Source organism: Streptomyces sp. NPDC050732 (genome assembly GCF_040654255.1).
Classification (GTDB): domain Bacteria; phylum Actinomycetota; class Actinomycetes; order Streptomycetales; family Streptomycetaceae; genus Streptomyces.
Genome location: NZ_JBFAHP010000001.1, coordinates 226,507 through 282,871 on the forward strand (window position 1 = coordinate 226,507; position 56,365 = coordinate 282,871).

Consider the following 56,365-nt stretch of genomic DNA (forward strand, 5'->3'; position numbering starts at 1 on the left):
CGTCGCCGACCCGGACGCGCCCGGCGTCGACTCGGACGCCACGAAGGTGGTGAACTTCGACCGGCCGATGCGGGCCGACGGCACGGACATCCGGCGCATCGTCACCGTCTTCGAACGGCATCCGCCCGACCGCAACGTCCTGGCCCACGAGACGGGCCACATCTTCGACCTGCCCGACCTGTACCACCGGCCCACCGACGGCAAGGGCGACTGGGACACCCACGTCGGCGACTGGGACGTCATGGGCAGCCAGTTCGGACTCGCCCCCGACCTCTTCGGCTGGCACAAGTGGAAGCTGGGCTGGCTGGAGCCGCGGCAGGTGCGGTGCGTGGGCGCGGGGACCGAGCGGCTCACCCTGGAACCGCTGGCGGCGGACTTGCCGCCCGGCGCCCTCGGCGGCACCAGGCTCGCGGTCGTCCGCACGGGCCGGGACGCGGTGCTCGCCCTGGAGGCGCGCGGTCCCGTCGGCAACGACCACGCCGCGTGCACGGAGGGCGTACTCCTCTACGAGGTGCGGAACGGGACGGCCTCGGGCAGCGGCCCCGTCGAGGTCGTCGACGCCCATCCGGAGTCCGAGTCCTGCTGGGGCGACTCGGTCTACCCGCAGCTGGCGGACGCGCCGGTACGGGCCGGCGAGAGCTTCACGGTGCCCGGCCACGACGTGCGCGTCGAGGTGGCGGGGCGGACGGCTTCGGGGGCGTGGACGGTGGAGGTCACGACGGGCTGAGAGCCCGTCCTTGCAGTCCTTGCAACCCGGGTCGCACACGCGAGAAGCCCCCCGCTTCCGCGAGGGGCTTCTCACCGTCTGTGCGCCGCCAGGGACTCGAACCCCGGACCCGCTGATTAAGAGTCAGCTGCTCTAACCAACTGAGCTAGCGGCGCCTGCTGACGTCGTAGACCTTAGCACTCTGATCGCCGCGAGGAAAAATCGATAAGCGGACGGCGGGGGACGGCGGGGGACGCCGCCGACCTGGCCGCCCGTACGCAGGCCCAGAGGAACACGTCGGGCCCCGGGAGCCACGGATGGCGGGCGTCGGGAGCCACCAGCCAGCGCGATCCGAGGTGCCCGCCGGGCTCCCCGCCCGCCACGAGCGGCGGCACGGTGACCGCGTCGCCCGTGCCGTGACAGAGCACGGACGGGACCGCGGGGCCCCACTCCTCCCACTCCAGGAGGGCGGGCAGGCGCTGCGCGGTGCCCGGAGAAGCGAAGAGCAGGACCCGCCCCCGGTGCGCGGCGACGGGCCCCGATCCTGGGCCCTCCCCCCACAACCGGTCGAGCATCCGGCGCCCGAAGACCGCGGGGACGCTCACCACGTCGAACGCGGACCCGCAGGGAAGCACGGCGGGGGCGGCGGGCCGGCTCCGCCAGAGGGCGAGAGCGCTGCGCGAATACGTCTCGGCCGAGGCGAGCCAGGCGGCTCCCTCCGCGGTGACGTCACAGACGTCGTGACCACAGACGTCATGGCTGGGCGAGGGACTGCTCATGCCGTACATCTACCGAAAGTGAACGCCGCGTTTCCGGGAGTTGCCGGAAAAGGGGACGGTGAGGGGCGCGGGGGAGTACCTTGCCCCCGCCCGGCATATGCCAGAAGATCGCGAACGGCCCGGCTCCCCGACACCGGGGCACCCGGAGCATCGGGGGCATCGGGTTAATGCTTGTCCGCCCCGCCCCGCATCAGATCCCGGCCGTACTCCACCATCTTCTTCGCGTAGTCCTCGGTCCACTCCGCGCGCTCCGCGATCAGCGCGGGCGTCAGCCGGTCGAAGCGGCGCGGGTCGGCGAGCTGGGCGGCCGCCATGGCCTGAAACTCGATGGACCGGTCCGTCGCGGCACGGAACGCGTGCGTCAGCTCGGTGGCGCGGTCGAGGAGCTCACGCGGATCCTCGATCGACTCCAGGTCGAAGAAGTGCTCGGGATCGGCCGTGGCCTCCGCCGGCTCGAAGAGCAGGGGCGCGGGGCGCATGCGCTGTTCGGTGCGCTGTTCGGTCCGGGGCCGCTCGGACTCCGCCATGGTTGTTTCCTCCTCGTACGGTGCGCGCCGTCCGTCCGGTACCGGCCGACTCCCATTCTCCCTTGCCGCGCAAGTACGCCGCCGGGCGCTGTGCGAGGCCGCTCACGCGGTGCTGTGCAGGGACCCGCCGGGCGCTGTGCAGGGGCGCGGGGAACTGCGCGCTCAGCCCGCGACGGGCCGCAGTCGCGGGCGCGGCGATCTCGGCAGGCGCGTCTGCGGCTGGTTCGTGGTTGCTCGCGCAGTTCCTCGCGCCCCTAGCGGGGCCGCCAAGGGACGCGGTGCTCGGCGAGGCGGGCCAGCACCGCATGGTTGGCCTCCCAGCCGTCGGGGAACTTCACCGTGACGCCCAGCTGGACCGGCTCCGTCGACGGGTGGTCGTCGAGCAGGGCGCTGACGCCCGCGCGGCAGACGACGATGCAGGCGTGCCGGTGGCGGGACGTCAGAACGCAGAGGCGCCCCGTCTCCAGGTGGAACGCCGTGGCGTCCGGACGCCCGGACAGCGGATGCAGCACGACCGTCACGTCGTACTCGCGGCCCTGGAGGCGATTGGCCGTGTCCACCGTGACGTCAAGGACGCCGACGTCCGCGAGGGCGGCACGCACCGCTGCCGCCTGGTCGCGGTGGGCGGTGCCGACGGCGATCCGGTCGGCGGTGAGCGGGGCGGGATCGGGCCCGCGCTCGGAGGTCGCCGCGCCGCCCCGGTCCAGGAGGCGGCGCACGACCTGCGCCACCGCGCGGACGGCCTCCGGATCCGTACGCGGCGTGTTCCGCGCGGGCAGCTCCAGCAGTCCCCACCCCGACTCCGCCGCCTCGTCGATCACCCGGTCAGGGGCCGAACCGTCCGACGGCACCCCGAAGCTGAGCACCCGGTCCCCGCGCCCCGTGCCGCTGCGGAACGGCGTGTACGGATAGAACGCGTCCGAGACGAGCGGCGCCGCCGAGGCGGGCAGCCGCCAGGACACCGGCAGGCGGTGCTGCGGCAGTTCGGGATTGTGGGCGAGCAGCGTCGACACGGCGGACGCCGACGGATCGTACGAGAGACCGGCCCACTGCTCGGCGCCGACGATGGAGAAGGGGTCCAACTGCCCCGGGTCGCCCACGAACAGCGCCCGCTCGAAGAGCCCCGCCACGGCGAGCAGCGCGTCCGAGCGCATCTGGTACGCCTCGTCGACGATGGCGTGGCCCCACGGTGCGTCGAGCTGGTCGGCCTTGACGTGCGCCCACTTCGCGGCCGTCGAGATGACGACGTCGAGGCCCGCCAGATCCCCCGCCTTCGTCGACTTGCGGACGTTCGCGAGGCCGTCGAGCGCCTTGTCGTACGGATCGGGGTCACTGCTGTGCAGCCGCCCCACCGGAAGCTCCGGGTCCTTCTCGGCGAGCCGCAGGACCAGGTCGTCCACCTGCGCGTTCGTCTGCGCGATCACCATCAGCGGGCGGCCCGCCGCGGCCAGTTCGCGGGCCGCGCGGACCACGAGTGTCGACTTTCCGGCCCCGGGCGGCGAGTCGACCACGACACCGCGGTGCGTGCCGTGCAGCGTGTCGTGGAGGATCGCCTCCGTGGCGCGCGCGGCCTCGGCGCCGGGGTCGAACGTGCCGCCCGCGGGCGGGGCGAGCTGGATCACAGGGTGTCCTCCGCGGTCACGGGGTCGGGACTCTCCGCGGCGCCCGCCGGCGGGCCGCCGTGGGTCCATGGGGTGGCTTCGGGGTCGGGCAGCTTGGGGCCGCCGCGCTGCTCGTGCTCGAAGAGCGTCCAGCAGATCCGGTCCCCCTTCTCGGGGACGGAACCGGGCTCGGGCTCCTTGCCGCGCCCCATCTTGTCGACCAGCCGCAGCACGACAACTTCCTTGCCGCTACCGCCGCTACTGCCGCTCCCGCCGCCCTCGTACGCCACGAACTCCGCGGTCTGCGGCTTGTCCCCGAGCGCGCGGTACACCTTCGTGCGCTCCCCGAGGTGCGGCTCGTCGTCCGTGCGGACGGTGATCAGGGGGCGCGGCCGCGGGCTCTTCCCCTCGCTGTACGCCATGACGACCTCGGTCACCTCGCCGACGAAGGCCTCCCCCGCGAGGCGGCGGCCCGCCATCACCAGCGGATCGTCGAGGGCCTCCTGGGCGTCCAGGCGGGCCTGTTCGCGCTCGCGCGTCGCCAGTTTGTTCGCCGCGGTGACCGCGTCGTCGACGCGCGGCTGCGGCGGCTCGCCGGCCGCCACCCGGTCGCGGTGGCCGGTGAACGACCAGCGGTCGCGGGTCCACCGGTCGGCGGCGTGCGGCGCCTCGGGAAGCGTGCACAGGGCGTCGAGGCCGCGCCACACGGCGTCCCAGGTGGGGCGCGTCCTGCTGTCGATCAGGGCGTGGATCTCCCGCTCGGCGGCGGTCAGGAGCGCCAGCCGCTCGTCCGCCTCGACACCGTCCTCGGCGGCCGCCAGGGCGGTGCGCGCGCGGTCGTAGCGCTCGATGGCGGGGGCCAGCAGGTCGTTGTCGAACGCCGGGTCGGTGGCGGGGCCCGCGGGCGGACACAGCAGCTGGCCGTCCCCGTCCCGGGCCAGCTCGGCGCGGAGCGCGGCCTCGGCGCCCGAGGTGCCCTCCGGGGCCTCGATCCAGGCGAGCAGGGCGCCCAGGTGCTGGTCCTCCAGGCTGGACTGGCCCGTCGCCCAGTGCCGGGACAGCAGCTCGGTCATGGCGACGAGCAGGGACGACCCGGGGACGCGGGCCCGCTCCCCGAAGTGCGTCAGCCAGCGGCCGAGGAGGGGGACGCGGGGCGGGGCGGGGTACGGCGCGTCGGGGTCCTGCTCGGCGGTGCGGCGAAAGCGCATGGACCGGCCGAGGAGCCGTACGAACTCGATGCCCGCGCGGCTCGGCACGATCAGCTGCGGCGCGTCCGTGCAGAGCTCGACCTCGACCTTGACCCGCTTGCCGGTCTCCGGATCGGTCTCGTTGCGCTCGGCGGCCTCGACGTCCTGCGCGAACGCGTCCACGTACGGCAGAACGATCTCCGCGAGCTGCGCGAGGAACGCGAAGCGGAGGTCGCGGTCGCGGGGCTGCGGCACGACGAGCAGACGGGGCGAGGTGCGCTCCGTCCCGACGAGCGCACCGAGCGGGGCACCGGCCTCACCGGCGGTGATGAGCGGCACGAGAACGAGCGGCCGCCGCGCCACGTGCCGGTGCCGCACCGTCGCCCTCGGCTGCGCCCGCCCCGTACCGACCGCCTCCAACCGAGCAAGCCCATCGATCAACGACACGGAAACTCCCCTCTCGCCCGCGCACGACCCCTACCGACCCGAACGCACCTACCCGCCCCCCGACGGCCCGACGGCGAGCACCCGCCACCACCCGGCTCGGCACCGACACCCCGAACGGGCCCCGCGAAGCCAGCCGGCCAGAAGCCGACGGGCTGACCGCCGGGCTGCGGTCGGCTCGGCCGGAAGCCGCCGAACGGGCCACCGCTTTCGACGCCGGCACCCCGCCCCCCAGGCTCGGCACCACTCGGCCGGGAGCCGACGGGCTGACCGCCGGGCTGCGGGCGGCTCGGCCGGGAGCCGCCGAACGAGCCACCGCTTCCGGCGCCGGCACCCCGCCCCCCAGGCTCGGCACCACTCGCCCGGGAGCCGACGGATTGTTCGCCGGGCGCCGCGTGGGCAGCCCGCCCACCGGCCACGGTGCCGCTCGGCCGGGACCCGACGGGCTCCTCGCCTCGTCCCGCGCCGGCACCCCACCCCGCAGGCCTGGTGCCACTCGGCCGGGAGCCGACGGACTGTTCGCCGGATGCCGCGTCGGCAGCACTGCCGCCGGCCTCGCCGCCCGGCTGGGTGGGGACAGAAACGGCATCACGTGGCCCGCGGTCCGACCCGCCGCCCGGCTCACCGCAAGCGGCCTGACCGCCGTGGGTGAGGCTCGGCGGAGCGGTACCGGGATGAGCCGTATCCGGCGGGCAGCCCGGCACGGCATGGCCCGGCGCGCCGACGCCCGGCCGCGCGTCGGCGGGCTGACGGGCAGGCGCGGTGCCGCTCGGTCGTCCGCCGGCGGTGCGGTCGGCCGGCACGGCATGGGTCGGCCGGCTGCTGTCCGCCCGGCCGCAGCCGGCGCCGCCCCTGCGCAGCGGGGCAGCGGTCGCCCGGCGGATGAAGGGCGGGTGGGTGGGGAGGTGACCTCCGGGCGTCAGGACGAGGGTCAGCATTCCGCACCGCCCGAGGCGCCCACGCCAGCAACCGCCTCGCGCCGCAACCCCGCCGCCCTCCGCAGCGCCGCCACCGTCGGGTCGGCCGGGTCACCCGTCGAGCCCGCGGCGGCGGCGAGGACCTCGCCGATGGTCGTCAGGCCGCCCAGCTCGCCGCGGATCGCGCGGCCGAGGGAGGTCACCTCGCCGGACTCGCGGGCCCGGGCCCGGCAGTGGAAGGCCAGCTCGCAGGTGGAGAGGCACTCGGGGGCGTACGTCGCGGGGACCGCCTCGACCGCCGCGGCCAGCTCGTCCGCGGGGCGCCGCACGTCGAAGGTCGTGCCCTCCGGAAGCTCCGCCGCGATGTCCTCGACGCGGGTCAGCCTGGCCAGCTGGCGCCGGGTCACCGACAGCTGCTTGCGGACGTCGATCGCGGATGCCGTCGGCAGGTTCGAGAAGTCCTTGGGGCAGACGAGGACGACGTGGTGCCGGACCCGGGGCGCCGGGTCCATGCGCTGCGCCACCCGCTCCAGCGCCAGCGCGTACACCGCGGACTGGCGGGCGGCCGCGCCCACCTTCGCCGCGTCCGCCGAACCGTCGATCATCGGGAAGGACTTGATCTCGACGACCGTCCAGCTGCCGTCCGGATGGACCACCACCGCGTCCGGCTCCAGGAAGGCGGGCGTCCCCGCGACGTCCAGGGCCAGCATGGGATGGTCGAGGAGCGTCCAGCCGCCCGCCCCTGTGGCCTCCCGCAGCGCGAGCGCGGTCCGCGCGGAGCGCCCCTCGGGGCCCGCCGCCGACAGGTCGGGGACGGCCGACTCACCCGGCACCGGCTCGGGCCCGCCGCCCACGCGCGCGTGCGTCAGCCGCAGCAGCTCCGCGCCGCCGTCGGCCTTGACCCGCGCCTCGAAGGCATTGCCCCGCATGAACGCGAACTGGGACTGACCGAAGCCCGAGGGGGAGCCCAGGGACTCCGCGAGCGCCGTCTTGTCCACCCCCGCGCCGTCCAGCAGCGCACGCCGTCCGCACCCCGGGTTGGCCGCGAGCGCGGCCAGCGCCCGGGCGTCCAGCGGCCGCGCGGGAAGATCCGCGCCGCGCAGCTCAGCGAGCCGGTGCCGCAGCGCCTTCCCCGGCGTCGGCGGGTCGGCCGACGTCTGCGGGCCGGGCACTCGGCTCGGTGCCGGGGACGACACTCTGCTTGCGCTGTCGGGGAATTCGCTCACCTGCCGAAGTCTGGCATCCGCCACTGACAATCGAGGGCTCTGTGGCGGATGAGGGCACCGAGGACGGCAGGAAGCGGGCCCGCAACCGGTCCATCACGGGCTCAGTGAGCCGCTGCACGGGCCGCACGAGCAGCAGCCCGACGCCCATCACCGCGGCGCCCGCGAGCGCGTCGAAGAGGTAGTGGTTGGCGGTGCCCATCACCACGATGGTGGTGATGAGGGGGTAGGCGACGGCGGCCACCCTGGTCAGTGGCGTGCGCCCGCACCGCCACAGCATCACGCCGCACCACAGCGCCCACCCCACGTGCAGGCTGGGCATCGCCGCGTACTGGTTCGTCATCCCGCCGAGCCCGCGCGGCGCGCTCGCCTCGCCGCCCCACCAGCCATAGTTGCTGTACTGCGCCATGGTGTCGACGAAGCCGTACCCCTTGCTCAGCAGCCGGGGCGGGCAGGTCGGCAGGAGCGTGAAGCCGATCAGGCCGATCATGGTGGAGATCATCAGCCACGCGCGTGCCGCCCGGTAGTGGACGGCACGGCTGCGGAACAGCCAGACCAGGACGGCGGGCGTGACGAGGTAGTGCAGTGAGGCGTACCAGAAGTCGGCGGGGACGCCGATCCAGGCGTTGGCGGTGAAGAGACGGTTCAGCGGGCTCTCCGCGTCGATACGGAGGAACTGCTCGGCCTTCAGGATCCCCACACCGTGGTCGATCGCACTGGAGACATCACCGCGGACGACCAGCCGGCCCGCCGAGTACGCGGCGTACACCAGGACGATCAGCGGCAGCTCCGTCCACCAGCGCAGCCGGGGCCCGGATATGCCGGTGATGCCCGGCACGTCGGTCTTCGGCATCCGATAGGTCCCCCATGTCTCTGTTCACGCGGCGTCTGCCGCCGCCTCACTTTACGGCGTACGCGAAGGCGGGCGAGGCATCCCCCGGCCGACTAAGACGCAGAGATCGGCGCCCGGGTTGCCCACCCCGTCGGGTGCTCGATCACAGGTGGGTGATGATGGAGGGGCAGGCGCGCCCTGTCCGTAAAAAGCATCAAAAGTGTCGTCGGCGCACGTGGCCGTATTCGACATGTGTACGACTTGGAGAGATCCCATGGCCCCCCGCATCCTGCTGGCCCGGCACGGACAGACGGAATGGTCCCTGTCCGGGAAACACACCGGCAGGACCGACATCCCCCTCCTCGAAGAGGGCCGCCGCGGCGCCAAGCTCCTGGGCGAGCGGCTGCGCCGCGCGCCCTTCGACGGCCTCCCGGACGTCGAGGTGCGCACCAGCCCGCTCTCCCGCGCGCGGGAGACCTGCGAGCTCGCCGGCTTCGGGGACCGCGCCACCACCTGGGACGCGCTCATGGAGTTCGACTACGGCGCGTACGACGGCATGACCCCCGCCGACATCCAGGCCGTCCGGCCCGGCTGGCTGATCTGGCGCGACGGGGTCCCCGAGGGGGAGACGCTGGAGCAGGTCGCCGCGCGCGCGGACGAGGTCGTGGAGTGGGCGAGGAGCGCCGACCGCGACGTGCTGGTCTTCGCGCACGGCCACATCCTGCGGGTCATCGGCGCGCGCTGGCTGGGCCTCGGCATCGAGTTCGCCGCCCGCATCCGCCTCAACCCGACGTCCCTTTCCGTCCTCGGCTGGGCTTACGGAGAGCCCGCCATCGAGTCGTGGAACGAGACCGGGCACCTGGCCTAGCCCCCGAAGGCCACTCCGCGCCCGACCGCCACACCGCACCCCGTGCCCTAGACCGCGCGCGGCAGGGCGGCGTGCCTCTCCAGGAAGCCGCTCACCCCCGAGGTGCTGCGGTGCGGCAGGAGCACCCGCGCCGTCGTGGCGAGCATCGACTGGATGCGGGAGGACTGCACCTCTCCCAGGAGCGCCAGGACTTCGAGGCCCGCCGCCGCCGCCTCGTCGGGGCGGCCCGCGCGGGCCAGGTCGTCGGCCAGCTCGGCGGTGTAGAGCGCGATGTTCCTGGTGAACTGCGGGGTCTGCGAGGAGGCGGTGTCCACGGCGAGCCGGGCGTGCCCGGTGGCCCGCGCCCACTCGCCGAGGGCCGACCAGCACTGCGCCTCCAGGCCCGCGAACTCGGCGGGGCCGTAGAAGCTCATCCACTCCGGGTCCTCCGCGCGGGGCCCGCGGTCGAAGAGGCCGTGGGCGCGGGCCAGCGCCTGTTCGCAGCCCGAGCGGTCGCCGAGCCCCGCCCAGCCCCCGGCCTCCCGCAGCGCGATGAGCGAGAGCAGCCGGTGCGAGCCGAGGTGGCGGGCGGCGCGCGTGGCCGCCTGGGCCGCCCGCACCGCCTCCCGGGGCCGCCCCGCGTCCCGCGCGAGGAAGGCCGTGTTGCAGAAGGCGTGCGCCTCCAGGGCGTCGTCACCGGAGACCCGGGCCGTCGCCAGGGCCTCGGCATAGTGCGAGCGGGCGTCGTCGAAGCGGCCCGAGTCGTGCGCCAGCCAGCCCACGGAGATCGCCAGCTCACCGGCGCCCGCGTGCAGCCGGTCCGAGGTGGCCTGCCGGGTGGTGGTCCCCGCGTCGAGCAGCGTGTAGGCGGTGCGCAGCGGGGCGGCCGCGCGCCGGTAGAGCCCGTCGGCGCCGTGCCGGTCGTCGAGCAGCCTGATCTTCCGCACGGCCTCCTCGACCGCGCCGGCCTCGGCATCGCCGACCCTGCGGCCGCGCAGGGCGGCCGCCTCCGCGGGGCCGCCCAGGGTGAGGCCGATGGGCCCCAGGGCGGCGGCCACGGTGGCCGTGGAACCGGTCATGAACGCGCGACGCTGCACGTCGCTCTCCTCGTGGGTCTGGACCGCGTACGGATCGCAGGCGCGGGGGTCGGACCCGGACGGATGGGACTCGTACAACTGGATCGTGGTCGGTTGTTCGGTGCGCGCCCCCCTGCCGCGCACCAGGGCGCGGGGGGCGAAACCCAGGTCCGTCAGGGACCGGCCCGGGAACATGTGCAGGAACACGCGTTCATAGGCGTAGTTGGGACAGCGGATCTCGCCCGCCTCCACGCGCCCGATGTAGCGGGCGTCGCAGCTGACGCGCTCACCGATCTCACGGGCGGACCGCCGGACGGCCGCGGCGAACTCGCCCGGTGAGCGCTGTCCGCGGAGTTGTCGGAATGCGAGGTTCGGTCGTGGGGACTGAGTTGACGATGCCATCGGTGACGACGCCATGGCCGGACCCTCTCGTGCGGATCGTGCCGGATGGTGCACACGCTTGCGCACTGGTTACGCCGCGTCCGCGCCCTGGGTCTCGCGGGCCTGCCCTGTTCCGGCGGAGCACGAACGTACCCGCTGTGACGGGTCCGCCACGCGGTGTTTGGCTACAAACCGGATATCTCATCCGGGATCCGCCATGAACTGCCATCCTTTGCGGCGGCGTGCCGCAGTGCCTGTTGACGCCCTCGCGCGTTGAACCATGAGGAGCGGGAGCCGGGCGGCTGCCGCACTGGCGAGGAGGGTTTCCTTGTTGGAGATCGGCATGGAGAACGGCGACTCCCGTACGGGGAACGGCACGTCCCCGGCGTCCCTGACGACGGCGCGCCACCGGCCCACCCCGGACCGCAGCGCCCCGCCCCCCGGCCAGGTGCCCTGCGACGACGAGTGCTGCGACCTGGTCACGGTCCCGGCCAGGCAGGGCCTGGAGGCGGTCGACATCCTGCGCCGCGGCGCGGGCGACACCATCGGCCCCGTCCTGCACGACGGCGGCTGCGCCACTCTCGGCTTCCTCGTGCCGCCGGGCACCGCCGACGCCTGGGACCTGCCGGGCAGCGCCTGCACCCAGACCTACGGACGCGGCATGAGTGTGTACGCACACCCGGGGGCCGGACAGCCGGACCAGGGAGGACAGGCCGGGCCCGCCGGGCCCGTCGTCCCCGACCCGCCGGTCGCGGGCACCGGCTGGCTGCTCCCGCCGGGCGGCGAGACCGACTCCGTCACCGACCCGGCCGTCCTGCGGGCCGCGCTCGGCCAGGCCGCCCGCACCATCGAGGCCGCCGACAACTGCCGCTGAGCCCGCCCGCGGCGGACCGGAGCGCACCGCCGGCGGGCCCTGCCGTCCGCGTACGCCGATAATGGTCCGATGGCAAGGAACAAGCGGGCCCGGGAAGCGCGGGAGGCCGTCGTCGAGAAGGTGGACGGCGGACTCGCCGAGCTCATGCCCGACCGGGACAGGCCGCGCGCCTGGACGCTGCTCGTGGACGGCGCCCCGCAGTCCCACGTCGACCTCGACGACCCCGCGTACCTCGACTTCGAGTACCAGCGCAGGATCGGCCACATCGCCGACCTCGTCGCCCCGCCCGGCAAGCCGGTCCACGCCGTGCACCTCGGCGGCGGCGCCTTCACCCTCGCCCGCTACATAGCCGCGACCCGCCCCCGCTCCACCCAGCAGGTCGTCGAGCGCGACACCGCCCTCGTCCGACTCGTCCGCCGCGAGCTGCCGCTGGACCCGCAGAGCCGCATACGCGTGCGCGGCACCGACGCCCGCGAAGGCCTCGCCAAGATCCCCGACGGCTGGGCGGACCTCGTCATAGCCGACGTCTTCAGCGGGGCACGCACCCCCGCCCACCTCACCAGCACGGAATTCCTCACCGACATACGCAGGGTCCTGAAGCCCGGCGGGTACTACACCGCCAACCTCGCCGACGGCCCGCCACTCGCACACCTGCGCGGCCAGCTCGCCACCGCCGCCGTGCTCTTCCCCGAACTCGCCCTCGCCGCCGACCCCGCCGTCCTCCGCGGCAAACGCTTCGGCAACGCCGTGCTGCTCGGCTCCGACCGGGAGCTCCCCGTCGCCGAGCTGACCCGGCGCTGCGCGGGCGACCCGCACCCCGGCCGGGTCGAACACGGGCGCGGACTCCGGGACTTCGGCGGGGGAGCGGCGGCCGTCACCGACGCCGGCGCGGTCGCCTCACCGGCGCCGCCGCCGTCGGTCTTCCGCTGAACGACCGGACGGCCGCGGGGGTCAGGACTCGTCGATCTCCACGCGCGGCGCCGTGTCGTGCCACGTGCAGAACACCGAGACGCGGGCCGCGCCCCCGGTGAACTCCACCCGGATCCACTTGTCCTGCTTCCACGTCTGCACCGACCAGCCCGCCGCGGGCGTCGCCGAGACCAGCGTCGCGGAGTCCTCGCCGAGGTCGAGGACGACCCGGCCGCCGTCGGTGCTGTAGCTCTTCACCGTGCCGGTGCTGCTGCCGGAGTTCGTGGGCGGCGGGGCCGAAGGTCCGTCGGGGTGTGTCCCGGACGGTCCGGCGGATTCCGGGGTCTTCGGTGTCTTCGGCGGCTTCGGTGATTTCGAGGGCTTCCGGGGCTTTTCGGGCTTCTCGGCCGGTGTCGACTCGGGGCGGTGCGTGGAGGACGACAGGGGTTCCGCGCGGTCCGCGCCGCCGTCGTCACCCGCGAGCGGCAGGGCGCGCGGGGGGTCGTAGGCGGTGCCCGCAAGCACCGTGTGGACGCCCCACCAGGACAGCGTGACCGCCGCGCCCGTGGCGAGCGACCAGGCGATTCCGTGTACGAGTCCTCTGCGCATCGCGGGCCATACTGCACCACGCGGCGCGCCGCTGTCCCCCGGGGGCGGGGGCACCCGGCGGGAGGACCGCGTTCCTCCGTATGGCGTACGGTGCCGCCCATGGCAAGTGTGCTCGTCGTCGAGGACGACCAGTTCGTACGCTCCGCCCTCATCCGGCATCTGACCGAGGCGTCGCACACCGTGCGCAGCGTCGGCACGGCCCTGGAGGCGCTGCGCGAGGTCGCCCATTTCCGCTTTGACGTGGTGATCCTGGATCTCGGCCTGCCCGACCTCGACGGGTCGGAGGCGCTGAAGATGCTCCGCGGCATCACGGACGTACCCGTGATCATCGCGACCGCGCGGGACGACGAGACGGAGATCGTGCGGCTCCTGAACGCCGGCGCCGACGACTACCTCACCAAGCCGTTCTCCGTCGAGCACCTCTCGGCGCGCATGGCGGCCGTGCTGCGCCGCGCGCGCGTCCCGGCCGGCGAGGCGGCGCCGGGCAACGTGCTCCGCGTCGGCGGGCTCTCCATCGACCCGCTGCGGCGCCAGGCCGATCTCGACGGGGCGCGGCTCGACCTGACCCGGCGCGAGTTCGACCTGCTCGCCTTCCTCGCCGGGCGGCCCGGCGTCGTCGTGCCGCGCAAGGAACTGCTCGCCGAGGTCTGGCAGCAGAGCTACGGCGACGACCAGACCATCGACGTACACCTGTCGTGGCTGCGGCGGAAGTTGGGCGAGACGGCCGCCCGGCCGCGCTATCTGCACACCCTGCGCGGGGTCGGCGTGAAGCTGGAGCCACCGCTGCCGGAGCCCGCGCCGTGAGATGGGCCCTCGTCAAGGTGTGCCTGGCCGTCACGACGATGGTCGTGGTGGCCTTCGCGGTGCCGCTCGGCCTCGTCGTCAAGGAGATGGCCAGGGACCGCGCCATCTCCAACGCGGAACGGCACGGCGCGGGCATGGGCCCCACGCTCTCCATCACCACCGACCGCGAGGAGCTCACCCGGGCCGTCGCCTCGTCCGAGGCGGGCGGTGACGGCCGGATGGCGGTGTACGTGCCGGCCGTCGACGGCGCCGAGGCCTTCGAGGTCGGCGATCCGAGGGCCGGGGCGCGGGCCGTGGAGGCGACCCGCGAGGAGGGCCGGGCCAGGACCACCGGGGTGCCCGGTGGGTTCGTGGTCCTGCAGCCGACCGCGCTCAGCTCGGGCACGGCGGTCGTCGAGATCTACGTCCCCGAGGCCGAGGTCAGCAATGGCGTGGCCACGGCGTGGCTGGTGCTCGCGGGCGTCGGCATCGCGCTCGTCATCGGCTCGGTGGCGGTCGCGGACCGGCTCGGCGTACGCATGGTCCAGCCCGCCAAGCGGCTGGTGGGCGCCGCGCACGACCTCGGTGAGGGCAAGCTGGGGGCGCGGGTGCCGGAGGAGGGGCCGAAGGAGCTGCGGCTCGCCGCGGTGGCGTTCAACTCGATGGCGGACCAGGTGGTGCGACTCCTCGCCAACGAGCGTGAGCTGGCGGCCGACCTCTCGCACCGCCTGCGTACGCCGTTGACCGTGCTCCGGCTGAACGCGGCCTCGCTCGGCGAAGGACCCGCCGCGGAGCAGACCCGCACGGCGGTCGAGACGCTGGAGCGCGAGGTCGACACCATCATCCGCACCGCGCGCGACGCGAAGCCGCAGACCGCGGCGGTCGGGCCCGGCGCGGGCTGCGACGCCGCCGAGGTGGTCAGGGAGCGGATGGCGTTCTGGTCGGCGCTCGCCGAGGACGAGGGGCGCGAGGTGCGGGTGGCGGGTGTGGAGCGGCCGGTCCGCATCCCGGTGGCCCGCCCCGAACTGGTCGCCGCCCTCGACGCGTTGCTCGGCAACGTCTTCCGGCACACGGGCGAGGGCACCGCCTTCTCGGTGGACGTGCACAGCGGCGAGGACGCCGTGATCGTGCTCGTCTCCGACGCGGGCCCCGGCATCGCCGACCCGGCGGCCGCGCTCGCCCGGGGCACGGGCTCCGGCGCGGACGGCTCCACGGGGCTCGGCCTCGACATCGTGCGCCGCCTCGCCGAGTCGACGGGCGGCGACGTCCGCATCGGCAGCTCGGTCCTCGGCGGCACGGAGGTCCGCGTCTGGATCCAGCGGGACGCCCGCCGCCCGGCGGAGGGACGCCGGGGCCACCGGGGGACCGCGGTGCGCGGCCGCAGGCGGACCCCGGCCCCGGGCCCGAGCCGGACGGCGTGACGCCGGCCGGGGAACGCTACTTCCTCGGGAACATCGCCTGACTGGCCGCGTCGACGAACGGCGCCGCCATGTTGACGAAGGCGGAGGCTCCCCGCTCGAACGGCGCGAGCGGGTTGACCTGTGCGGGCGGGGCGGGCGGCTTCCGGCCGTCGGCGACGGCGGTCGCACCGCCCTGAAGGGCGAGCAGGGTCACGAGAAGGACGGCGGCACGGGGATACGTACGAGATCGCATGCCTGCTACAACGACGCGAATTCGAGCCGGTCACGCCGTGCGGTCAACGGGACATTCCCCGCCATTCCTTCGAAGGACACGCCCTTTCCCCGGGCCTGCCTCGTCGCATCATCGCGCGAGGTCCCAGATGATCGTGGACTTCCCCGCCCATTCGCCGGAAGGTTTGTGCTGCCGTGAAAAACCGACTGTCCGAAGTGGAACTGCCACCTCTTTTCTGTCCGCTGGAATCCGCCGTCCACCCTCGGGTACGGCAGGTCGACGAGCAGGCCGTGGCGTGGATCGGCGACAGCGGCATGTGCGCGTCGGAGCGGGAGAGGGCGTGGGTCGTGGCGACGCACAGCACCGACTTCTACGCCCGGTTCGCCCCGGTGGCCGACGACGAGCGGCTGCTGGCGACGGCCCTGTGGGTGTACTGGGGCTTCGCCTTCGACGACGCCCGCTGCGACACCGGGCCGCTCAGCACCCGTCCCGCACAGTTCAACGCCCTGGCGGGACAGGTCCAGCGGGCCTGTGAGACCGGCGCGGCGCGGCCCGACGACCGGTACGCGGGCGCTCTGCAGGACATCATGCGCCGCTTCCGCTCCTTCGCCCCGCCCACGCAGGTCAGCCGCTTCGTCCACGCCCACCGGGCGTGGCTTTCTGGGGTGGCCTGGCAGATCGGCAACCAGGCCGTGGGCCGCATGCCGGGCCTCGACGAGTTCCTGGTGATGCGGCTGCTGGCGGGGGGCGGCTTCCCCACCTTCGCGATGCTGGAGCTGGCCACCGGGGCGGAGGTCCCCGACCGGGACATGCACCGGCCCGCGGTCCGTGCGCTGACCGAGATGGCGGCGATGGTCGCCTCCCTCGACAACGACCGGCACTCGCTGCACAAGGAGCTGGCCAAGGGGCACGCGGACCAGAACGTCTACACCGTCCTGATGGCCGAGCGCGGCATCCCGCTGCAGGAGGCCGTCCACGAGGCCAACATGCTGCGGGACCGCGTCCTGTGGCGGTTCCTGCACCTGCACGACCGGGTCGTGCCGACCGCGGGCGCGGACCTCGCGACGTACCTCCAAGGCCTGCGGTACGGGGTGCGCGGCAACAACGAGTGGGGCATGCGGGTGCCCCGCTACCTCAGCCAGGGGCACTGGCCCGACGACATGGACGACTCGCTGCTGACGTACGCCGACGAGCCGTCCGACACACGGCCGGGCCCGGTGGAGGGCGCGCCCGGCATCGCCTGGTGGTGGGACGCGGACCTCGGCTGAGCACGGGCTCTCAGCGCCCGGCGGCCAGGTCCAGCGTCCACCAGGGGCCGCCGGGGCCGTCCGCCACGCCGACGCCCGCGTCGGTGTAGCGGCAGGTGAGGACGATGGCCCGGTGCGAGGGGCTCTCCATCCACAGCGCGACGGTGCCGCGCGGGGTGGTGGAGCCGGCCGCGATGACCTCGCCGGCCGGTCCTGGGCGGTAACCGGCGGCCCGCATCCGGTCGACCGGGCGGCTGCCGTCGGTGCCGGCGTGGCTGAGGCGCTCGTGGTGGGACATGTCGGCGCTGTGCCGCTGGGCCGCCCGGCTGAGGGAGTCCCGCAGCCGCACGGAGGGGCAGCCGGCCGCGGCCCGGTGTCTGTTGACCTCGTCGAGCAGGCCGGCCGGCGGGGGTTCCCACCGCGGGGCGGGCACGGCCCACGCGGGCGGCGGACAGCACAGCAGCGCCACGAGGAATGCGAAGGGTCGGGCGATTCGGGCGATTGTCCTTCTGCTCATTCCTGTCATGTTTAATGTTTCCTTTTCGCTCATTCTATTTGATGCACTCGCGCGCCCGCGGCGTTTTTCTTTCCTGTGTCAGCGGTGGGCCGCTATGGTGGAATAGCCGATTCCCGTTACCCGTGTCCATCTTTATCGTCCACATCTTTCGTGCAGGAGGATTTTCATGTCAGTGCGGTTTCGCCGTATGGCAGTCGTGTCATTTGCCGCCGTCGCGGTGATGGTGGGTGGTGCGGCTGCGGCCGCCGCCTCGGTGCCGTCGGACCACAACTCGCTCTACCCGGGGCCCGAGGTCTCGGACACGTACCACGGGGACCACGACCACGTCCGCGACCACGATCACCCGCTGCACGTGGGCCCGTTCGACGTCCCGCGGCACGGCACCGTCTCCGGTGGCTTCACATGGGGCCTGGAGGACTGACGTCAGGCACGACACGAGGGTGGGAGCCGTCCCTGGGACGGCTCCCACCCTCGTTCCGTCCCTCAGCGCTTGAGTGTGGCGGCGCTGGCGACGAGGACCAGGATCACGCACGCCAGGATCAGCAGGGCGTCCCTGATGAAGATCCCCGTGATCCCGGGGTGGTTGGCGGCCTCACCGGCGGCCTGGACGGCGTACGTCATCGGCATCAGCTTGGCCGCGGCCGCCAGCGCGCCCTGCATCTCGTCCCGCGGCACGAAGAGACCGCACACCAGGAACTGCGGCAGGACACCCGCGGGCAGGAACTGCACCGCCTGGAACTCGTTGCGCGCGAAGGCGCTCACCAGCAGCCCGAGGGCCAGGCCCAGGAGGGCGCCCAGCATGGCGATGACCATGAGCAGATACGCGGGTCCCTCGATGTCGAGGCCCAGCGGGCCGACCGACAGGAGCGTGGACAGGACCGCCTGCAGCAGCGCGAGGAAGGCGAAGGCCAGGCTGTAGCCGAGCACGATGTCGAGCCGCCGTACCGGCATGGTGAGCAGCCGTTCGGCGGTGCCCGTGGTGCGTTCGCGGAGCGTCGACACGGACGCCACCAGGTACATCACGATGACCGGGAAGACGCCGAAGACCTGGGGCCCGACCCGCTGGAGGGTGGCGTCGGAGCCGTGGAACATCAGCTTGAGCAGCACCATGAGCATGCAGGGGATGCCCAGCAGCAGGGCGGTGCTGCCCTTGTCGCGGGAGACCTGCTGCAGGACCCGGACGGCGGTGGCGCCGGTGATGGTGGGGGAGAAGGGCAGCCGCTCGGTCAGACGGGAAGTGCTCATGACCGGACGTCCGTGGCGAAGAAGGACCGCTCGGCCTCGGGGGCGGACGGCTGGTCGAGCAGGCCGGGCAGCTCGGGGAACAGGCTCTGGGACGCGGCGCGTTGGCGGGCCCGCGCCTCCGCGGCCGTCGCGGCCTCGACGAGGTGCATGAACGCCTCCTCCACATCCGTACAGTCCGTGTGCTCCAGCAGCGACTCCCGGTCGGCGCTGGCGAGGAGCCGGCCCGTGCGCATCAGCAGGAGCCGGTCGCAGCGGTCGGCCTCGTCCATGACGTGGCTGGAGATCATCAGGGTGGCGCCCTCCAGGGCGAGGCGCCGGAAGACCAGCCAGAGCTCGCGGCGCACCATCGGGTCGAGGCCGACGGTCGGTTCGTCCATCACCAGCAGGTCGGGCTTGTTCAGGAGGGCCACGGCCAGCGAGACCCGGGAGTACTGGCCGCCGGAGAGGCTGGCGACGAGCTTGTCCGCGTAGCCGGCGAGGTCGACCTCCTTGACCACGCGGACCACCGCGTCCTCCCGCCGCCAGCCCCGCATGCCGAGTGCGGCGGCGAAGTAGCGCAGGTTCTCCAGGACGGTGAGGTCCGCGTAGACGGACGGGGCCTGGGTGACGTACCCGACCCGGGTCTTCAGCTGGTGGGCGCCCGCGCCGTAACCGAGTACCTGGATGTGCCCCGCGGTGGCCTGCTGCACGCCGACGACGGACCGCAGCAGCGTCGTCTTGCCGCAGCCGCTCGGGCCCAGCAGGCCCACGATGCAGCCGCGGGGGATGGTGAAGGTGACGTTCGACAGGACCGTGTGGCTGCCGCGGTCCACCCGCAGGCCATAGGCGGACACGGCGGGAACGTCGCCCGGGAGGGCCACGCCGGGTTCGGGCTGCTGTACAACTCCACTGCGTTTCGTCACGAAGAAGTCCCGTTCGGGCGGTGGTGGTACGTTCAGCGCGTTTTGTCACGCGTCCACCGCACGGTCAACGGCCCACGGGAGCCGAAGTCACGCCCACGGGCCGACCGCTGTCAGGAATCCCGCGGACCGGCCGCCGTCAGGAATCCCGCTGGACCATCGTGGCGGCGATCTCCTGGAGCTGCCGGTACGCGTCCGCCGTCGGCCGGGCGCACGACAGGGCCCGCAGCGCGGCCGACAGCTGCCGCCTGGACTCCTCCTCGGCGGCCTGCCGCCCGCCGGCCTTCTCCACCAACTCCCGCGCCAGATCCACCTCCTCGGCGCCCAGCGGGTGCGGCGACGCGTACAGGGACCGCAGCTGCTCCGCGGCGGAGCAGCCGCCCGCGAGCGCCGCCACGACCGGGAAGGACTTCTTGCGCGCCGCCAGATCGGCCCCGACCGGCTTGCCGCTGCGTGCCGTGCGGCCCCAGATGCCCATGAGGTCGTCGGCGCACTGGAAGGCGACGCCGAGGCGGCGGCCGAACTCCCGCAGTCCCCGCACGCGCTCGCTGTCGGCCCCGGAGAGGGCTCCGCCCAGGGCGCAGGCGCAGCCCATCAGCGACCCGGTCTTGCCCTCCGCCATGGTCAGGTACTGCGCCACGGACACCTCGGGCGTCCTCTCGAACGCCATGTCGAGGCTCTGCCCCTCGACCAGGTCGAGCAGGGCGCGGACCAGTTCCTGCACCGCCACGGCCGCGAACTCCGCGGGCGCGTGCGCGACTTCCCGCAGCGCGGCGGCCAGCAGGGCGTCACCGGTCAGCACCGCCGACGACGTGCCGAACGCCGACCAGACGGCCGGGCGGTGGCGGCGCAGCGCGTCGCCGTCCATCACGTCGTCGTGCAACAGCGTGAAGTCGTGGACCAGTTCCACGGCGACCGCGCCCCGCAGGGCGTCCCGCGGGGCACCGCCGACCGCCACCGCGGAGAGCAGCGTCAGCGCCGGCCTGACCGTCTTGCCCCGGCCCGCCGCCGCCACGGCCGGCGTGCCGTCGGCCTCGCACCAGCCGCGGTGGTAGCCCGCCGCCAGGCGCTCGGCCGCGGGCAGGGTCGCCACGGCCGCCTGGAGGGCGGGCAACAGCAACTCGTTCACCCACCCCAGACGTGGGAAGACCGTGCCGGGGGCCGGACCGGTGATCTGCGACATGCACTGCTCCTCAGACCGCAAACGGGGAGTGGCGCGGCGGCAGGACCAGCCACGCCGCGGACCCGCCCAGTCAACCGGCGCCGCCCGGCGCGGGAGAAGCCGCGGCACCCCAGCCGGCTGAATGATCACTGGGGCGGCCCAGCCCTCATACGGTGCGCTCAGCCGAAAGTCACAGTCCGCGCGCCGGCCCGCCCGGCCCCGGGGCGCGATCTTTAACCGGCCCCCATCCCTTCCTTAAGCGCACCCTAAGGTCGTCAACCGGCGCCCCACCTGGGCGTTTTGTCGGGTCCCGCGCGGCTAGCGTGCTGCCGCACCCCACCCCCGTACAGCTAAGGCAGGCACGCCATGAGCAGCACGCACCGGCGCACGGTCAGCACCCGGACCAAGGTCATCGGCGGACTCGTCGCCGCGTCCCTCGTCGGCGGCGGCGCCTTCCTCTTCTCCGGGACGGCGCTCGCGACGAAGGCTTCCCAGGAGAAGGCCCCCGCCCCCGCCAGGTTCGCGCCCTTCGTCGACACCTCCCTCGCCCCGGCCCACGACCTCCTCGACACCGCGGAGAAGACCGGCGTCAAGGAGTTCAACCTCGCCTTCATCACCTCCGGCGGCGGCTGCGAGCCGCTGTGGGGCGGCACCACCGGACTCGGCGACGACAAGGTCGCCGCGCAGATCGACGACCTGCGCGCCGAGGGCGGCGACGTCCGCGTCTCCTTCGGCGGCGCGGCCGGTTCCGAGCTGGGCCTGAAGTGCGCCGACGCCGACGCCCTCGCCGCGGCCTACGGCAAGGTCGTCGACGCGTACGAGCTGACCAAGGTCGACTTCGACATCGAGGGCGCCGCACTGCCGGACACCGCGGCCAACACCCGCCGCGCCCGGGCCATCGCCCGGCTCCAGGAGCGGCACCCGGAGCTGGACGTGTCGTTCACGCTGCCCGTGATGCCCGAGGGGCTGACGCGGCCCGGCGTCGGCCTGCTCACCGACGCGAAGAAGCACGGCGTGCGGATCGACGCGGTCAACATCATGGCCATGGACTACGGGCCCGCCTACAGCGGCGACATGGGCCAGTACGCCATCCAGGCCGCCACCGCCACGCAGAAGCAGCTCAGGACCGCGCTCGGCCTCTCCGACAAGGCCGCGTGGCGGACTGTCGCCGTCACCCCGATGATCGGCGTCAACGACGTCACCACCGAGGTCTTCAGGACCGAGGACGCCACCGAGCTCGTGAAGTTCGCCGAGGCCAAGGGCGTCGGCCGGCTCTCGATGTGGTCCGCGACCCGCGACAAGGCCTGCGAGGGCGGCGCGGCCGGCTCCGCGCAGCCGACGTGCTCGTCGATAGAGCAGCAGCCGCTGGCGTTCACGAAGGCGTTCGCGGCGTACGAGTGACGGCCCCGCCCGTCAGCCCACGACGGACTCCGCGGGCAGCGCGCCCGCCCCGGCGACCGTCGCGTACCAGTGGGCGCTGGACTTCGGCGTGCGGACCTGCGTCTCGTAGTCGACGTAGACCGCGCCGAACCGCTTGCCGTAGCCGTACGACCACTCGAAGTTGTCCAGGAGCGACCACAGGTAGTAGCCGCGCACGTCGGCCCCGTCGGCGATGGCGCGGCGGACGGCGCTCAGGTGGCCGTGCAGATAGGCGATGCGCTCCGGGTCGTGGACGCGGCCGTCCGGGTCGGGCTTGTCGTCGTAGGCCGCGCCGTTCTCGGTGATGTACATCGGGAGTCCGGGCGCCTCCCGCGAGTACCGCATGATCAGCTCGTGCAGGCCCGTCGGGTCGATGGTCCAGCCCATCTCGGTGCGCTCGCCCGGCGTCTGGTGGAAGGCGACGTCGTCGGAGCCGGGCCACGGGGAGTGCTCGCTCGCCCCGTGCCCGTCGGCACGCCGGGTCGCGGCGCCGTCCGGCGCGGCCGAGACCAGCGCGGGCGTGTAGTAGTTGAGGCCGAGCGCGTCCAGCGGCTGGTGGATGGCGGCCAGGTCGCCGTCCTGTACGCAGGACCAGTCGGTGATCCTGGCCGTGTCCGCGAACAGGTCCGCCGGGTAGGCGCCGTGCAGCATCGGGCCGTGGAAGACGCCGTTGGCGAGGTTGTCGATGCGCCGCCGGGCGTCCTGGTCCTGCGGGGCGTCCGAAACCGCCCTGACCACCGCCGAGTTGAGGCTCACCGCGACACCGGCGCGGGCCGGCAGGGCGGCACGCAGCGCCTGCGTGCCCAGGCCGTGCGCGAGGTTGAGGTGGTGGGCGGCGTGCAGGGCGGCCGCCGGGTCGGTGCGGCCGGGAGCGTGCACGCCGGAGCCGTAGCCCAGGAAGGCGCTGCACCAGGGTTCGTTGAGCGTGATCCAGGACGCGACGCGGTCACCGAGCGCCTCGCCGACGATGCCCGCGTACTCGGCGAACCGGTACGCGGTCTCGCGCGCCGGCCAGCCGCCCGCGTCCTCAAGCTCCTGCGGCAGGTCCCAGTGGTAGAGGGTCAGGGCGGGCTGGATGCCGCGGCCGAGGAGTTCGTCGACGAGGCGCCGGTAGAAGTCCAGGCCCCGCTGGACGGCGGGGCCGCGCCCGGTGGGCTGCACGCGGGACCAGGAGACGGAGAACCGGTAGGCGTTCAGGCCGAGGTCGGCCATGAGCTCCACGTCGTCGCGGTAGCGGTGGTAGTGCTCGACGGCGACGTCACCGGTGTCACCGCCGGCCGTCCGGCCCGGCGTGTGGCTGAAGGTGTCCCAGATGGAGGGCGTGCGGCCGTCCTCGCGCACGGCACCCTCGATCTGGTACGCGGAGGTGGCGGTGCCCCAGAGGAAGTCGGCCGGAAAGCTGAGGGATTCAGGCATGGAAGCGCTCCCATGAGAAAGAGAGAGGGAAGAAGAGAGAAGAAGAGAAGGAGAAGAGAGAAGAAGAGAGAAGCCGGAAGAGGTACGGGAGGGGGAAGCCCGGGAGCCGCGAGGGCTCCCGGAGCGTTCAGCCCTTGACCGCGCCCTGCATGATGCCGCTCACGATCTGCTTGCCGAACAGGACGAACGCGAGCAGCAGCGGCAGCGTGCCGAGCAGCGCACCCGCCATGATCACCGCCCGGTCGGGGATGTAGCCCGTACCCAGGGAGTTGAGCGCCACCTGGACGGTCGGGTTCGACTGGTTGAGCGCGATGATCGGCCACAGGAAGTCGTTCCACGCCATGACGAACGTGAGCAGTCCGAGGACGGCCATCGCGGGCCGCGCCGCCGGGAACACCACGTGCCAGATGATCCGCAGGCTGCTGGCCCCGTCCATCCGCGCCGCCTCGATCAGCTCGCTCGGCAGCGCCTGCACCAGGTACTGCCGCATGAAGAACACGCCGAAGGCGCTCACGAACGTCGGCAGGATCACCGCCTGGAGCTGGTTCGTCCACTGCAGGTCGGCGACCCACAGATAGAGCGGTACGACGCTGAGCTGCGGCGGCACCATCATCGTGCCGATGGTCAGCAGGAGCAGCGCGCCGCTGAACCTGAACTTCAGCTTGGCGAAGGCGAATCCGGCGATGGTGGAGAACAGGACCGTGCCGATGGTGATGCTGCCCGCCACGATCGTGGTGTTGAGCATCGCGTCGCCGAGGCTCGCCTCGGTCCAGGCCCGTTCCATGTTCTTGAAGAGGTTGCCGCCGAACCACAGGGGCGGCGGGGTCTGCGCGAGCCGCCCGCTCGTCCGCGAGGCCGCGATCGCCGTCCAGATCAGCGGGGCGAGGGAGACGGCCGTGAACAGCGCGAGGACGAGGTAGGTCACGGGCCCCGCGTGCATCGTGCGGCCGGCCTTCGGACCGAGGCGCCGTCCGCGGCCGCCCGGCTTCCGGTCCGCGGGGCGGTCGTCGGTCCGTGCGTCCTCGGGCCGGCCGTCCGCCAGGTCCACCGTGCGGGCCTTCATCGGTCCTTCCTCAGTCGTCGGGCGATCAGCAGATTGACCGCGGCGATGAGCAGCAGGATCACGAGCATCAGCCAGGCGACGGCCGAGGCCCGGCCCAGGTGGCCGTTGATCCAGCCCTGGTCGTACAGATAGAGGCCCAGCGTCTGGAACTGGTGGTCGGCGCCGCCCTTGGACCCGGCCGTGCCGCCGAACAGCAGCGGCTCGCCGAAGAGCTGGGTCGCCCCGATGGTGGAGACGACCACCGTGAACAGGATCGTGGGCCGCAGCATCGGGATCGTCACGTGCCGGAACTGCTGCCAGCGCGAGGCGCCGTCCAGCGAGGCCGACTCGTACAGGTCGTGGGGCACGGCCTGCATCGCCGCGAGATAGATCAGCGCGTTGTACCCCGTCCACCGCCAGATGACGATCGAGGACACCGCGAACTGCGAACCCCACGATGACTCGCGCCAGTTGACGGGGTCGATGCCCACCGACCCGATCACCCAGTTGACCATGCCGCCGTCCCACGCGAACAGCAGCGTGAAGACCAGCGAGGCGCTGGCCACCGAGGTGGCGTACGGAGCGAGCATCGCCACGCGCCACAGCGTGGAGCCGCGCAGCTTGTAGTTGAGCAGGTGCGCGATGCCGAGGGCGACGGCCAGCTGGGGGACGGTGGAGATGACACCGATGGTGAAGGTGTTGCCGAGCGCGTTCCAGAAGTAGTCGCTCTGCAACAGGTTGGTGTAGTTCTCCAGGCCGATCCACGTGCTGTCGTCGAGGTTGGTCAGCGACAGGCGGTGCATCGACGCCCAGCCGGTGTAGAGCAGCGGGAAGAGGCCGAAGGCACCGAAGAAGAGGAAGAAGGGCGCGACGAAGACGTACGGCGACGCCTTTATGTCCCAGCGGTACAGACGGCTGCGCCACGAGGACGTGGGGGAGGCCTTGCGGCTCCCGGACGCGGCCGGGGCCGCGTCCCCCTCACCGGGGGACGCGGTCTCGGCGTACTCAGCGGTCTCGGACATGGGCGTCACTGTCCCAGAACGTCCTTGATCTCTTCCTGCGCGGCCTTCCAGCCCTGTGCCGGGGACTTGCCCTGTTGCTCCACCTGGAGCACACCGATGTCCGTGATGGACTGGCCGATCTGGGCGTCCTTCAGGCCGTAGACGGCCGAGGGGGTGTTCTTCGCGATGCCGGCGTAGATCTCCGTGATGGGCGCGTCGTTGAAGTACGCCTTCGTGGCGGGCGACGGCTTCAGCGTGTCGTAGACCGACGGGGTCGACGGGAAGCTGGCCTGCTTGGCGAAGATCTTCGCGAGCTGCTCGGGCTGCGTCAGCCAGACGGCGAGCTCCGTCGCCTCCTTCTTGTGCTTGCCCGCGCTCGGCACGCCGAGGAACGTGCCGCCCCAGTTGCCGTCCGTGGGCGCCTTGGCCATGTCCCACTGGCCCTTGCCCCCGGGGCCCGTCTTCTCCTGGATGTACCCGGCCATCCAGGCGGGGCAGGCCACGGTCGCGAACTTGGCGTTGGCGAAGCCCTGGTCCCACGTCGGGTCGAACTGCTTGAGCTTGGCGGACATGTCGCCCCGCGCGACCTTCATCGCCGCGTCCCACGCGTCCTTGCGGCCCTGGCTGTCCTCGTAGATCTCCTTGCCGCCCTGGTCGTAGTACCGCTCCTTCGCACCGGCGAAGACGGCGTTGTAGACACTGGAGGCGGAGTCGACGAACTTGCTGCCCTCGGGCGCCTTCTCCATGTACTTCTCGCCCATGGCGACGTACTTGTCCCAGTCGCCGGCCCACTCCTTGGCGAGCTCCTCGCGGTCGGTGGGCAGACCGGCCTTCTCGAAGAGGTCCTTGCGATAGCAGAGCGCCGTCGGGCCGATGTCGACGCCGAGACCGATCGTCTTGCCGTCCTCGGTCGTGGCCTGCTTCCACTTCCAGTCGAGATACGTCGACTTCTTGACGCCCTCGGCCTTGCCCAGGTCCTCGAACTTGGCGCCCTGGGTCTGCACGACCTCGGTGATGTTGCTGACTTCGACGGCGGCCACGTCGTTCACGCCCGCGCCGGACTGCAGCTGGGTGAGGAGCTTCGGGTAATAGGCGTCGTTCCGCTCGATGACGTTCTCTTTGATCTTGATGTTCGGATGCGACTTCTCGTACTCGTCGTAGAGACCTGCCTGCTTCAGGCCCAGTACGCCGAATGTGCCGACATTGAGCGTGATCTTGCCGTCGCCGCCTGCCGAGCCGCTGTCGTCGTCGCTCGAACATGCGGTCAGCAGACCCGTCGCGAGCGCGGTCGTGGCCGCGTAAGCCACCAGTCTGCGGGTCCGGCGGTGGTTGGTGCGCATGACGTCCTCCTGTTGCCTGACGTGCCGACCCCCCGGCCAACTGCACTGCTGGGCCCGTTGGTTCACGCTGCGGCTCGGGCGGGGAACGTGCGGGTTGTGTACGTGTCAGGTAGTGTGGGAGCGCTCCCACAGGTGATGAGTTGAAGACTCGTGGCTGCGGCCGGGGGTGTCAAGGGACCGGACAGAGAGTTATGTGTTCGGTTATCGGGCCGTTACGGGGCGGCCCTGGTTCGGCCCATCGGCCCGGTGAAGATCGGGCTGTTACATTCCTCGCCGGGGGAAGTGTGACGGGAGGCGGACAATGGCAGCTCACGCAGCGCGCGGCCGCGGTGGCGGACGGCCCACTCTGGAGATGGTCGCCGCGCGGGCGGGGGTCGGCCGGGGGACGGTCTCCCGGGTGATCAATGGCTCGCCGCGGGTGAGTGAGGCGACCCGCACGGCCGTCGAGGCCGCCGTCGCGGAGCTGGGGTACGTCCCGAACACCGCGGCCCGCGCCCTGGCCGCCAACCGCACGGACGCCATCGCCCTGGTCGTGCCCGAGCCCGAGACCCGCTTCTTCGCCGAGCCGTACTTCTCCGACGTCCTGCGCGGTGTCGGGGCCGAGCTCAGCGAGACCGAGATGCAGCTGCTGCTGATCTTCGCGGGCAGCGACCAGCGGCGCCAGCGCCTGGCCCAGTACCTGGCGGCCCACCGCGTCGACGGGGTCCTCCTCGTCTCGGTGCACGCCGACGACCCGCTGCCCGACCTGCTGTCCCAGCTGGAGATCCCCGCGGTGATCAGCGGCCGCCGCTCCGCCGAGGAGGCGCTGCCCTCCGTCGACTCCGACAACTTCGCCGGGGCGTGCTCGGCCGTGGAGCACCTGCTCTCCCGCGGCCGCACCTCCATAGCCACCATCACCGGCCGCCTCGACGTGTACGGAGCCCAGCGCCGCCTCGACGGCTACCGCGCCGCGCTGCGGGACGCGGGCCGCCCGGTGGACGAGCGGCTGATCGTGCCCGGCGACTTCACGGAGGAGGGCGGCCGGCGGGCCATGCGGGAGCTCCTCGCCGCCTGCCCCGAGGTGGACGCGGTCTTCGCGGGCTCCGACGTGATGGCGGCGGGCGCCCGGCAGGCGCTGCGCGAGGCGGGCCGCCGCATACCCGACGACGTGGCGCTCGTCGGCTTCGACGACTCGGCGATCGCCCGGCACATGGACCCGCCGCTGACGAGCGTGCGGCAGCCCATCGAGGAGATGGGGCGGGCCATGATCGACCTGCTGCTCGCCGAGATCGCGGACAGCCGCCCCGCGGCCGCCCGGCGCCTGGAGCGGCGCCAGCTGGTGCTTCCGACGGAACTGGTGGAGCGGGCCTCTTCCTGAGGCTGCTGGGCCGGGGCCCCGGCCGAAGAAGAGGCACGAAAAGCGGAAGGGCCCCGGTTCTCTCGAACCGGGGCCCTTCCTTCAGGGTGAGTGACGGGACTTGAACCCGCGGCCACCTGGACCACAACCAGGTGCTCTACCAACTGAGCTACACCCACCATGTCCGGTCTTTTGTCGTTCTTCCGACCGGCCGAGAAAAAGTGTACAGGGTCCGAAGGGGTGCTCGCGCACACCTTTTCCGGACCCCGTACACAGGGCGTCCGCGGAGGCTACTCCGCAGGCAGGACGTGCTTGGCCGCGATCGTCCTCGCGGTCTCCGAGTCGGGTCCCGGCTGCGGCACGAAGATCGCCTCGCGGTAGTAGCGCAGCTCGGCGATGGACTCGCGGATGTCGGCGAGCGCGCGGTGGTTGCCGTTCTTGTCCGGGCTGTTGAAGTACGCCCTCGGATACCAGCGCCGGGCCAGCTCCTTGATGGAGGAGACGTCGACGATCCGGTAGTGGAGGTACTCCTCCAGTGTCGCCATGTCCCGCAGCAGGAAGCCGCGGTCGGTGCCGACCGAGTTTCCGCACAGCGGAGCCTTCCGCGGCTCCTTGACGTGCTCACGTACGTACGCCAGGACCTGCTCCTCGGCGTCGGCCAGCGTGGTGCCGCCGGCCAGCTCGTCGAGGAGCCCCGAGGCGGTGTGCATGGCGCGCACCACCTCGGGCATGGTCTCCAGCGCCGCGTCCGGCGGGCGGATCACGATGTCCACACCTTCGCCGAGCACGTTCAGTTCCGAGTCGGTGACCAGTGCGGCCACCTCGATAAGTGCGTCGTCCGCCAACGAGAGCCCGGTCATCTCGCAGTCGATCCACACCATGCGATCGTTCATGCCGCTAACCCTACGGCGCGCTCCTCTGGCCGGGCAGGGGAGCACGTCCTGGCGCGTACACGTCGGAGTTCGGCTTGCCGGGCTCGGTGGGCACCGAGGTCGACGGGCCGAGCGCGCTCGCGGCCGCCGTGCGCCGGGTCTGGGTCGGCACCGGGCCGGCCTCGACCAGCGTGGGCACGGATTGCGCCGTCGCCGACACGGACTCAAGCACGCGCTCGCCCTGCGGCCTGCGGGCGCGGTACGCGGCGCGGTAGGCGGCGGGCGACGAACCCAGCTGGCGCCGGAAGTGACCCCGCAGCGCCACCGGTGAACGGAAGCCGCAGCGGCCCGCGACCTCGTCCACGGAGTAGTCGGAGGTCTCCAGGAGCCGCTGTGCCTGCAGCACCCGCTGGGTGATCAGCCACTGCAGCGGCGCGCTGCCGGTGAGCGAGCGGAACCTGCGGTCGAAGGTCCGCCTGCTCATGTACGCGCGCGCGGCCAGCGTCTCCACGTCGAACTGCTCGTGGAGGTGCTCCAGCGCCCAGGCGACGACCTCGGCGAGCGGGTCGGCGCCGATCTCCTCGGGTAAAGACCTGTCGAGATAGCGCTCCTGGCCGCCGGCCCGGCGCGGCGGCACCACGAGCCTGCGGGCGAGCGCGCCCGCCGCTTCGTTGCCGTGGTCCGTGCGCACGATGTGCAGACAGAGATCGATTCCGGCCGCGGTGCCGGCGCTCGTCAGGACGTCGCCGTCGTCGACGAACAGCTCGCGCGGATCCACGTGGACGGACGGATAGCGCTTCGCGAGCGTCGGCGCGTACATCCAGTGGGTGGTCGCGGGACGCCCGTCGAGCAGTCCCGCCGCGGCGAGGACGAACGCGCCCGTGCACAGCCCGACGATGCGGGCGCCCTCCTCGTGCGCGCGGCGCAGCGCTTCGAGCGCCTCCGGCGGCGGCGGTGAGGTGATCGACCGCCAGGCCGGTACGACGACGGTGCCGGCCCGGCCGATGGCCTCAAGGCCGTGCGGCGCGGTGAGTTCGAGTCCGCCGGTGGTCCGCAGCGGGCCCTCCTCGCCGGCGCAGACCAGCAGCCGGTAGCGGGGGACCCCCGCGTCCTGCCGGTCGATGCCGAACACGGAGAGCGGTATGGAACTCTCGAAAATGGGACCGCCGCTGAAGAGCAGCACCGCTACGATCTCCCGGCGGCGCCGCCCCGAAAGTTTCCGAGCCGCGGCCTCCGGCGCGGCAGTGGAGTCGTGGCTCATGGTGCTAAACCCCCCTCGGGCGTCGCGGCTCCGTGTTCCTGGCGTGCTTGACGTGCTTGACGTTTTTGACGTGCTTGACGCGCTTGCCTGGCTTGTCGCTGCTGCACGTTTCCCCTCGGTCCTCCACCAGTCCCCCGCCGTAATACAGTCAAGATCGAATCTACTGCGTCCCGTGCTGCCGGGGTGACCAGTTCATCACTCGGCAGATTGTCGACATGGCAACTTGGCGTGAAGCATTCGATCACGAAGCGTTGCACTCGGGCGGCTTGCTGGGAAGTGCGCCTTGGCTCCATGGCCGGTCCCCGTAGGGTGCGGGCGGCTCGCGCGCGTCTTTCAGCCCTGGTCGGACCGGGGTTGAGGGGGCGTTCGGCCAAGGAATCGACGGCCCCCGGAAGTTGGCTGAAAAGCTACGGGAGCGTGTGTGTGAATTGGTCAGTCCACCGGCGCACTGTCGGCACTGTGACGAGTGCCCCTGTGCGCTCCCGAACCCGTTCTGCCGTGCCGTCCGCGGTGCCCGTTGTTCTGTTCTGCAAGCAGTCGCGCGGCGCCCCGTTCGGACTGCCGCAGGAGCACCCGGCAGACCCCCGTGACGGCCACGAGGCCGAGCGCCGCGCCGGCGGCGCCCGCCAGTGAGCCGCCGTACGCGACGAGCACCACGGGGACCAGTACGCAGCTGAACGCGGCCCAGCGGACCACGTCGCTCACCGAGTCCGCCGGGGCCGCGGCGGGGTGACGCCCGTGCGGGCCCTCCCGGCCCGGCCGGCCTTGCTCGGGTGAAGAGGGGAAGAGGGTGGAAGGTGGGGACGCGGGCGAGGGTCCAGGCACGGCGTGCTCCCTGTGGCGGTGGCGTACGGAGATCCAGCGCTGTCCAACGCCTGGCTGTCCGCCGGGTCACTGGGGAGGCCACCGGGTGGCGCCGGACGGGTGGGCAAACCGCCTGTAGGAGGCAGCAACCATTGCCATCCGGGCGACGCTCGTGCATGCTCCGGTGAACGCCGGGAGGCCCTGTGCAGGCCCGGCGCGGCCTCCGCGCGGGGCTCTTCGCAGGTCCCGGGCGGGCTTGGCCTGGCTCTGGGCAGGAGAGGAGTGTCGCCGTACCCTTGGGGGTATGGGGTTGGGAAGATGATTCCCGGACGACCTTCCAGGTCCTGATCTTCCGCACCACCAGAAAAAGCCGACCCTCCCACAGAGGACTCCTTCGCCGAGACACCGATGGCCGGTCACGAATTCTTCGAACATGCGGACCGCAAGCGGCAGGTCGCCGATCCGACAGCGACCCCCCGAGCGGCGGAAGAACCGCGTCATTCCTGCGATCCCGCCTTCAGGCACGGTGTCGTCGTCGGTTTCGACGGCTCGACCTCCAGTGAGCGGGCCCTCTCCTACGCGATCGGCATGGCGCACCGCTCCGGCTCCGGCCTGATCATCGTGCACGTCGCCAACCGGCTGCCCACCACGGTGTGGGCGGGCTGCGAGCCGCCGGTCTTCGTCGACGTGCCGGACCACCGCACCGAAGTGCTCGGCCTGGAGCTGGCCTGCGCGGACTATCTCGCCGAGGTGCCGTGGATCCTCGTCGAGCGCGGCGGCGACATCTGCCACGAGCTGGAGGAGGTCGGCCGCGAGTACAGCGCGGACGCGATCGTCGTCGGCTCCACGCACGGCATCGTCGGCCGCATCTTCGGCTCCGTCGCGGGACGGCTGGCCCGCCGCGCGCAGCGCCCTGTCGTCGTCATCCCGTAACGCCCGTCGGCTCCCGGCGAGTTGAGTCCGGCGCCGCTCAACTCCCTTGAGCGGGCGGTTTCGTGAGCAGATAAATCTACTCGCGCGTAGAGGTGGTTTGCGCCCTTGTGAAGGGTATTTAACGGTCGGCGGCGCGGGTCGGGGTAATGGGCGACCCCGGCCCTTGAGGAACGACCCCCTGTGTGCTGGTGGCACGCACAGGGGGTCGTTCATTTCACGGTTCCACGGGGGCCGTTCGGCTACTCCACGGTGACCGACTTGGCGAGGTTGCGCGGCTTGTCGATGTCCCGGCCGAGCGCAAGCGCCGTGTGGTAGGCGAGGAGCTGGAGCGGGATGCCCATCAGGATCGGGTCGAGCTCGTTCTCGTTCTTCGGGACGAGGATGGTCTGGTCGGCCTTCTCCTGCTCCTGGTGCGCGACCGCGAGGATCTTGCCGCTGCGGGCCTTGATCTCCTCCAGAGCGGCGCGGTTCTTCTCCAGGAGGTCGTCGTCCGGGACGATCGCGACCGTCGGCAGGGCCGGCTCGATGAGGGCGAGCGGGCCGTGCTTCAGCTCGGAGGCGGGGTAGGCCTCGGCGTGGATGTACGAGACCTCCTTGAGCTTGAGGGAGGCCTCACGGGCGACGGGGTAGCCGCGCACACGCCCGATAAAGAGCATCGAACGGGCGTCCGCGTAGCTCTTGGCGATCTTCTTGATCTCGTCCTCCTGCTTGAGGATCTCCGAGATCTGGCCGGGCAGCTTGCGCAGGCCCTCGATGATCCGCTTGCCGTCGGAGACGGACAGGTCGCGGATGCGGCCGAGGTGCAGGGCGAGCAGGCCGAAGGCCACGGTGGTGTTGGTGAAGCACTTGGTGGAGACGACGCAGACCTCCGGGCCCGCGTGGACGTACACGCCCGCGTCGGCCTCCCGGGCGATCGCCGAGCCGACGACGTTCACGACGCCGAGGACGCGGGCGCCCTTGCGCTTCAGCTCCTGCACGGCGGCGAGCACGTCGTACGTCTCGCCGGACTGGGAGACCGCGATGTAGAGGGTGTCGGGGTCCACGACCGGGTTGCGGTAGCGGAACTCGCTCGCGGGCTCGGCGTCGGCGGGGATGCGGGCCAGCTCCTCGATCATCTGGGCGCCGATCATGCCCGCGTGGTACGAGGTGCCGCAGCCGAGGATCTTGACGCGGCGCACCTTGCGGGCGTCGTGCGCGTCGAGGTTGAGGCCGCCGAGGTGCACGGTGGAGAAGCGGTCGTCGATGCGGCCGCGCAGGACGCGGTCGACCGCGTCGGGCTGCTCGAAGATCTCCTTGTGCATGTACGTGTCGTGGCCGCCCATGTCGTACGACTCGGCCTCCCACTCCACGGTGGTCGGCGAGGCCGTCGTGCGCGAGCCCTCGGTGGTGTAGGTGCGGTAGTCGTCGGCCTTGATGGTGGCCATCTCGCCGTCGTCGAGGGTGACGACCTGGCGGGTGTGCGAGACGAGCGCGGCGACGTCCGAGGCGACGAACATCTCCTTCTCGCCGATGCCGAGGACGACCGGGGAGCCGTTGCGGGCGACGACGATGCGGTCGTTGAAGTCGGCGTGCAGGACGGCGATGCCGTACGTGCCCTCGATGTGGCGCAGCGCCTCGCGGACCTTCTCCTCAAGGGTGTCGGCCTGGGAGCGGGCGACGAGGTGGGTGAGGACCTCGGTGTCCGTCTCGGAGAGGAACTCGACGCCGTCCGCGGTGAGCTTGGCGCGCAGCTCGGAGGCGTTGTCGATGATGCCGTTGTGGACGACGGCGACCTTCTCGTCCTGCGAGAGGTGCGGGTGGGCGTTCTCGTCGGAGGGAGCGCCGTGGGTGGCCCAGCGCGTGTGGGCGATGCCGGTCGTGCCCTTGAAGCGGGCGGGGACCCTGGCCTCCAGGTCACGGACGCGGCCCTTGGCCTTGACCGTCTTCAGGCCCGACGCCTTGGGGCCGGTGACGGCGATGCCCGCCGAGTCGTAGCCGCGGTACTCCAGGCGCTGCAGGCCTTCGAGGAGCAGCGGGGCGACGTCACGCTTGCCGATGTATCCGACGATTCCGCACATAGAGGGATTCCTAGCCGTAGACGATGCGGCGCAGCTGCCGGAGCGTGAGCTCGGGCGGTGCGACCGCGCGGTATGCGAGGTCCGCCGAGATCTGTTCGAAGATCGCCGCGTTCAGCAGGCCCTGACCCTGCAGCTCGCGGTGGCGGCGACGGACGAATTCTTCGGTCGTCTCGTCGAAGTAGGCGAGCACGTCCTGGATGACCCGCAGCGCTTCGCCCCGCTGGAGCGGGGTGCTGCGGGTGAGGTGGTCCACCAGGTCGTCGTGCATTCGTTGATCCTGGGGTATCGCATGCCCTTTCGCAAGAATCCTGCCCGGAATCGGGCAGGATCGTGTCGCAACGGGGCTCGCGCGGCATGAAATCGGAGGTCACATGCGGCGCAGGACCGCCTGCTTGGCCGTCGCGAACTCCTCGTCCGTGAGGATGCCGCCCTGGTGCAGCTCGCCCAGTTCGCGCAGGCGGCGCAGCAGCGTGTCGTGGTCGTCGGCCGGGGGCGGCGGGGTGAGGCCCTTGGTGGCGGCGGACGGCGCGTCCGCCGGGGCCGCGGGGGCCGAGGGGTGCGGGAGGCGGGCCTGGACCGCGGCGGCGACCAGGGCCATCAGCGGGTCCTTCTTGAAACCCCACAGCTCGACGGAGTTCGGGTCGTACTTCGGCGGGGCCTTGGTCGGCGCGTTCCGCACGGTGAACCGCAGGCAGCCGTTCTCCAGGCCGACCGCCGGCTGCCACTCCACCGCCGCGATGTCGACGAGCGCCAGCGACCGGGTGCCGGACGCCGACTTCGCCTCCTCCGTCTTCCAGTTCCACTCCAGGCGGACGCGCTCCCCGTCGAAGCTCGCCGTGCCGTCCCCCGCGGAGACGGACAGCGGCACGGAGGGTCCTGGCAGGAGATAGGCGTCGCAGGGCGTGGGCGGCACCTGTTCGATCAGATGCGCGTTGCGGACCTCGTCGACCAGGTACTCCGCGACCCCGTACCGGTCCGGCTCGACCGTCAGCTGATAGGGGTCGGAGGAGTCCGTCAGCTTCCCGCCCGTCGCCTGGAGCAGCGGGTCGGCGCCGTCCCGCAGCCGCAGCCGCAGCCGGCCCGACTTCTTGCCCTGCTCGAAGGCGATGCCCGCCAACGCCGCCAGGGGAACCGTCAGTTCGCCCAGCGTCGCGCGCAAGAGGGACACGCCCTTGTCGCGTCCCGGCACGAGGCGCAGCGTCTCCCCGTCGAAGGTCCAGGTTCCGTCGCGCTGGATGATTTCCGCCATGCGGGGATTCTCGCACCGACCTCTTGGACACCTGGTCTACACCCTTGACCCCTTATAGGGCCCGGGTTACCAATGGGGACCGTTCGATTGCGACGCACGGCCCGTCGAAGGGACCCGCTTGTGAGATCGCACAGCAGAACGACACGCGTTTTCGGCTCGCTGCTGCTCGTGGCGGCCGTCGGAATCTCCTCGTTCGCCGCCGCGCCCGCCGCGCCCGCCCCGGGCGAGGCAAGGGCCCCCGCCGTCACCCCACTCGGCAAGGTCGTGCCCGCGCCCCTGGCGGCCGAGGCCGGCGGCGCCGGGTACGAGATCACCGCCAAGACCCGGATCCGCGTCGGCAAGGGCAACCCCGAGGAGCGGCGCGTCGGCGAGTACCTCGCCAGGGTGCTGCGCCCCTCCACCGGCTACAAGCTGCCCGTCACCACCGGCGAGGGGCGTGACGGCATCCGGCTGCGCATCAGCGCCGAACCGGAGAACAAGGCCCTCGGCCACGAGGGATACCGCGTCATCTCCGCGCGCGGCTCCCTCACCATCACCTCCTGGACCGGCGCAGGCCTCTTCCACGGCGTCCAGACCGTCCGTCAGCAACTGCCCGCCGCCGTCGAGAAGAAGACGAAGCAGCCAGGGCCATGGCGTGTCGCGGGCGGCACCGTCAAGGACATGCCGCGCTACGGCTACCGCTCCACGATGCTCGACGTGTCCCGGCACTTCTTCACCGTCGACCAGGTCAAGCGCTACATCGACCAGGCCGCCCTCTACAAGATGAACAAGCTCCACCTGCACCTCAGCGACGACCAGGGCTGGCGCATCGCCATCGACTCCTGGCCGCGCCTCGCCACCTACGGCGGCTCCACGCAGGTCGGCGGCGGCAAGGGCGGCCACTACACGAAGGCGCAGTACAAGGAGATCGTCGACTACGCCGCCTCGCGGTACCTGGAGGTCGTCCCCGAGATAGACATGCCGGGACACACCAACGCCGCGCTCGCCTCGTACGCCGAACTGAACTGCGACGGCGTCGCCCCGCCGCTGTACACCGGCACCGCGGTCGGCTTCAGCTCGCTGTGCGTGAAGAAGGACGTGACGTACGACTTCGTGGACGACGTGATCCGCGAGCTCGCCGCGATGACGCCCGGTGAGTACCTCCACATCGGCGGCGACGAGGCCCACTCCACCAGCCACGAGGACTTCGTCGCGTTCATGGACAAGGTGCAGCCGGTGGTCGCCAAGTACGGCAAGAAGGTGATGGGCTGGCACCAGCTGGCCGGCGCGAGGCCCGCCGAGGGCGCCGTCGCGCAGTACTGGGGCTACGACAGGACCGGCGCCGCCGAGCGCGAGCAGGTCGTGAACGCCGCGAGGAACGGCACCAAGCTGGTCCTCTCGCCGGCCGACCGCTCCTACCTCGACCACAAGTACACGAAGGACACGCCGCTCGGCCTGTCCTGGGCGGGCTACGTCGAGGTGCGGCGCTCCTACGACTGGGACCCGGCCACGTACCTCCAGGGCGCGCCCGCGGACTCGGTCCTCGGGGTCGAGGCGCCGCTGTGGACGGAGACGCTGTCGACCTCCGCGCACCTCGACCACATGGCGTTCCCGCGGCTGCCGGGCATCGCCGAGCTCGGCTGGTCGCCCGCGGCCACGCACGACTGGGAGAAGTACAAGGTGCGGCTCGCCGCACAGGCCCCGCGCTGGGACGCGCTGGGCATCGGCTACTACAAGTCGCCGCAGGTGCCCTGGCCCGCCGAGTAGGCGGGGAACCGGGCATGTGCAGGAGCGGGGCTCCCGAGGACCGTCTCGGGAGCCCCGCTCGGTCAGGGGGCCGCCAGCGCCCGCAGGTCGTACCACTCCACGAGGAAGGACGGCACGCCCTCGCACAGGCCGAGGTAGGCCTCGCGGTGGCCGGAGGCCGCGATCGCCATGTAGGCGCGCTCGACGTCCGTCAGGGTGGCGTCCCGCATCCAGTGCTCCGCCCGGGGGTGTGTCACCCAGGCGTGCACCAGCTCGGAGTCGGTCAGGGGGTCGAGGGGCCGGAGCGTGCAGTCGGGGCGGACGCGGTCGATGCGGTCGGTGGGCAGGTGGAGGTCAGCAAGCGCGGGCAAGGCGCTCTCCCAGGTACCGCTCGGCGTGGTCGGCGATCAGGTCGAGGACGGCCGTGAGGTCCGCGGCGGTCGTCCCGGGGGCGAGGAGCGTGCACTTCAGGAACGGGCGGCCGCCCACCTCGACGCCCGCCACCTCGACGCCCGCCACCGCGGCGTCCCCGGAGGCGGACAGGGCCTTCCGCGCGTACAGGTTGGCGCGGTCGATCACGGAGGGGGCGCAGATCTCCGCGGGGAGGTGGCGGAAGACGAGCGTGGCCAGCTGCGGCTCGGCCACCACGTCGAAGCGCGGGTCGGCGACGAGCTGTTTCCAGCCATGCGTGGCGAGCGCGCAGGCCTCGTCGAAGAGGTCTCCCTCGCGCGCCAGGACAGCCGGCGAACTCTCCGGCCGGAAGAAGGACTTGTGCTGGTCCACGGTGACGGAGTCGGCGCGCTCGATGCCGTCGAGGAGATGCCGGTTCCTGCGCGAGGCGAGCAGCCCGCGGCCGTACGCGGCGTCCACGTGCAGCCAGGTGCCGTACTGCGCGCAGAGCGCGGCGATCTCGGGCAGCGGGTCGACGGAGCCGAAGTCGGCGGTGCCCGCGGTGGCGACGACCGCCATGGGGGAGAGGTCGTCGCGCGCGCAGCGCTCCAGTGCCCGGGCGAGGGCCACGGTCTGCATGCGCCCGCTCCGGTCGGTGCGGACCGCCACGACGGCTTCGTCGCCGAGGCCGAGCAGCCGGGCCGTCCGCCGTACGCCGGGGAGAGCGGCATCGGAGGTGAGGATCCGCAGGGCGGCCGGGTCCCGGTCCCCGGCCGCCTCGCGGGCGAGCTGCAGCGCCCGCAGGTCGCCGGGGCCGTTGAGCAGGTGGGAGCGCATGGACTGTCCTCCAGGGCCGGGAGTTGACTTAGGTAAGCCTAACCTAACTTCACCTCGCTTTGGGGTTCGGCCCAGAAAACGGAACCGCCCCCTCCATGAGTGGAGGGGGCGGCGCGGCAACGGCGGTGACTGCTGCGCGACTACTTCAGCTTCTTCGCCTTCTCGATCGCGTCGGCGAGGTCCTCCAGGATCGGCGCGCACTTGTCGTACGAGAAGATCGGCTCCGTCACGCGCGGGATGACCTGTCCGGCCTTGACCGCGGGCAGCTTCTTCCAGGTCGGCTTGGACTTGTCGAGGTCGGCCGGCTGGATCGCGGAGGTGCGGTTGTCCATCATGATGATGTCCGCGTCGTACTTGTCGACGTTCTCCCAGCTGAGGTTCTCGAACCAGCCGCCGGACTCCTTCTTGGCCTTCTCCGGCGGCTCGATGATGTTCACGCCGAGCGCCTTGAAGTACTCCAGGTCGACCGAGAGGTTCGTGCCCGAGACGTAGAACAGCTCCTGGCTCGCGGAGCCGACGAGGATCTTGATGTCCTTGTGCGCCTTGGCGACCTTGCGCAGCCGCTCGGAGGCGTCCTCGAAGCGCTTCTTCGCCTTGACGACCTTGTCGGACTTCACGTCCGCGCCCAGCGACTCGGCGAGTTCCAGGATGCGCTGCAGCGGGTGCGTCAACTGGCGGTCGTAGACGCTGATGCCGACGCTCGGGGCGAGCTTGAGGATCTTGTCCTTGCTCTCCTCGGGGACGTACCAGAGGGTGCCCTGGCCGTCGAACATCGTGGAGATCAGCACGTCGGGGGCGAGGCTCGCGTACTTCTCGATCTTGAACTGACCCCATTCGTTGCCGATGATCGTCAGCTTGCTGATGTCCATGTCGCCGGCCTGGACGTCGGGCTTGCCGTCCTTGGTCTCCGTCGGGCCGAAGACGCCCTTGACCTCGATGCCGTAGTCGTAGAGGGCCGCGGCGACACCCGTGAACGCCACGATGTTCTTCGGCGTCGCGTCCTTCTTCGCCGTCTTGCCGCGGTCGTCCTTGAAGCTCCACGGGCCGGACTTGCCCGCGCCGCCCCCGGTCGCGCCGGACGCGTCCTTTTTGTCGCTGCCGCAGGCCGCCAGGACGGCGGTGAGGCCGAGGGCGCCGCCGGCGGCGAGGATGCCGCGGCGGGAAGGCTGGGGGAGGCGGGCCTGGGGCATGGGGGTCTCTGCTTTCGTGACGTACGGCGGCGGGGCCGCTGGCCGGAAGTAGAGCTTAGGTTAACCTAAGCTAACTCCGGCCCAAGCGGCCCCTCACGTCTCCGTATGCCGGAGTCGCCTCAGCTCGCGAAACCCAGCTCCCTGGCGATCAGCATGCGCTGCACCTCGCTCGTGCCCTCGCCGATCTCCAGGATCTTCGAGTCCCGCCACATGCGGGCGACCGGGTACTCGTTCATGAAGCCGTACCCGCCGTGGATCTGGGTGGCCTCGCGGGCGTTGTCCACGGCGACCGTCGAGGAGTAGAGCTTGGCGATGGCCGCCTGCTTCTTGAAGGGCTCGCCCGCGACCAGCCGGGATGCCGCGTCGTACCAGCCGACGCGGGCCATGTGCGCCCGCGTCTCCATGTCGGCGATCTTGAACTGGATGGCCTGGTTCGCGCCGATCGGCCTGCCGAAGGCGTGCCGCTCCTTGGCGTACTTCACGGACTCGTCGACGCAGCCCTGCGCGAGCCCGGTGGCGAGCGCGGAGATCGCGATCCGGCCCTCGTCGAGGATGCGCAGGAACTGGGCGTACCCCCGGCCCTCCTCGCCAAGGAGGTTCGCGGCGGGCACGCGGACGTCGGTGAAGGAGAGCTCGCGGGTGTCCGAGGCGTTCCACCCCACCTTCGAGTAGGGCGCGGCCACCGTGAAGCCGGGCGTCCCGGACGGCACGATGATCGAGGAGATCAGCGGGCGCCCGTCGTCCTTGCGGCCGGTGACGGCGGTGACGGTGACCAGACCCGTGATGTCCGTGCCGGAGTTGGTGATGAAGCACTTGGAGCCGTTGATCACCCAGTCGTCGCCGTCGCGTACCGCCGTCGTGCGCGTGCCGCCCGCGTCCGAGCCGCCGTCCGGCTCGGTCAGGCCGAACGCGCCGAGCATCTCGCCCGCGCACAGCCGCGGCAGCCACTCGCGCTTCTGCTCCTCCGTGCCGAAGAGGTGCAGCGGCATCGCGCCGAGCGAGACGCCGGCCTCCAGGGTGATCGCCACGGAGGAGTCGACGCGGGCGAGTTCTTCGAGGGCGATGCCCAGCGCGAAGTAGTCACCGCCCATCCCGCCGTACTCCTCGGGGAAGGGCAGGCCGAACAGGCCCATGCGGCCCATCTCGCGGACGATCTCGTACGGGAATTTGTGGCGCTCGTAGAAGTCGCCGATCTTGGGGGCGACGACGTCGTGCGCGAACGCCTCTACCGTGCGGCGCAGTTCCTCGTGCTCGGGGCTCAGACGGTGGTCCATCGTTCTTCACTGCTCCTGGTGGGAGGCGGTCGCGGTCTGCTCGTCGTGGGAGCGTGCCGTGAGGGCGCGGACGGTGCGGGACGGGCTGGGTCGGCCCAGCTGGTCGGCCATCCAGGCGCTGGTGGCGCTGAGACGGACGAGGTCGACCCCGGTGTCGATGCCGAGGCCGTGCAGCATCCACACGAGGTCTTCGGTGGCGAGGTTTCCGGTGGCGCTCTTCGCGTACGGACAGCCGCCGAGGCCGCCCGCCGAGGCGTCCACCGTCGTCACGCCGTGCTGCAGGGCGGCGAGGGTGTTGGTGAGCGCCTGGCCGTACGTGTCGTGGAAGTGGACGCCGATGCGGTCGGTCGGCACCTGGACCGCGTTGAGCGCGGCGAGCATCGCGGAGACGTGGCCCGGCGTGGCCACGCCGATGGTGTCGCCGAGGCTCAGCTCGTCGCAGCCCATGTCGAGCAGGGCGCGGGCGACACGGACGACCTTGGAGATGGGCACGGCGCCCTCCCAGGGGTCGCCGAAGCACATCGACAGATAACCGCGGACGTGCACGCCCTGCTCACGCGCGCGGGCGACCACCGGGGCGAACATCGCGAGGGCCTCGTCCACCGTGCGGTTGAGGTTGGCCCGGGAGAACGACTCGGTGGCGCTGGCGAAGACCCCGACGCGGTGCGCGCCGAGCGCGAGGGCGCGGTCCAGGCCCCGCTCGTTCGGCACGAGGACCGGCAGGTGGACGCCCTGGAGGTCGCCGAGGAGCGGGAACAGTTGCTCGGCGTCGGCCAGTCGGGGCACCCACTTGGGGTGCACGAAGCTGGTCGCCTCGACGGTCGTCAGGCCCGCGTCGGCGAGGCGGTGGATGAACTCCGCCTTGATCTCCGTGGGGAGGGCCGTCTTCTCGTTCTGCAGGCCGTCGCGGGCGCCGACCTCGTGGATGCGGACGTGGGAGGGCAGACCGCGGGTCGGGACGACCATGGGGAGCGGCGCGTCGCCCAGCTCCAGTGCGGCGGGCTCGCAGGTCGGGTCGGTGCTGGTCATTCCTGCTCCTCCTCAGGGGTGACGACGGCGAGGACTTGGTCCATGGCGACGGTCGTGCCCGGGGTGACGTCCAGCTCGGTGACGGTGCCGGCGTGCGGGGCGGAGATGACGTGCTCCATCTTCATGGCCTCGACCACCAGCAGGCTCTGGCCGGCGTCCACCCGGTCGCCGGGGGAGACCTTCACGACGGTGACGGTGCCGGGCATGGGGGCGGTGAGGGCGTCCGCCCCGGCGTGCGCGGCGCCGGTGAGGGAGGCCGCGACGGGGTCGTGGTCCTGGATGTGCCAGGCGTCGCCGTCGCGGCCGAGCCAGTCGGCGGCGCGGTGGAAGGTGTGCCGGGTGCCGTCGACGGTGACGTGCACGCGGTCGGGGGTGACCGTGCGGTCGGTGCCCCGCAGGCGGTGAGTGACGGGGTCGAGTCCCGCCGCCTTGAGCCAGTGCGTCACGGGTGTCGGGGTGCCGCCGAGCCGCCAGCCGCTCGGCACGGAGAAGGGGTCGGTCCAGCCGTCGGCCACGGGAGGCCGGAGCGCAGCCTCGCGCACCGCGGCCGCCGCCTCGTACACCTCGTCGGGCACGCCGTCCGGGACGAGTCCTTCCGCCTCGCGCTCCACGAGGCCGGTGTCCAGCTCGCCCGCGACCACGGACGGGTGGGCGAGGAGCCTGCGCAGGAAGCCCGCGTTCGTCGGGACGCCCAGGGTGACCGTGTCCGCGAGGGCCGCGCGCAGCTTGCGGAGCGCCGTCGCGCGGTCGGGGCCGTACGCGATGACCTTCGACAGCATCGGGTCGTAGAGGCTGCCGACCTCGGTGCCCTCGCTGAGGCCGGAGTCCGTGCGCACGCCGTCGCCCTGCGGCTCGTGCAGCGCGAGGACCGTGCCGCCGGAGGGCAGGAAGCCGCGCGAGCCCGCTTTGACAGACACGGTCTCGGCGCAGACGCGGGCCTCCACCGCGTGCCCGGTGAGGGCGATGTCGTCCTGCGTGAACGGCAGTTCCTCGCCCGCGGCCACCCGCAGCTGCCACTCCACCAGGTCGAGCCCGGTGACGAGCTCCGTGACCGGGTGCTCCACCTGGAGGCGGGTGTTCATCTCCATGAAGTAGTACGAGGAGGGGTCCTTGCCCGGCACGATGAACTCCACCGTGCCCGCGCCGGAGTACCCGCACGAGCGGGCCGCCTGGACCGCGGCCTCGCCCATCGCCGCGCGCGTGGCCTCGTCCAGGAGGACGCTGGGCGCCTCCTCGATGATCTTCTGGTGGCGGCGCTGGAGGGAGCACTCGCGCTCGCCGAGGTGCACCACGTGCCCGTGGCCGTCGGCGAGGACCTGGATCTCGATGTGCCGGGGGCGGTCGACCCAGCGCTCCACGAGCAGGGTGTCGTCTCCGAAGGAGGCGCGGGCCTCGCGGCGCGCCGCCGCGATCTCGTCGGCGAGGAGCGTCTCGTCGCGGACCAGGCGCATGCCCTTGCCGCCGCCGCCCGCGCTCGGCTTGAGCAGCACCGGGGTGCCGATCTCGCGTGCCGCGTCGACCAGTTGGGCGTCGGTCAGGCCGCTGCCGGAGGAGCCGGGGACGACCGGCACGCCGGCGGCCTGGACCGTCTCCTTGGCGCGGATCTTGTCGCCCATGAGGGAGATGGCGGCGGCGGGCGGGCCGATGAAGGTGAGCCCGGCGTCCGCGCAGGCCTGCGCGAACTCCGCGTTCTCCGCGAGGAAGCCGTAGCCCGGGTGGACCGCCTGGGCGCCGGACTTCGCGGCCGCCTCCAGGATGCGGTCCACGCGCAGATAGCTCTCGGTGGCGGGCGCCGGGCCGATCCGCACCGCCGTGTCGGCCTCGCGCACGTGCCGGGCGTCCGCGTCCGCGTCGCTGAAGACGGCGACCGAGCGGACGCCCATCTCCCGCAGCGTGCGGATGACGCGGACCGCGATCTCGCCCCGGTTGGCGACCAGGACCGTGTCGAACATCGTCATTCGTTCCTCACATCCGGAAGACGCCGAAGGCGGGCGCCGCGGGGTCCTTTTGGGGCAGCGGGGCGTTCGCGCACGCCGTCAGGGCCAGCCCGAGCACCTGCCGGGTGTCCAGGGGGTCGATCACGCCGTCGTCCCAGAGGCGGGCCGTGGCGTAGTACGCGTTCCCCTGTTCCTCGTACTGGGCGCGGATCGGGTCCTTGAAGGCTTCCTCGTCCTCGGCGGTCCACTGCTCGCCGCGCGCCTCAAGCTGGTCGCGCTTGACCGTGGCGAGGACGGACGCGGCCTGCTCGCCGCCCATCACGGAGATCTTGGCGTTCGGCCACATCCACAGGAAGCGGGGGCTGTAGGCCCGGCCGCACATGGAGTAGTTGCCCGCGCCGTACGAACCGCCGACCACGACGGTCAGCTTCGGCACGCGGGTGCAGGCCACGGCCGTCACCATCTTGGCGCCGTGCTTGGCGATGCCGCCCGCCTCGTAGTCCCTGCCGACCATGAAGCCGGAGATGTTCTGCAGGAAGACCAGCGGGATGCCGCGCTGGTCGCAGAGCTCGATGAAGTGGGCGCCCTTCTGGGCGGACTCGGAGAACAGGATGCCGTTGTTCGCGACGATGCCGACCGGGTGGCCGTGGATGTGGGCGAAGCCGGTGATCAGCGTCGTGCCGTACTCCGCCTTGAACTCGGCGAAGCGGGAGCCGTCGACCACGCGCGCGATGACCTCGCGGACGTCGTACGGAGTGCGGGAGTCCGTCGGCACCGCGCCGTACAGCCCCTGGGGGTCGACCTTCGGCTCCTCCACCGGCCGCACGGTCCACGGGAGCGGGCCGCGCTCGGGGAGCGTGGAGACGATGGTGCGCACGATGCGCAGGGCGTGGGCGTCGTCCTCGGCGAGGTGGTCGGTGACTCCGGAGGTCCGCGAGTGGACCTCGCCGCCGCCGAGCTCCTCGGCGGTGACGACCTCGCCGGTGGCGGCCTTCACCAGGGGCGGGCCGCCGAGGAAGATCGTGCCCTGATTGCGGACGATCACCGCCTCGTCGCTCATCGCCGGGACATACGCCCCGCCGGCCGTGCAGGAGCCGAGGACGGCCGCGATCTGGGGGATGCCGGCGCCCGACATCCGGGCCTGGTTGTAGAAGATCCGCCCGAAGTGCTCGCGGTCGGGGAAGACGTCGTCCTGCATCGGCAGGAAGGCGCCGCCCGAGTCGACCAGGTACAGGCACGGGAGGCGGTTCTCCAGGGCCACCTCCTGGGCGCGCAGGTGCTTCTTCACCGTCATGGGGTAGTACGTGCCGCCCTTGACGGTGGCGTCATTGGCGACGATCACGCACTCGCGGCCCGAGACGCGGCCGATGCCGGCGATGACACCGGCGGCCGGAGCGCCTCCCCCGTACAGCCCGTCGGCCGCGAGGGGGGCCAGTTCCAGGAAGGGTGAGCCGGGGTCGAGGAGCGTGTCCACCCGGTCGCGGGGCAGCAGCTTGCCGCGCGCCACATGGCGGTCGCGCGCCCGCTCGCCGCCGCCGAGCGCGGCCGCCGCGAGCTTGGCCCGCAGCTCGTCGACGAGGGCGGTGTGCGCCGTCTCGTTCGCCCGCCATGCCTCGGACGCGGGGTCAGCCGCGCTCGTCAGCACTGGTGCCTGCCGCATCAGTCGAGCCCCCTTGCTCGGTCCACTCGGTTCACCCGGTCGACCTCTGATCGGTTAATGAGCGTTAACGCGTTTCGTCCAGGTTAACGAGCGCTAACCGGCCTGTCTAGAATCAATTCCATGGCCACCAGAACCGACGCCCCCACCCGTCGCGAGCAGATCCTCAAGGAGGCCGCCCGGCTCTTCGCCGAGCGGGGCTTCCACGGGGTCGGCGTGGATGAGATAGGAGCCGCCGTCGGCATCAGCGGGCCCGGTCTCTACCGGCACTTCGCGGGCAAGGACGCGATGCTCGCCGAGCTGCTCGTGGGCATCAGCGGACAGCTCCTGACGGGCGGCAGGCACTGCGTGGCCGACGTGGACGGGTCGCCCGAGCGGGTCCTCGACGCGCTGATCCAGGGGCACATCGACTTCGCGCTCGACGACCGCTCCCTGATCACCCTGCACGACCGCGAGCTGGACCGCCTGCGGGACAGCGACCGCAAGCTGGTCCGCCAGCTCCAGCGGCAGTACGTGGAGATCTGGGTCGACGTCGTCCGCAAGGTCTACCCGGACCTCGCGGAGAACGCGGCGCGCGTGAGCGTGCACGCCGTCTTCGGCCTGCTGAACTCCACGCCGCACCTGAGCCGCCGCGACGCACTGCCCAGCAGGGGCGCCATGGCGGAACTCCTGCACCGGCTGGCCCGGGGGGCGTTCGCGGCCGCCGCGGAGTGACACGCGTCTCTGGACGCTCTGGTGACCGCCGGGTAACCTGCCTCTGAGCAAGCGCTTAGTCGATGCAGGCAGTCGTTGGCAGAGGGAGTTCTCCGTGCGCCGTACCGTTTTCAATGAGGACCACGAGGCGTTCCGGGAGACCCTGCGCGCCTTCATCGAGGCCGAGGTCGTCCCGGTCCACGACGAGTGGTTCGCCGCGGGCCAGGTGCCGCGCGAGTTCTACTACAAGCTCGCCGAGCTCGGCCTCTTCGGCATCAACGTCCCCGAGGAGTTCGGCGGCGCCGGCCTGGACACGCACAAGTTCGAGGCCATCCAGTACGAGGAGACCGCCCGCGCGGGCGTCTCCTTCGGCGGCTCCGGCGTCCACGTGCTGCTCGCCCTGCCGTACATCAAGATGCTCGCCACCGACGAGCAGAAGAAGCGCTACCTGGAGAAGTTCGTCTCCGCCGAGGAGATGTGGGCCCTCGCGATGACCGAGCCGGGCACCGGCTCCGACCTCGCGGGCATGAAGACCACCGCCAAGCTCTCCGAGGACGGCACCCACTACGTCCTCAACGGCTCCAAGACCTTCATCACCGGCGGCGTCCACGCCGACCGCGTGATCGTCTGCGCCCGCACCGCCGCGCCCACCGCCGAGGACCGCCGCTTCGGCATCTCCCTCTTCGCCGTCGACACCAAGTCCGAGGGCTACTCCATCGGCCGCAAGCTCGACAAGCTGGGCCTGCGCACCTCCGACACCGCCGAGCTGGCGTTCGTCGACGTCAAGGTCCCCGTCGAGGACCTCCTCGGCGAGGAGAACAAGGGCTTCTACTACCTCGGCAGCAACCTCCCCTCCGAGCGCTGGGGCATCGCCTACGGAGCGTACGCACAGGCCAAGGCCGCCGTCCGGTTCGCCAAGGAGTACGTCCAGGACCGCACGGTCTTCGGCAAGCCGGTCGCCTCGTTCCAGAACACCAAGTTCGAACTGGCCGCCTGCCAGGCCGAGGTGGACGCCGCGGAGGCCGTCGCCGACCGCGCCCTGGAGGCCCTGGACGCCGGTGAGCTGACCGCCGCCGAGGCCGCGTCCGCGAAGCTCTTCACCACCGAGGTCGCGCACCGCGTCATCGACAAGTGCCTCCAGCTGCACGGCGGCTACGGCTTCATGAACGAGTACCCCATCGCCCGCCTGTACGCGGACAACCGCGTCAACCGCATCTACGGCGGCACCAGCGAGGTCATGAAGATGATCATCGCGAAGAACATGGGCCTGTAGAACGCCTGTAGAACCACCTTCATGAACCAGGCACTTGAGGACCTCCTCGTTCTGCTCGACCTGGAGCAGATCGAGGAGGACATCTTCCGGGGCGTGAGCCGCTCGGCGCTCGTGCCCCGCGTCTTCGGCGGCCAGGTCGCCGCACAGGCCCTCGTCGCCGCCGGACGCACCGTCCCGGACGACCGCCCCGCCCACTCCCTGCACGCGTACTTCCTGCGCCCGGGCGACCCCGGCGCGCCCATCGTGTACTCCGTGGACCGGATCCGCGACGGCCGCTCCTTCACCACGCGCCGCGTCGTCGCCGTCCAGCACGGGCAGCCGATCTTCCACCTCTCCGCGTCCTTCCAGACGTACGAGGAGGGCCTGGAGCACCAGGCGGGGATGCCGCCCGCGGCCGACCCGGAGACGCTGCCCACCGCCGCCGAGACACTCCCGCGCCACCTGCCGCCCGAGGTCGCAGAGCGGCTCCTTGAGACCCGCGCCGCCGTCGACCTGCGCTACGTCGACGACCCGCCCTGGGCCACCGTCGGACAGCCGCGCGAACCGCGCTCCCAGGTGTGGTTCCGCACCGCCGGCAAGCTGGCGGACGACTCCCTGCTGCACGTCTGCCTCGCCACGTACGTCTCCGACATGACGCTGCTCGACTCCGTGCTGCTCGCGCACGGCCGCGGCGGCTGGGCCGTCGGCGACGTCGTCGGCGCCTCGCTCGACCACGCCATGTGGTTCCACCGGCCCTTCCGCGCCGACGAATGGCTGCTGTACGACCAGGAGTCGCCGTCGTCCTCCGGCGGGCGCGGGCTCGGCCAGGCGCGGATCTGGACGCAGGACGGCCGGCTCGCGGTGACGGTCATCCAGGAAGGCGTCGTTCGCGTTCCCCGCTGATCGGACATACCGTCCGATACATGTCGGAGCAAGTGGAACAGAAGGACAACGCCGAGAGCGGCGAGAGCGGGGAGAGCACCTTCACCGTCATCGTCGCCGCCGTCGCCAACCTCGGGATCGCGCTGGCCAAGGCCGTCGCGGGCGTCATCAGCGGCTCCAGCGCCATGCTCTCCGAAGCGGCGCACTCCGTGGCCGACACCGTCACCGAGCTGATGCTGCTCGTCTCCCTGAAGGCCAGTGACAGACCCGCCGACGAGGAGCACCCGCTCGGCTACGGAGGCGCCCGCTACATCTGGGCGCTGCTCGCCTCCGTCGCCACCTTCGTCGGCGGTGGCGTCTTCGCCGTCTACGACGGCATCCACACCCTCACCCACGGGGAGGACCCCGGCGACCCGCTCATCTCGTACATCGTGCTCGCCATCGCCTTCCTCCTTGAGGGTTACTCGCTGCGCACCGGACTCAAGCAGGCGCGCGGCGAGGCCGACCGCTTCGGAGTGCACCTCAAGCGCTATCTGCGCCACACCCCCGACACCGCGGTCAAGGCCGTCGTGATGGAGGACTCGGCGGCGCTCGCGGGCCTCGTGCTCGCCGCGGCCGGACTGCTCGGCGGACAGCTCACCGGGTCCGGCGTGTGGGACGGCGTCGCCTCGCTCTGCATCGGCGTGCTGCTCGTGTACGTCGCCTGGGTCCTCGGGCACGCCAACTCCGAGCTGCTCATCGGGCGTCCGCTGCCGCCCGGGATGCGGGCCGCGGTCCGCGCCGAACTGCTCGCCGATCCGCACGTCGTGGACGTACTGGAACTGACCACGCTCCTCCAGGGACCCAAGGAGGCCCTGGTCGCCGCGAAGGTCGACTTCCGGGACGTGTCGACGGCCGGGGACATCGAGCGCGCCTGCGACCGGATGGCGCAACGCCTCCAGGAGCGCTTCCCCGCCGTCCGGCGGGTCTACCTGGACCCGACGCCCGGTCCGGCTCAGGACGTGGGCGTCAGCCCCGCCGCGCCGAGCAGGTAGGCCGTCAGCGGGTCGTAGTGGCGGGGGCTCGTGACGTGGTCGTCGAGCGGCACCGTCACCTGCACGGTGCCCTCGGCCTCGCCGATGAACAGCGCCGGGTCGTTGCAGTCCGCGTACCCCATGGAGTCCAGGCCGCGCTGGCCCGCGCGCCCCGCCCAGCCGTGGTCGGCGACGACGAGGTCGGGCTGCGGGCGGCCCTCGCGCTCCAGGCCGTCCAGGACGGCGTTCATCGGCTCGGGGGAATGCGTGTGCCACAGCGTCGCGCCGCGCTCCAGGACCGCCACGTCCGCGAACTGGAAGACCATGCCCTCGTCGGCCATCAGCCCCTCGGGGATCACCACGATCTCGCAGCCCGCCGCGCGCAGGGCCGCGGCCGTCGCCCGGTGCACGTCGAGCAGCCCTCCGGGGTGGCCGGTCGCGAAGAGCACGCTCTCCTTGCCGGCGGCGGCCTTGCGCAGGCGGGCCGCCATCCGCTCCAGGGCGTCGACCGTCAGCTCCGGGTCGATGGTGTCCTGGCCGTGCCGGTGCTGCGGGTCGTCGATGACGCCGCAGCGCTCCGCCATCACCGCGAGGACGTCCTGCTCGTCGGTCCACCGGTCGCCGAGCTCCAGGCCGAGCCAGTAGTGGCGGTCGCCGTTCGCGAGCTTCCTGTAGTGGCTGAGGTTGTTGTCGCGGGGCGTGGCGACGTCACCCGCGATGCGGGTGCGGACGAGATGGTCGACGAGCGCGGCACGGCTGGGTATCGGCATGCGTCCCATTCTGCCGTCGGTGCCGGTCCCGCGGTGGGCCGTCCCGAACCCCGGACCTGTGACCTCTGCCCCTTCGGCCTCAGGAGGCGCGGCTCAGCGCGAACCACAGCTCCATGCGCACGTCCGGGTCGTCCAGGTCCGCGCCGAGCAGCGCCGCGCAGCGCGCGATCCGCTGGCGCACCGTGTTGCGGTGCACCCCGAGCGCCACCGCCGTGCGGTCCCAACTGCCGTGCAGGGAGAGCCAGGTGCGCAGGGTGGTGATCAGCGCCTCGCTCCCGGCCAGGGGGGCGAGCAGCACGCGCGCGTGGGCGTCGGCCTCCTCGGGGGCGAGCAGGGCGGCGAGGCCGTTCTCGTGGTGGCGTACGAGGGGCTGCCGGGTGGCCTCGGCGCGGCGCAGGGCGCGGGCCGCGCGGACGTCGGCGGCGGGCAGGTCGCCGGGGGCCGCCGGGGCGGCGACGCCCAGGGTCCAGCCGTCCGTCGCGGTGACCTCGTGGCCCGCGGGGACGAGGAGGCGTACGACGTCGTCCCGCGGGTCGACGAGTCCGGTGCCCAGCGCCGCGGCGAGGGCGGCAGCGGCCAGCGGGGTGCGCTCCCCGCGCGCGTGGACCACGGTCCACAGATCGCTCCCCAGGAGGGCGCCGGCCTCCTCCGGGGGTGCCCCCAGGAGCAGCCGCACCAGCGCCGCCGAGCGGGCCGCCTCCGAGGCGCCCTGGTGCTCGCCGGTGAGCAGCGACAGCAGCACGACCGCCGCCCCGGCGATGGTGTGGTCGCCCGGTTCGCGGCGCTCCGTGGCGACCCCGAGCGCGAAGCCGCGGCCGCCGCCCAGGGCGTAGGCGGCCAGGTGGGTGGCCTCCACCGTGTCGGCGGCGGACGCCGGGGCGGCGGGCGCGGGGCGGCGCACGACCCCGGTCAGCTCCCGCAGTGCGTCGCGCGCGGCGTCCCGCACCTGCCCCGCGGCCTGCAGCTCCGCCCCGTCCGGCCCGTACAGCACCGCGGCCCCGCCGAGCCTGGCCGCCAGCTGGCGCAGCACGGCGGGGACCGGGTCGGGCCGTGCCGCGGCCGTGGCGAGACCCTGCTGCGCCTCCGTGACGCGGCGCAGCTCCGCGTGCCGCGCCTCGGCCATGAGCCGCCACACGGCACGCGCGACGCCGCTGAAGGTGGTCCGCGGCGGGACCTCGACGAGCGGCAGGCTGTACCGGTCGCAGGCCTCGGCCAGGGCGCGCGGCACCGTGTCGTGCACGGGCGCGACGCCGAAGCCGAGGGCGGCGCCGCCCGCCGCGAGGATCCGGGCCACGTAGTCGTCGAGGTACGCGGCCGAGCCCGCCGGGTCCGTGATGTGCACGCCCGCGGTGAGGAGCAGCTCGCCGCCGAGCAGGTACGGGTAGGGGTCGGCCATCTCCGAGGTGTGCACCCACTGCACGGCCGTGCCCGCGGTCCGCGCGTCGGGGCCCGCGATCTGGCGCAGGCCGAGGTCCTCGCGGGCGAGCAGCGCGGCGAGCGGGACGGGCGGGGTGGGGGGAGCCGTGAGGTCGGCCATGGTGGACGTTCCATCCGTCTGGGGCGCGGAGAGTGGAGGAAACGTACACTTCAGCGTTGCTTTCCGGCCACTTAAGGTCGTGCCGACCGCAGGCCTCGGGTACGGGCGGATGTCCCCGCGGCCGGTCCTCACCCCCATCTGCACGACACGCCACCGAGGTGCGCGAAGGAGGCCCCCCTTATGGCCGTCGACTACACAGTGATCGTCGTCTATCTCGCCGGGATGCTGGCCATGGGCTGGTGGGGCATGCGCCGCGCCAAGTCCAAGAGCGAGTTCCTGGTCGCCGGGCGCCGCCTCGGGCCGTGGATGTACTCCGGCACCATGGCCGCCATCGTCCTCGGCGGCGCCTCCACCATCGGCGGCGTCGGCCTCGGCTACCAGTACGGGCTCTCCGGCGCCTGGATGGTCTTCACCATCGGCCTCGGACTCCTCGCGCTGAGCGTGTTCTTCTCCGCCCGCATCGCGCGCCTGAAGGTGTACACCGTCTCCGAGATGCTCGACCTGCGCTACGGAGGGCGCGCGGGCGTCATCTCCGGAGTGGTCATGTGGGCGTACACGCTGATGCTCGCGGTCACCTCGACCATCGCGTACGCCACGATCTTCGACGTCCTCTTCGACCTGAACCGCACCGTGGCGATCGTCCTCGGCGGCTCGATCGTCGTCGCCTACTCCACGCTCGGCGGCATGTGGTCCATCACGCTCACCGACATGGTGCAGTTCGTGGTGAAGACGATCGGAGTGCTGCTGCTCCTGCTGCCCATCGCGGTCGTCAAGGCCGGCGGCTTCGGCGAGATGAAGGCGAAGCTGCCCACCGAGTACTTCGACCCGCTGGGCGTCGGCGGCGAGACGATCTTCACGTACGTGCTGATCTACACCTTCGGCATGCTCATCGGGCAGGACATCTGGCAGCGCGTCTTCACCGCCCGCAGCGACAAGGTCGCCCGCTACGGAGGCACCGTCGCGGGCACCTACTGCCTCGTCTACGCGATCGCGGGCGCCGTCATCGGCACCGCCGCCAAGGTCATGTACCCAAAGCTGCCGAGCGCCGACGCGGCCTTCGCGACCATCGTCAAGGACGAACTCCCCATGGGCGTACGGGGACTCGTCCTCGCGGCCGCCCTCGCCGCCGTGATGTCGACGTCCTCCGGAGCGCTCATCGCCTGCGCGACCGTCGCCAACAACGACATCTGGTCACGGCTGCGGGGCGCGGTCACCGAGGGCGGCGACGAGCCGCACGACGAGGTCAAGGGCAACCGCGCCTTCATCCTCGTCATGGGCGTCGGCGTGATCGTCATCGCCATCGCGCTCAACGACGTCGTCGAGGCCCTGACCGTCGCCTACAACCTCCTCGTCGGCGGCCTGCTCGTGCCGATCCTCGGCGGTCTGCTGTGGCGCCGCGGCACCGCGGCCGGCGCGCTCGCCGCCGTCGCCGTCGGCGGCCTCTCGGTCATCGGGCTCATGTGGGGGTACGGGATCCTCGCCAACGAGCCCGTCTACTACGGCCTGCTGACCTCACTCGCCGTCTACGTAGTGGTCTCTTTCGCGACGAAGCCCACCGACGCCGCGGTCCTCGCCGCCTGGCGCGAACGCCTCGCAGGGCGCGGCGCCGACCCCGAGCCCGAGACCGAACCGACCCCCGTACCTCAGTAAAGTCAGAAAGCGCCCACAAAGCGCATCGAAGCGTAAAAAGGAAGGCACTCCCCACCATGAGCAGCAACGAGACGCCCCGCGGCCCCGTCGACTCCTCCCGCATCCCCCGGTACGCGGGCCCGGCGACGTACGCCCGGCTGCCCCGCCTCGACGAGGTCGGCGGCAAGGCGGACGTCGCGGTGGTCGGCGTGCCCTTCGACTCCGGCGTCTCGTACCGCCCCGGCGCCCGCTTCGGCGGCAACGCGATCCGCGAGGCCTCCCGCCTCCTGCGCCCCTACAACCCGGCACAGGACGCCTCGCCCTTCGCGCTCGCACAGGTCGCCGACGCGGGCGACATAGCGGCCAACCCGTTCAACATCAACGAGGCCGTCGAGACCATCGAGGCCGCCGCCGACGACCTCCTCGGCACGGGCGCCCGCATGATGACCCTCGGCGGCGACCACACCATCGCCCTCCCGCTGCTCCGCTCGGTCGCCAAGAAGCACGGCCCGGTCGCGCTGCTCCACTTCGACGCGCACCTGGACACCTGGGACACCTACTTCGGCGCCGAGTACACGCACGGCACGCCGTTCCGCCGCGCCGTCGAGGAGGGCATCCTCGACACGGAGGCGCTCTCCCACGTCGGCACGCGCGGCCCGCTGTACGGCAAGAAGGACCTCACCGACGACGAGAAGATGGGCTTCGGCATCGTCACCTCGGCCGACATCTACCGCCGCGGCGCCGACGAGGTCGCCGACCAGCTCCGCCAGCGCATCGGCGACCGCCCGCTCTACATCTCCATCGACATCGACTGCCTCGACCCGGCCCACGCGCCCGGCACCGGCACCCCCGAGGCGGGCGGCATGACCTCCCGCGAGCTCCTGGAGATCCTGCGCGGCCTCGCCTCCTGCAACCTCGTCTCGGCCGACGTCGTCGAGGTCGCCCCCGCCTACGACCACGCCGAGATCACCGCCGTCGCGGCCTCCCACACGGCGTACGAACTGACGACGATCATGTCCCGCCAGATCGCGGAGGCGCGCCTGCCCCGCCAGGCGGTGGGCGAGCGGTGAGCCACGACCACGACGTAGTCCTGCGGCCCACCGCCGCCCAGACCGAGGCGGCCCTGAACCCACCCCCGGGCCGCAACGGCGGCGACCTCGTCGTCGAGACCCTCGCCGGGCTCGGCGCGACCACCGTCTTCGGCCTGCCGGGCCAGCACGCGCTCGGCATGTTCGACGCGCTGCGGCGCTCCTCGCTCTCGTACGTCGGATTCCGCGTCGAGAACAACACGGGGTTCGCGGCGGACGCGTACGGCCGGATCACCGGCGAGGTCGCCCCGCTGCTGCTCTCCACCGGGCCCGGCGCGCTCACCTCGCTCGCCGCGCTCCAGGAGGCGGCGGCGGGGTCCTCGCCGGTTCTCGCGATCGGCAGCCAGGTGCCGGTGGCGGGGCTCGGCGGCGGCCGCCACGGCTACCTGCACGAACTCCGCGACCAGCAGGCCTCGTTCCGCGACGTCGTGAAGTCCGTGCACACGGTCCGCACGGCCTCGCAGATCCCCTCCGCGATCGCCGCGGCCTGGGAGTCGGCGCTCACCGCGCCGCACGGCCCTGTCTGGGTGGAGATCCCGCAGGACGTGCTGCTCGCCGAGACGACGCTGCCGGTCGTGACGGCGATGGACGCGACCCCGGAGGAGGTCGTGCCGCGCCCCGAGCTGACCGCCGTCGCCGCCGATCTGCTGTCGCGCGCCGAGCGGCCCGCGATCATCGCGGGCGGCGGTGTCGTGCGCTCGGACGCCTCCGGCAAGCTCCTCGCGCTCGCCGAGCTGGTGAACGCGCCCGTCGTCACGACCTTCGGCGGCAAGGGCGCCTTCCCCTGGGAGCACCCGCTCTCGCTCCAGTCGTGGCTGGAGGACCGGCACACCACGGACTTCCTGGAGGACGCGGACGTCCTGCTCGTCGTCGGCTCGGGGCTCGGCGAACTCTCCTCGAACTACCACACGTTCAAGCCGCGCGGCCGGGTGATCCAGATCGAGGCGGACGCCGGGAAGCTGGAGTCCAACCACCCCGGAATCGGCATCCACGCGGACGCGCGGATCGCCCTCTCCGCGCTCCTGGAGACGATCGAGGCGCCCAGGGAGGACCCCTCGGCCCCCGAGCGGGTCTCCGCCGTGCTGGGGAAGGTCCGTGAACGCATCGCCGCGCAGGACCTCACCCTGGAGCAGCAGGTCCTCGCCGCCGTCCGCGACGCCCTGCCCGACGCGGCACCGTCCTTCTGGGACATGACGATCCTGGCGTACTGGGCGTGGTCGGCCTTCGACGCGCGGCGCCCGAACACCATGCACTCGGCTCAGGGCGCGGGCGGCCTCGGCTACGGCTTCCCCGCGGCGCTCGGCGCGGCCGTCGCGGACCCCTCCCAGCCGGTCCTCGCCGTGTCCGGAGACGGCGGCGCGATGTACTCGATCGCGGAGCTGGCCACGGCGAAGCAGTACGGCCTGCCGGTGACCTGGCTGATCGTCGACGACGGCGGCTACGGCATCCTGCGCGAGTACATGTCCGACGCCTTCGGCGAGGCGACGGCGACGGAACTGGCGCGGCCCGACTTCGTCAAGCTCGCGGAGTCCTTCGGGGTGCCGGGCGTGCGGTCCTCCCCGGAGACGCTCCGCGACGACCTGGCGAAGGCGCTGGCCGAACCCGGCCCCTCCGTAGTGGTGCTTCCGGCCCTCCTGAAGATGTTCGCGCCGACGCACCTGGACCCGCATCCGGGCTGACCTGCCAAGATTTTCATACAAGTCATACAACCCTTCACCGGTACCGGTGAGTCATGTGAAGCGAGCGCGTCGGGGGGCGCGCTTGTACGGGCCCCAAGGGTCTTGTACGGACCCAAGGGGATGGGAAGAAAAACCATGACTCACCCGGTATCCGGGATATCCCGGCGCGCCCGCATGCTCTCGGCCGGACTCGCCGCAGGAGTGCTCGTGCCGCTCGGCACGGCCGCGACCGCGACGCCCGCCGTCGCCGCGCCGGCACCCACGGTCGCCTGCACGTCCGCGCAGGCCGGCCTGGCCGCCAAGCTCACCAAGGACATCACCGCCGCGCTGAAGAACCGCAAGGGCACCGTCGCCGTCGGTCTCCACGACCGCACCACCGACACCACCTGCACCCTGCGCGCGGGCACCTCGTTCGACTCGGCGAGCGTCGTCAAGACGACGGTCCTCGCGGCGCTCCTGTGGGACGCGAAGAAGACCGACCGGAAGCTGACCGAGCGCGAGTCGGACCTCGCGCACGCCATGATCACCACGTCGGACAACGCCGCGACCAGCACGCTCTGGCGCCAGCTCGGCACGGAGAAGATCAAGGGCTTCCTCAAGGCCGCCAAGATGACGAAGACCGTGCCGGGATCCGGCGGCTACTGGGGCCTGACCCG

General features: G+C 72.2%; 48 protein-coding genes, 2 tRNA genes and 4 pseudogenes (2 of these 54 running past the window's edge). 20 read left to right on the forward strand and 34 right to left on the reverse strand.

Annotated features, from left to right (window positions below; all coding sequences use genetic code 11):
• Positions 1–727: the 3' portion of a M6 family metalloprotease domain-containing protein gene (locus AB0H82_RS01015; protein ID WP_362987377.1), read on the forward strand. Its footprint begins 554 nt before the window's first position; only the last 727 of its 1,281 coding nucleotides appear in the window; the start codon falls outside the window, past its left edge; the stop codon is at positions 725–727.
• 81 nt (positions 728–808) lie between these two features.
• Here AB0H82_RS01015 and AB0H82_RS01020 read toward each other — a convergent pair.
• The 7 genes and pseudogenes from AB0H82_RS01020 to AB0H82_RS01050 form a co-directional block, all read right to left on the reverse strand.
• Positions 809–882: transfer RNA gene (locus AB0H82_RS01020), tRNA-Lys, on the reverse strand.
• A pseudogene (locus tag AB0H82_RS01025) lies at positions 873–1,485 on the reverse strand (bifunctional DNA primase/polymerase). Before AB0H82_RS01025 ends, AB0H82_RS01020 begins: the two are co-directional and overlap by 10 nt.
• A 164-nt stretch (positions 1,486–1,649) precedes the next feature.
• The gene (locus tag AB0H82_RS01030) at positions 1,650–2,012 is read right to left on the reverse strand and encodes a hypothetical protein (protein WP_362987379.1); all 363 of its coding nucleotides are present in this window, start codon (positions 2,010–2,012) and stop codon (positions 1,650–1,652) included.
• A gap of 254 nt (positions 2,013–2,266) precedes the next feature.
• Positions 2,267–3,631, reverse strand: coding sequence for an AAA domain-containing protein (locus AB0H82_RS01035; RefSeq protein ID WP_362987718.1), 1,365 nt, complete (start codon positions 3,629–3,631; stop codon positions 2,267–2,269).
• Positions 3,631–5,247 carry a hypothetical protein gene (locus AB0H82_RS01040; protein WP_362987381.1) on the reverse strand — a complete coding sequence of 539 codons (1,617 nt, stop codon included), beginning with the start codon at positions 5,245–5,247 and terminating at the stop codon, positions 3,631–3,633. The genes AB0H82_RS01035 and AB0H82_RS01040 overlap by 1 nt, the downstream gene beginning before the upstream one ends.
• Before the next feature lie 928 nt (positions 5,248–6,175).
• Positions 6,176–7,333, reverse strand: a complete 1,158-nt coding sequence (locus AB0H82_RS01045) for a hypothetical protein (protein WP_362987383.1) — start codon at positions 7,331–7,333, stop codon at positions 6,176–6,178.
• Positions 7,266–8,237: a phosphatase PAP2 family protein gene (locus AB0H82_RS01050; protein ID WP_362987384.1), complete on the reverse strand. Its 972-nt coding sequence runs from the start codon at positions 8,235–8,237 to the stop codon at positions 7,266–7,268. The genes AB0H82_RS01045 and AB0H82_RS01050 overlap by 68 nt, the downstream gene beginning before the upstream one ends.
• Before the next feature lie 253 nt (positions 8,238–8,490).
• Between AB0H82_RS01050 and AB0H82_RS01055 the strand changes: the two genes are divergently transcribed.
• Positions 8,491–9,084, forward strand: coding sequence for a histidine phosphatase family protein (locus AB0H82_RS01055; protein ID WP_362987386.1), 594 nt, complete (start codon positions 8,491–8,493; stop codon positions 9,082–9,084).
• Positions 9,085–9,131: 47 nt separating this feature from the next.
• Here AB0H82_RS01055 and AB0H82_RS01060 read toward each other — a convergent pair whose 3' ends face one another.
• Positions 9,132–10,541, reverse strand: a complete 1,410-nt coding sequence (locus tag AB0H82_RS01060) for a tetratricopeptide repeat protein (RefSeq protein WP_362987388.1) — start codon at positions 10,539–10,541, stop codon at positions 9,132–9,134.
• A 322-nt stretch (positions 10,542–10,863) separates the two neighbouring features.
• Between AB0H82_RS01060 and AB0H82_RS01065 the strand changes: the two genes are divergently transcribed.
• Entirely contained in the window at positions 10,864–11,394 is a 531-nt protein-coding gene (locus AB0H82_RS01065) for a hypothetical protein (RefSeq protein ID WP_362987720.1), read from the forward strand.
• Positions 11,395–11,463: 69 nt separating this feature from the next.
• Positions 11,464–12,324, forward strand: a complete 861-nt coding sequence (locus AB0H82_RS01070) for a fused MFS/spermidine synthase (protein WP_362987390.1) — start codon at positions 11,464–11,466, stop codon at positions 12,322–12,324.
• A gap of 21 nt (positions 12,325–12,345) precedes the next feature.
• On the opposite strand, the gene AB0H82_RS01075 is transcribed toward AB0H82_RS01070, so the two are convergent.
• Positions 12,346–12,912 carry a hypothetical protein gene (locus AB0H82_RS01075; RefSeq protein ID WP_362987392.1) on the reverse strand — a complete coding sequence of 189 codons (567 nt, stop codon included), beginning with the start codon at positions 12,910–12,912 and terminating at the stop codon, positions 12,346–12,348.
• A gap of 99 nt (positions 12,913–13,011) precedes the next feature.
• Between AB0H82_RS01075 and AB0H82_RS01080 the strand changes: the two genes are divergently transcribed.
• Entirely contained in the window at positions 13,012–13,716 is a 705-nt protein-coding gene (locus tag AB0H82_RS01080) for a response regulator transcription factor (protein WP_362987394.1), read from the forward strand.
• Positions 13,713–15,116 (forward strand): HAMP domain-containing sensor histidine kinase, encoded by a 1,404-nt coding sequence (locus tag AB0H82_RS01085; RefSeq protein ID WP_362987396.1) that lies wholly within the window; start codon positions 13,713–13,715, stop codon positions 15,114–15,116. The genes AB0H82_RS01080 and AB0H82_RS01085 overlap by 4 nt, the downstream gene beginning before the upstream one ends.
• A 16-nt stretch (positions 15,117–15,132) precedes the next feature.
• Here the strand turns inward: AB0H82_RS01085 and AB0H82_RS01090 are convergent, their stop codons facing one another.
• Complete coding sequence (locus AB0H82_RS01090) at positions 15,133–15,348, reverse strand: hypothetical protein (protein WP_362987398.1); 216 nt, start codon at positions 15,346–15,348, stop codon at positions 15,133–15,135.
• Positions 15,349–15,521: 173 nt separating this feature from the next.
• Here AB0H82_RS01090 and AB0H82_RS01095 point away from each other — a divergent pair, with 173 nt between their 5' ends.
• Positions 15,522–16,595, forward strand: a complete 1,074-nt coding sequence (locus tag AB0H82_RS01095) for a terpene synthase family protein (protein WP_362987402.1) — start codon at positions 15,522–15,524, stop codon at positions 16,593–16,595.
• Between the two features lie 10 nt (positions 16,596–16,605).
• Here AB0H82_RS01095 and AB0H82_RS01100 read toward each other — a convergent pair whose 3' ends face one another.
• Entirely contained in the window at positions 16,606–17,091 is a 486-nt protein-coding gene (locus AB0H82_RS01100) for a CAP domain-containing protein (RefSeq protein WP_362987404.1), read from the reverse strand.
• Between the two features lie 187 nt (positions 17,092–17,278).
• Between AB0H82_RS01100 and AB0H82_RS01105 the strand changes: the two genes are divergently transcribed.
• Positions 17,279–17,512 (forward strand): hypothetical protein, encoded by a 234-nt coding sequence (locus AB0H82_RS01105; protein WP_362987406.1) that lies wholly within the window; start codon positions 17,279–17,281, stop codon positions 17,510–17,512.
• Between the two features lie 62 nt (positions 17,513–17,574).
• Here the strand turns inward: AB0H82_RS01105 and AB0H82_RS01110 are convergent, their stop codons facing one another.
• The 3 genes from AB0H82_RS01110 to AB0H82_RS01120 all read right to left on the reverse strand — a co-directional run bounded on the left by AB0H82_RS01110 (position 17,575) and on the right by AB0H82_RS01120 (position 20,418).
• The gene (locus AB0H82_RS01110) at positions 17,575–18,336 is read right to left on the reverse strand and encodes an ABC transporter permease (protein WP_362987408.1); all 762 of its coding nucleotides are present in this window, start codon (positions 18,334–18,336) and stop codon (positions 17,575–17,577) included.
• On the reverse strand, positions 18,333–19,169 hold the full coding sequence (locus AB0H82_RS01115; RefSeq protein WP_362987410.1) for an ABC transporter ATP-binding protein: 837 nt from the start codon (positions 19,167–19,169) through the stop codon (positions 18,333–18,335). The genes AB0H82_RS01110 and AB0H82_RS01115 overlap by 4 nt, the downstream gene beginning before the upstream one ends.
• A 205-nt stretch (positions 19,170–19,374) precedes the next feature.
• Positions 19,375–20,418: a polyprenyl synthetase family protein gene (locus AB0H82_RS01120; protein WP_362987412.1), complete on the reverse strand. Its 1,044-nt coding sequence runs from the start codon at positions 20,416–20,418 to the stop codon at positions 19,375–19,377.
• Between the two features lie 492 nt (positions 20,419–20,910).
• Between AB0H82_RS01120 and AB0H82_RS01125 the strand changes: the two are divergent.
• Positions 20,911–21,798: pseudogene (locus AB0H82_RS01125) on the forward strand (chitinase); the annotation flags it as partial.
• Positions 21,799–21,810: 12 nt separating this feature from the next.
• On the opposite strand, the gene AB0H82_RS01130 reads toward AB0H82_RS01125, so the two are convergent.
• From AB0H82_RS01130 to AB0H82_RS01145, 4 genes are all read right to left on the reverse strand, one after another.
• Positions 21,811–23,232, reverse strand: coding sequence for a GH1 family beta-glucosidase (locus AB0H82_RS01130; protein WP_362987414.1), 1,422 nt, complete (start codon positions 23,230–23,232; stop codon positions 21,811–21,813).
• Positions 23,233–23,359: 127 nt separating this feature from the next.
• Positions 23,360–24,172, reverse strand: coding sequence for a carbohydrate ABC transporter permease (locus AB0H82_RS01135; RefSeq protein WP_362987721.1), 813 nt, complete (start codon positions 24,170–24,172; stop codon positions 23,360–23,362).
• Between the two features lie 119 nt (positions 24,173–24,291).
• Positions 24,292–25,296 carry a sugar ABC transporter permease gene (locus AB0H82_RS01140; RefSeq protein ID WP_362987416.1) on the reverse strand — a complete coding sequence of 335 codons (1,005 nt, stop codon included), beginning with the start codon at positions 25,294–25,296 and terminating at the stop codon, positions 24,292–24,294.
• A gap of 5 nt (positions 25,297–25,301) precedes the next feature.
• Positions 25,302–26,615, reverse strand: coding sequence for an ABC transporter substrate-binding protein (locus AB0H82_RS01145; RefSeq protein ID WP_362987418.1), 1,314 nt, complete (start codon positions 26,613–26,615; stop codon positions 25,302–25,304).
• 301 nt (positions 26,616–26,916) lie between these two features.
• On the opposite strand from AB0H82_RS01145, the gene AB0H82_RS01150 reads away from it, so the two are divergent.
• Complete coding sequence (locus AB0H82_RS01150) at positions 26,917–27,972, forward strand: LacI family DNA-binding transcriptional regulator (protein ID WP_362987420.1); 1,056 nt, start codon at positions 26,917–26,919, stop codon at positions 27,970–27,972.
• Between the two features lie 85 nt (positions 27,973–28,057).
• Here the strand turns inward: AB0H82_RS01150 and AB0H82_RS01155 are convergent.
• The 4 genes from AB0H82_RS01155 to AB0H82_RS01170 form a co-directional block, all read right to left on the reverse strand.
• A tRNA-His gene (locus AB0H82_RS01155) sits at positions 28,058–28,130 on the reverse strand.
• A 111-nt stretch (positions 28,131–28,241) separates the two neighbouring features.
• The gene (orn, locus tag AB0H82_RS01160) at positions 28,242–28,844 is read right to left on the reverse strand and encodes an oligoribonuclease (protein ID WP_362987422.1); all 603 of its coding nucleotides are present in this window, start codon (positions 28,842–28,844) and stop codon (positions 28,242–28,244) included.
• A gap of 10 nt (positions 28,845–28,854) precedes the next feature.
• Positions 28,855–30,084: a helix-turn-helix domain-containing protein gene (locus AB0H82_RS01165; RefSeq protein ID WP_362987424.1), complete on the reverse strand. Its 1,230-nt coding sequence runs from the start codon at positions 30,082–30,084 to the stop codon at positions 28,855–28,857.
• A gap of 432 nt (positions 30,085–30,516) precedes the next feature.
• Positions 30,517–30,789 (reverse strand): hypothetical protein, encoded by a 273-nt coding sequence (locus tag AB0H82_RS01170; protein ID WP_362987426.1) that lies wholly within the window; start codon positions 30,787–30,789, stop codon positions 30,517–30,519.
• Between the two features lie 507 nt (positions 30,790–31,296).
• On the opposite strand from AB0H82_RS01170, the gene AB0H82_RS01175 reads away from it, so the two are divergent.
• On the forward strand, positions 31,297–31,821 hold the full coding sequence (locus AB0H82_RS01175) for a universal stress protein (protein WP_362987428.1): 525 nt from the start codon (positions 31,297–31,299) through the stop codon (positions 31,819–31,821).
• Positions 31,822–32,060: 239 nt separating this feature from the next.
• On the opposite strand, the gene glmS is transcribed toward AB0H82_RS01175, so the two are convergent.
• The 3 genes from glmS to AB0H82_RS01190 form a co-directional block, all read right to left on the reverse strand.
• Positions 32,061–33,878 (reverse strand): glutamine--fructose-6-phosphate transaminase (isomerizing), encoded by a 1,818-nt coding sequence (glmS, locus tag AB0H82_RS01180; protein WP_362987430.1) that lies wholly within the window; start codon positions 33,876–33,878, stop codon positions 32,061–32,063.
• A gap of 10 nt (positions 33,879–33,888) precedes the next feature.
• Entirely contained in the window at positions 33,889–34,146 is a 258-nt protein-coding gene (locus AB0H82_RS01185; protein ID WP_362987432.1) for a hypothetical protein, read from the reverse strand.
• 99 nt (positions 34,147–34,245) lie between these two features.
• Positions 34,246–35,127 carry a DUF4429 domain-containing protein gene (locus AB0H82_RS01190; RefSeq protein WP_362987434.1) on the reverse strand — a complete coding sequence of 294 codons (882 nt, stop codon included), beginning with the start codon at positions 35,125–35,127 and terminating at the stop codon, positions 34,246–34,248.
• A 120-nt stretch (positions 35,128–35,247) separates the two neighbouring features.
• On the opposite strand from AB0H82_RS01190, the gene AB0H82_RS01195 reads away from it, so the two are divergent.
• Positions 35,248–36,873, forward strand: coding sequence for a beta-N-acetylhexosaminidase (locus AB0H82_RS01195; protein ID WP_362987436.1), 1,626 nt, complete (start codon positions 35,248–35,250; stop codon positions 36,871–36,873).
• A gap of 86 nt (positions 36,874–36,959) precedes the next feature.
• Here AB0H82_RS01195 and AB0H82_RS01200 read toward each other — a convergent pair.
• The 7 genes and pseudogenes from AB0H82_RS01200 to AB0H82_RS01230 form a co-directional block, all read right to left on the reverse strand.
• Positions 36,960–37,184: pseudogene (locus AB0H82_RS01200) on the reverse strand (GNAT family N-acetyltransferase); the annotation flags it as partial.
• 22 nt (positions 37,185–37,206) lie between these two features.
• Positions 37,207–38,049: pseudogene (locus AB0H82_RS01205) on the reverse strand (pyridoxal-dependent decarboxylase); the annotation flags it as partial.
• A gap of 170 nt (positions 38,050–38,219) precedes the next feature.
• On the reverse strand, positions 38,220–39,269 hold the full coding sequence (locus AB0H82_RS01210) for an ABC transporter substrate-binding protein (protein WP_362987438.1): 1,050 nt from the start codon (positions 39,267–39,269) through the stop codon (positions 38,220–38,222).
• Positions 39,270–39,388: 119 nt separating this feature from the next.
• Positions 39,389–40,543 (reverse strand): acyl-CoA dehydrogenase family protein, encoded by a 1,155-nt coding sequence (locus AB0H82_RS01215; protein ID WP_362987440.1) that lies wholly within the window; start codon positions 40,541–40,543, stop codon positions 39,389–39,391.
• A 6-nt stretch (positions 40,544–40,549) separates the two neighbouring features.
• On the reverse strand, positions 40,550–41,509 hold the full coding sequence (locus AB0H82_RS01220; RefSeq protein WP_362987723.1) for a hydroxymethylglutaryl-CoA lyase: 960 nt from the start codon (positions 41,507–41,509) through the stop codon (positions 40,550–40,552).
• Positions 41,510–41,568: 59 nt separating this feature from the next.
• Positions 41,569–43,524: an acetyl/propionyl/methylcrotonyl-CoA carboxylase subunit alpha gene (locus AB0H82_RS01225; RefSeq protein ID WP_362987725.1), complete on the reverse strand. Its 1,956-nt coding sequence runs from the start codon at positions 43,522–43,524 to the stop codon at positions 41,569–41,571.
• A gap of 13 nt (positions 43,525–43,537) precedes the next feature.
• A complete protein-coding gene (locus tag AB0H82_RS01230; protein ID WP_362987442.1) occupies positions 43,538–45,169 on the reverse strand; it encodes a carboxyl transferase domain-containing protein in 1,632 nt (543 codons plus the stop codon).
• A gap of 120 nt (positions 45,170–45,289) precedes the next feature.
• Between AB0H82_RS01230 and AB0H82_RS01235 the strand changes: the two genes are divergently transcribed.
• The 4 genes from AB0H82_RS01235 (at position 45,290) to AB0H82_RS01250 (ending at position 49,027) form a co-directional block, all read left to right on the forward strand.
• Positions 45,290–45,880: a TetR/AcrR family transcriptional regulator gene (locus AB0H82_RS01235; protein ID WP_362987443.1), complete on the forward strand. Its 591-nt coding sequence runs from the start codon at positions 45,290–45,292 to the stop codon at positions 45,878–45,880.
• Positions 45,881–45,974: 94 nt separating this feature from the next.
• Positions 45,975–47,132, forward strand: a complete 1,158-nt coding sequence (locus AB0H82_RS01240; protein WP_362987445.1) for an acyl-CoA dehydrogenase family protein — start codon at positions 45,975–45,977, stop codon at positions 47,130–47,132.
• 21 nt (positions 47,133–47,153) lie between these two features.
• Positions 47,154–48,014: an acyl-CoA thioesterase II gene (locus AB0H82_RS01245; RefSeq protein WP_362987446.1), complete on the forward strand. Its 861-nt coding sequence runs from the start codon at positions 47,154–47,156 to the stop codon at positions 48,012–48,014.
• 20 nt (positions 48,015–48,034) lie between these two features.
• Positions 48,035–49,027 (forward strand): cation diffusion facilitator family transporter, encoded by a 993-nt coding sequence (locus tag AB0H82_RS01250; protein ID WP_362987448.1) that lies wholly within the window; start codon positions 48,035–48,037, stop codon positions 49,025–49,027.
• Here the strand turns inward: AB0H82_RS01250 and AB0H82_RS01255 are convergent.
• A complete protein-coding gene (locus AB0H82_RS01255; RefSeq protein WP_362987450.1) occupies positions 48,988–49,776 on the reverse strand; it encodes a phosphatase in 789 nt (262 codons plus the stop codon). The two genes, AB0H82_RS01250 and AB0H82_RS01255, sit on opposite strands and share 40 nt — an antisense overlap.
• A gap of 79 nt (positions 49,777–49,855) precedes the next feature.
• The gene (locus tag AB0H82_RS01260; RefSeq protein WP_362987452.1) at positions 49,856–51,313 is read right to left on the reverse strand and encodes a PucR family transcriptional regulator ligand-binding domain-containing protein; all 1,458 of its coding nucleotides are present in this window, start codon (positions 51,311–51,313) and stop codon (positions 49,856–49,858) included.
• A gap of 180 nt (positions 51,314–51,493) precedes the next feature.
• Here AB0H82_RS01260 and AB0H82_RS01265 point away from each other — a divergent pair, with 180 nt between their 5' ends.
• The 4 genes from AB0H82_RS01265 to AB0H82_RS01280 all read left to right on the forward strand — a co-directional run.
• Positions 51,494–52,963, forward strand: coding sequence for a sodium:solute symporter (locus tag AB0H82_RS01265; RefSeq protein WP_362987453.1), 1,470 nt, complete (start codon positions 51,494–51,496; stop codon positions 52,961–52,963).
• Positions 52,964–53,019: 56 nt separating this feature from the next.
• Entirely contained in the window at positions 53,020–54,012 is a 993-nt protein-coding gene (gene speB / locus AB0H82_RS01270) for an agmatinase (protein ID WP_362987455.1), read from the forward strand.
• On the forward strand, positions 54,009–55,709 hold the full coding sequence (locus tag AB0H82_RS01275) for a thiamine pyrophosphate-binding protein (RefSeq protein ID WP_362987458.1): 1,701 nt from the start codon (positions 54,009–54,011) through the stop codon (positions 55,707–55,709). Before speB ends, AB0H82_RS01275 begins: the two co-directional genes overlap by 4 nt.
• 135 nt (positions 55,710–55,844) lie before the next feature.
• Positions 55,845–56,365 carry the 5' portion of a serine hydrolase gene (locus AB0H82_RS01280; RefSeq protein ID WP_362987460.1) on the forward strand. Its footprint extends 418 nt past the window's final position, so only the first 521 of its 939 coding nucleotides appear in the window; it begins with the start codon at positions 55,845–55,847; its stop codon lies beyond the right edge, outside the window.

Bases quoted from the DNA above. Each gene is read 5' to 3' on its own strand.
- AB0H82_RS01030 (WP_362987379.1), bottom strand. From the start codon at position 2,012: ATGGCGGAGTCCGAGCGGCCCCGGACCGAACAGCGCACCGAACAGCGC.
- AB0H82_RS01225 (WP_362987725.1), bottom strand. From the start codon at position 43,524: ATGTTCGACACGGTCCTGGTCGCCAACCGGGGCGAGATCGCGGTCCGC.
- AB0H82_RS01135 (WP_362987721.1), bottom strand. From the start codon at position 24,172: ATGCACGCGGGGCCCGTGACCTACCTCGTCCTCGCGCTGTTCACGGCC.
- AB0H82_RS01110 (WP_362987408.1), bottom strand. From the start codon at position 18,336: ATGAGCACTTCCCGTCTGACCGAGCGGCTGCCCTTCTCCCCCACCATC.
- AB0H82_RS01220 (WP_362987723.1), bottom strand. From the start codon at position 41,509: ATGGTCGTCCCGACCCGCGGTCTGCCCTCCCACGTCCGCATCCACGAG.
- AB0H82_RS01210 (WP_362987438.1), bottom strand. From the start codon at position 39,269: ATGCCCCAGGCCCGCCTCCCCCAGCCTTCCCGCCGCGGCATCCTCGCC.
- AB0H82_RS01060 (WP_362987388.1), bottom strand. From the start codon at position 10,541: ATGGCATCGTCAACTCAGTCCCCACGACCGAACCTCGCATTCCGACAA.
- AB0H82_RS01145 (WP_362987418.1), bottom strand. From the start codon at position 26,615: ATGCGCACCAACCACCGCCGGACCCGCAGACTGGTGGCTTACGCGGCC.
- AB0H82_RS01100 (WP_362987404.1), bottom strand. From the start codon at position 17,091: ATGAGCAGAAGGACAATCGCCCGAATCGCCCGACCCTTCGCATTCCTC.
- AB0H82_RS01175 (WP_362987428.1), top strand. From the start codon at position 31,297: ATGGCCGGTCACGAATTCTTCGAACATGCGGACCGCAAGCGGCAGGTC.
- AB0H82_RS01075 (WP_362987392.1), bottom strand. From the start codon at position 12,912: ATGCGCAGAGGACTCGTACACGGAATCGCCTGGTCGCTCGCCACGGGC.
- AB0H82_RS01080 (WP_362987394.1), top strand. From the start codon at position 13,012: ATGGCAAGTGTGCTCGTCGTCGAGGACGACCAGTTCGTACGCTCCGCC.
- AB0H82_RS01185 (WP_362987432.1), bottom strand. From the start codon at position 34,146: ATGCACGACGACCTGGTGGACCACCTCACCCGCAGCACCCCGCTCCAG.
- speB (WP_362987455.1), top strand. From the start codon at position 53,020: ATGAGCAGCAACGAGACGCCCCGCGGCCCCGTCGACTCCTCCCGCATC.
- orn (WP_362987422.1), bottom strand. From the start codon at position 28,844: ATGAACGATCGCATGGTGTGGATCGACTGCGAGATGACCGGGCTCTCG.
- AB0H82_RS01090 (WP_362987398.1), bottom strand. From the start codon at position 15,348: ATGCGATCTCGTACGTATCCCCGTGCCGCCGTCCTTCTCGTGACCCTG.
- AB0H82_RS01105 (WP_362987406.1), top strand. From the start codon at position 17,279: ATGGCAGTCGTGTCATTTGCCGCCGTCGCGGTGATGGTGGGTGGTGCG.
- AB0H82_RS01250 (WP_362987448.1), top strand. From the start codon at position 48,035: ATGTCGGAGCAAGTGGAACAGAAGGACAACGCCGAGAGCGGCGAGAGC.
- AB0H82_RS01120 (WP_362987412.1), bottom strand. From the start codon at position 20,418: ATGTCGCAGATCACCGGTCCGGCCCCCGGCACGGTCTTCCCACGTCTG.
- AB0H82_RS01245 (WP_362987446.1), top strand. From the start codon at position 47,154: ATGAACCAGGCACTTGAGGACCTCCTCGTTCTGCTCGACCTGGAGCAG.
- AB0H82_RS01190 (WP_362987434.1), bottom strand. From the start codon at position 35,127: ATGGCGGAAATCATCCAGCGCGACGGAACCTGGACCTTCGACGGGGAG.
- AB0H82_RS01260 (WP_362987452.1), bottom strand. From the start codon at position 51,313: ATGGCCGACCTCACGGCTCCCCCCACCCCGCCCGTCCCGCTCGCCGCG.
- AB0H82_RS01070 (WP_362987390.1), top strand. From the start codon at position 11,464: ATGGCAAGGAACAAGCGGGCCCGGGAAGCGCGGGAGGCCGTCGTCGAG.
- AB0H82_RS01150 (WP_362987420.1), top strand. From the start codon at position 26,917: ATGGCAGCTCACGCAGCGCGCGGCCGCGGTGGCGGACGGCCCACTCTG.
- AB0H82_RS01065 (WP_362987720.1), top strand. From the start codon at position 10,864: ATGGAGAACGGCGACTCCCGTACGGGGAACGGCACGTCCCCGGCGTCC.
- AB0H82_RS01055 (WP_362987386.1), top strand. From the start codon at position 8,491: ATGGCCCCCCGCATCCTGCTGGCCCGGCACGGACAGACGGAATGGTCC.
- AB0H82_RS01050 (WP_362987384.1), bottom strand. From the start codon at position 8,237: ATGCCGAAGACCGACGTGCCGGGCATCACCGGCATATCCGGGCCCCGG.
- AB0H82_RS01230 (WP_362987442.1), bottom strand. From the start codon at position 45,169: ATGCGGCAGGCACCAGTGCTGACGAGCGCGGCTGACCCCGCGTCCGAG.
- AB0H82_RS01235 (WP_362987443.1), top strand. From the start codon at position 45,290: ATGGCCACCAGAACCGACGCCCCCACCCGTCGCGAGCAGATCCTCAAG.
- AB0H82_RS01140 (WP_362987416.1), bottom strand. From the start codon at position 25,296: ATGTCCGAGACCGCTGAGTACGCCGAGACCGCGTCCCCCGGTGAGGGG.
- glmS (WP_362987430.1), bottom strand. From the start codon at position 33,878: ATGTGCGGAATCGTCGGATACATCGGCAAGCGTGACGTCGCCCCGCTG.
- AB0H82_RS01215 (WP_362987440.1), bottom strand. From the start codon at position 40,543: ATGGACCACCGTCTGAGCCCCGAGCACGAGGAACTGCGCCGCACGGTA.
- AB0H82_RS01265 (WP_362987453.1), top strand. From the start codon at position 51,494: ATGGCCGTCGACTACACAGTGATCGTCGTCTATCTCGCCGGGATGCTG.
- AB0H82_RS01165 (WP_362987424.1), bottom strand. From the start codon at position 30,084: ATGAGCCACGACTCCACTGCCGCGCCGGAGGCCGCGGCTCGGAAACTT.
- AB0H82_RS01255 (WP_362987450.1), bottom strand. From the start codon at position 49,776: ATGCCGATACCCAGCCGTGCCGCGCTCGTCGACCATCTCGTCCGCACC.
- AB0H82_RS01130 (WP_362987414.1), bottom strand. From the start codon at position 23,232: ATGCCTGAATCCCTCAGCTTTCCGGCCGACTTCCTCTGGGGCACCGCC.